The organism is Arcanobacterium sp. (ex Cirak et al. 2026) (assembly GCF_053585065.1).
Genome location: NZ_JBQJCE010000005.1, coordinates 1 through 57,671, shown reverse-complemented (window position 1 = coordinate 57,671; position 57,671 = coordinate 1). Strand labels below are relative to the sequence as shown.

General features: G+C 52.0%; 49 protein-coding genes and 2 tRNA genes (1 of these 51 running past the window's edge). 38 read left to right on the top strand and 13 right to left on the bottom strand.

Going from position 1 to position 57,671, the window contains the following annotated elements:
* A protein-coding gene (locus ACTOVJ_RS03970; RefSeq protein WP_449504267.1) for a hypothetical protein crosses the window boundary here: on the bottom strand, positions 1–298 show its 5' end (the start). It extends 3,155 nt beyond the left edge of the window; the window shows 298 of its 3,453 coding nt (coding positions 1–298); the start codon lies at positions 296–298; its stop codon lies off the left edge, out of view.
* 1,450 nt (positions 299–1,748) lie between these two features.
* Between ACTOVJ_RS03970 and ACTOVJ_RS03965 the strand changes: the two genes are divergently transcribed.
* The 11 genes from ACTOVJ_RS03965 to ACTOVJ_RS03915 all read left to right on the top strand — a co-directional run bounded on the left by ACTOVJ_RS03965 (position 1,749) and on the right by ACTOVJ_RS03915 (position 13,433).
* A complete protein-coding gene (locus ACTOVJ_RS03965; protein ID WP_449504266.1) occupies positions 1,749–2,480 on the top strand; it encodes a hypothetical protein in 732 nt (243 codons plus the stop codon).
* A 229-nt stretch (positions 2,481–2,709) separates the two neighbouring features.
* Complete coding sequence (gene mpaD / locus ACTOVJ_RS03960) at positions 2,710–4,011, top strand: daptide-type RiPP biosynthesis aminotransferase (protein ID WP_449504265.1); 1,302 nt, start codon at positions 2,710–2,712, stop codon at positions 4,009–4,011.
* Positions 3,998–5,167, top strand: coding sequence for an iron-containing alcohol dehydrogenase (locus ACTOVJ_RS03955; protein ID WP_449504264.1), 1,170 nt, complete (start codon positions 3,998–4,000; stop codon positions 5,165–5,167). Before mpaD ends, ACTOVJ_RS03955 begins: the two co-directional genes overlap by 14 nt.
* Positions 5,168–5,178: 11 nt before the next feature.
* Positions 5,179–5,346, top strand: coding sequence for a hypothetical protein (locus ACTOVJ_RS03950; RefSeq protein ID WP_449504263.1), 168 nt, complete (start codon positions 5,179–5,181; stop codon positions 5,344–5,346).
* Between the two features lie 32 nt (positions 5,347–5,378).
* Entirely contained in the window at positions 5,379–5,537 is a 159-nt protein-coding gene (locus ACTOVJ_RS03945) for a daptide-type RiPP (RefSeq protein WP_449504262.1), read from the top strand.
* Between the two features lie 277 nt (positions 5,538–5,814).
* Positions 5,815–6,540 (top strand): ABC transporter ATP-binding protein, encoded by a 726-nt coding sequence (locus tag ACTOVJ_RS03940; RefSeq protein WP_449504261.1) that lies wholly within the window; start codon positions 5,815–5,817, stop codon positions 6,538–6,540.
* Entirely contained in the window at positions 6,527–7,273 is a 747-nt protein-coding gene (locus tag ACTOVJ_RS03935; RefSeq protein ID WP_449504260.1) for a hypothetical protein, read from the top strand. The genes ACTOVJ_RS03940 and ACTOVJ_RS03935 overlap by 14 nt, the downstream gene beginning before the upstream one ends.
* Before the next feature lie 7 nt (positions 7,274–7,280).
* Positions 7,281–8,894: a daptide biosynthesis intramembrane metalloprotease gene (gene mpaP, locus ACTOVJ_RS03930; RefSeq protein WP_449504259.1), complete on the top strand. Its 1,614-nt coding sequence runs from the start codon at positions 7,281–7,283 to the stop codon at positions 8,892–8,894.
* Positions 8,895–8,924: 30 nt separating this feature from the next.
* Positions 8,925–11,474: a class III lanthionine synthetase LanKC gene (gene lanKC / locus ACTOVJ_RS03925; RefSeq protein WP_449504258.1), complete on the top strand. Its 2,550-nt coding sequence runs from the start codon at positions 8,925–8,927 to the stop codon at positions 11,472–11,474.
* Between the two features lie 4 nt (positions 11,475–11,478).
* Positions 11,479–12,282 (top strand): daptide-type RiPP biosynthesis methyltransferase, encoded by an 804-nt coding sequence (mpaM, locus tag ACTOVJ_RS03920; protein ID WP_449504257.1) that lies wholly within the window; start codon positions 11,479–11,481, stop codon positions 12,280–12,282.
* Between the two features lie 23 nt (positions 12,283–12,305).
* Positions 12,306–13,433: an alcohol dehydrogenase catalytic domain-containing protein gene (locus ACTOVJ_RS03915; RefSeq protein ID WP_449504256.1), complete on the top strand. Its 1,128-nt coding sequence runs from the start codon at positions 12,306–12,308 to the stop codon at positions 13,431–13,433.
* 399 nt (positions 13,434–13,832) lie between these two features.
* On the opposite strand, the gene ACTOVJ_RS03910 is transcribed toward ACTOVJ_RS03915, so the two are convergent.
* Genes ACTOVJ_RS03910 through ACTOVJ_RS03895 form a run of 4 tightly spaced genes read right to left on the bottom strand, consistent with a single transcriptional unit; the run spans position 13,833 to position 16,480 of the window.
* Entirely contained in the window at positions 13,833–14,036 is a 204-nt protein-coding gene (locus tag ACTOVJ_RS03910; protein ID WP_449504255.1) for a helix-turn-helix domain-containing protein, read from the bottom strand.
* Entirely contained in the window at positions 14,033–15,685 is a 1,653-nt protein-coding gene (locus ACTOVJ_RS03905; protein ID WP_449504254.1) for a DUF2326 domain-containing protein, read from the bottom strand. The genes ACTOVJ_RS03910 and ACTOVJ_RS03905 overlap by 4 nt, the downstream gene beginning before the upstream one ends.
* A complete protein-coding gene (locus ACTOVJ_RS03900) occupies positions 15,679–15,897 on the bottom strand; it encodes an ABC-three component system middle component 7 (RefSeq protein WP_449504633.1) in 219 nt (72 codons plus the stop codon). Before ACTOVJ_RS03900 ends, ACTOVJ_RS03905 begins: the two co-directional genes overlap by 7 nt.
* Positions 15,884–16,480, bottom strand: a complete 597-nt coding sequence (locus ACTOVJ_RS03895; RefSeq protein WP_449504252.1) for an ABC-three component system protein — start codon at positions 16,478–16,480, stop codon at positions 15,884–15,886. The genes ACTOVJ_RS03900 and ACTOVJ_RS03895 overlap by 14 nt, the downstream gene beginning before the upstream one ends.
* 54 nt (positions 16,481–16,534) lie before the next feature.
* Here ACTOVJ_RS03895 and ACTOVJ_RS03890 point away from each other — a divergent pair, with 54 nt between their 5' ends.
* The 3 genes from ACTOVJ_RS03890 (at position 16,535) to ACTOVJ_RS03880 (ending at position 17,224) form a co-directional block, all read left to right on the top strand.
* Entirely contained in the window at positions 16,535–16,924 is a 390-nt protein-coding gene (locus ACTOVJ_RS03890; protein WP_449504251.1) for a Cas5 family CRISPR-associated protein, read from the top strand.
* A 124-nt stretch (positions 16,925–17,048) separates the two neighbouring features.
* A tRNA-Gly gene (locus ACTOVJ_RS03885) sits at positions 17,049–17,119 on the top strand.
* Between the two features lie 31 nt (positions 17,120–17,150).
* Positions 17,151–17,224, top strand: a tRNA-Pro gene (locus ACTOVJ_RS03880).
* Between the two features lie 311 nt (positions 17,225–17,535).
* Here the strand turns inward: ACTOVJ_RS03880 and ACTOVJ_RS03875 are convergent.
* Complete coding sequence (locus ACTOVJ_RS03875) at positions 17,536–17,676, bottom strand: hypothetical protein (protein ID WP_449504250.1); 141 nt, start codon at positions 17,674–17,676, stop codon at positions 17,536–17,538.
* Between the two features lie 129 nt (positions 17,677–17,805).
* Between ACTOVJ_RS03875 and ACTOVJ_RS03870 the strand changes: the two genes are divergently transcribed.
* Positions 17,806–18,171 (top strand): hypothetical protein, encoded by a 366-nt coding sequence (locus ACTOVJ_RS03870; RefSeq protein WP_449504632.1) that lies wholly within the window; start codon positions 17,806–17,808, stop codon positions 18,169–18,171.
* 74 nt (positions 18,172–18,245) lie between these two features.
* Positions 18,246–18,557 (top strand): ImmA/IrrE family metallo-endopeptidase, encoded by a 312-nt coding sequence (locus ACTOVJ_RS03865; protein ID WP_449504274.1) that lies wholly within the window; start codon positions 18,246–18,248, stop codon positions 18,555–18,557.
* A gap of 70 nt (positions 18,558–18,627) precedes the next feature.
* Here ACTOVJ_RS03865 and ACTOVJ_RS03860 read toward each other — a convergent pair whose 3' ends face one another.
* Complete coding sequence (locus ACTOVJ_RS03860; RefSeq protein ID WP_449504248.1) at positions 18,628–19,176, bottom strand: hypothetical protein; 549 nt, start codon at positions 19,174–19,176, stop codon at positions 18,628–18,630.
* A 134-nt stretch (positions 19,177–19,310) separates the two neighbouring features.
* Positions 19,311–19,550 carry a hypothetical protein gene (locus ACTOVJ_RS03855; protein WP_449504247.1) on the bottom strand — a complete coding sequence of 80 codons (240 nt, stop codon included), beginning with the start codon at positions 19,548–19,550 and terminating at the stop codon, positions 19,311–19,313.
* A gap of 74 nt (positions 19,551–19,624) precedes the next feature.
* Here ACTOVJ_RS03855 and ACTOVJ_RS03850 point away from each other — a divergent pair, with 74 nt between their 5' ends.
* Together ACTOVJ_RS03850 and ACTOVJ_RS03845 are read left to right on the top strand one after the other, a co-directional pair.
* Positions 19,625–19,819: a hypothetical protein gene (locus tag ACTOVJ_RS03850; RefSeq protein ID WP_449504246.1), complete on the top strand. Its 195-nt coding sequence runs from the start codon at positions 19,625–19,627 to the stop codon at positions 19,817–19,819.
* Between the two features lie 315 nt (positions 19,820–20,134).
* On the top strand, positions 20,135–21,211 hold the full coding sequence (locus ACTOVJ_RS03845) for a DUF5692 family protein (protein WP_449503298.1): 1,077 nt from the start codon (positions 20,135–20,137) through the stop codon (positions 21,209–21,211).
* Positions 21,212–21,287: 76 nt separating this feature from the next.
* Here the strand turns inward: ACTOVJ_RS03845 and ACTOVJ_RS03840 are convergent, their stop codons facing one another.
* The gene (locus ACTOVJ_RS03840) at positions 21,288–22,313 is read right to left on the bottom strand and encodes a hypothetical protein (RefSeq protein ID WP_449502526.1); all 1,026 of its coding nucleotides are present in this window, start codon (positions 22,311–22,313) and stop codon (positions 21,288–21,290) included.
* A 167-nt stretch (positions 22,314–22,480) separates the two neighbouring features.
* Between ACTOVJ_RS03840 and ACTOVJ_RS03835 the strand changes: the two genes are divergently transcribed.
* From ACTOVJ_RS03835 to ACTOVJ_RS03820, 4 genes are all read left to right on the top strand, one after another.
* Positions 22,481–23,692 (top strand): DUF5692 family protein, encoded by a 1,212-nt coding sequence (locus ACTOVJ_RS03835; protein WP_449504245.1) that lies wholly within the window; start codon positions 22,481–22,483, stop codon positions 23,690–23,692.
* 246 nt (positions 23,693–23,938) lie between these two features.
* Entirely contained in the window at positions 23,939–25,486 is a 1,548-nt protein-coding gene (tig, locus tag ACTOVJ_RS03830) for a trigger factor (RefSeq protein WP_449504244.1), read from the top strand.
* A 115-nt stretch (positions 25,487–25,601) separates the two neighbouring features.
* Positions 25,602–26,243 (top strand): ATP-dependent Clp protease proteolytic subunit, encoded by a 642-nt coding sequence (locus tag ACTOVJ_RS03825; protein ID WP_449502523.1) that lies wholly within the window; start codon positions 25,602–25,604, stop codon positions 26,241–26,243.
* 11 nt (positions 26,244–26,254) lie between these two features.
* On the top strand, positions 26,255–26,938 hold the full coding sequence (locus ACTOVJ_RS03820) for an ATP-dependent Clp protease proteolytic subunit (protein ID WP_449502522.1): 684 nt from the start codon (positions 26,255–26,257) through the stop codon (positions 26,936–26,938).
* Between the two features lie 653 nt (positions 26,939–27,591).
* Here the strand turns inward: ACTOVJ_RS03820 and ACTOVJ_RS03815 are convergent.
* Positions 27,592–30,885 carry a vWA domain-containing protein gene (locus ACTOVJ_RS03815; RefSeq protein WP_449504243.1) on the bottom strand — a complete coding sequence of 1,098 codons (3,294 nt, stop codon included), beginning with the start codon at positions 30,883–30,885 and terminating at the stop codon, positions 27,592–27,594.
* Between the two features lie 1,195 nt (positions 30,886–32,080).
* Between ACTOVJ_RS03815 and clpX the strand changes: the two genes are divergently transcribed.
* Positions 32,081–33,355: an ATP-dependent Clp protease ATP-binding subunit ClpX gene (gene clpX, locus ACTOVJ_RS03810; protein ID WP_449503293.1), complete on the top strand. Its 1,275-nt coding sequence runs from the start codon at positions 32,081–32,083 to the stop codon at positions 33,353–33,355.
* 86 nt (positions 33,356–33,441) lie between these two features.
* On the opposite strand, the gene ACTOVJ_RS03805 is transcribed toward clpX, so the two are convergent.
* Entirely contained in the window at positions 33,442–35,271 is a 1,830-nt protein-coding gene (locus ACTOVJ_RS03805; RefSeq protein ID WP_449502519.1) for an AMP-dependent synthetase/ligase, read from the bottom strand.
* Positions 35,272–35,408: 137 nt separating this feature from the next.
* Between ACTOVJ_RS03805 and ACTOVJ_RS03800 the strand changes: the two genes are divergently transcribed.
* The 3 genes from ACTOVJ_RS03800 to ACTOVJ_RS03790 all read left to right on the top strand — a co-directional run bounded on the left by ACTOVJ_RS03800 (position 35,409) and on the right by ACTOVJ_RS03790 (position 36,550).
* Complete coding sequence (locus ACTOVJ_RS03800; RefSeq protein ID WP_449504241.1) at positions 35,409–35,741, top strand: thiol-disulfide oxidoreductase DCC family protein; 333 nt, start codon at positions 35,409–35,411, stop codon at positions 35,739–35,741.
* Positions 35,742–35,878: 137 nt separating this feature from the next.
* Positions 35,879–36,343, top strand: coding sequence for a hypothetical protein (locus ACTOVJ_RS03795; protein ID WP_449504240.1), 465 nt, complete (start codon positions 35,879–35,881; stop codon positions 36,341–36,343).
* A 6-nt stretch (positions 36,344–36,349) separates the two neighbouring features.
* The gene (locus ACTOVJ_RS03790; RefSeq protein WP_449502517.1) at positions 36,350–36,550 is read left to right on the top strand and encodes a hypothetical protein; all 201 of its coding nucleotides are present in this window, start codon (positions 36,350–36,352) and stop codon (positions 36,548–36,550) included.
* A gap of 91 nt (positions 36,551–36,641) precedes the next feature.
* Here the strand turns inward: ACTOVJ_RS03790 and valS are convergent, their stop codons facing one another.
* On the bottom strand, positions 36,642–39,293 hold the full coding sequence (gene valS, locus ACTOVJ_RS03785; RefSeq protein ID WP_449503529.1) for a valine--tRNA ligase: 2,652 nt from the start codon (positions 39,291–39,293) through the stop codon (positions 36,642–36,644).
* Here valS and ACTOVJ_RS03780 point away from each other — a divergent pair.
* On the top strand, positions 39,292–39,936 hold the full coding sequence (locus ACTOVJ_RS03780) for a coenzyme F420-0:L-glutamate ligase (RefSeq protein ID WP_449504239.1): 645 nt from the start codon (positions 39,292–39,294) through the stop codon (positions 39,934–39,936). The two genes, valS and ACTOVJ_RS03780, sit on opposite strands and share 2 nt — an antisense overlap.
* Before the next feature lie 776 nt (positions 39,937–40,712).
* On the opposite strand, the gene proC is transcribed toward ACTOVJ_RS03780, so the two are convergent.
* Positions 40,713–41,519, bottom strand: coding sequence for a pyrroline-5-carboxylate reductase (proC, locus tag ACTOVJ_RS03775; RefSeq protein ID WP_449504238.1), 807 nt, complete (start codon positions 41,517–41,519; stop codon positions 40,713–40,715).
* Between the two features lie 403 nt (positions 41,520–41,922).
* On the opposite strand from proC, the gene ACTOVJ_RS03770 reads away from it, so the two are divergent.
* The 11 genes from ACTOVJ_RS03770 to ffh all read left to right on the top strand — a co-directional run bounded on the left by ACTOVJ_RS03770 (position 41,923) and on the right by ffh (position 57,592).
* On the top strand, positions 41,923–42,870 hold the full coding sequence (locus ACTOVJ_RS03770; protein ID WP_449504237.1) for a metal ABC transporter substrate-binding protein: 948 nt from the start codon (positions 41,923–41,925) through the stop codon (positions 42,868–42,870).
* A gap of 32 nt (positions 42,871–42,902) precedes the next feature.
* The gene (locus ACTOVJ_RS03765) at positions 42,903–43,640 is read left to right on the top strand and encodes a metal ABC transporter ATP-binding protein (RefSeq protein WP_449504236.1); all 738 of its coding nucleotides are present in this window, start codon (positions 42,903–42,905) and stop codon (positions 43,638–43,640) included.
* On the top strand, positions 43,640–44,551 hold the full coding sequence (locus ACTOVJ_RS03760) for a metal ABC transporter permease (protein ID WP_449503524.1): 912 nt from the start codon (positions 43,640–43,642) through the stop codon (positions 44,549–44,551). Before ACTOVJ_RS03765 ends, ACTOVJ_RS03760 begins: the two co-directional genes overlap by 1 nt.
* Positions 44,548–45,414 (top strand): metal ABC transporter permease, encoded by an 867-nt coding sequence (locus ACTOVJ_RS03755; protein ID WP_449503523.1) that lies wholly within the window; start codon positions 44,548–44,550, stop codon positions 45,412–45,414. The genes ACTOVJ_RS03760 and ACTOVJ_RS03755 overlap by 4 nt, the downstream gene beginning before the upstream one ends.
* A gap of 183 nt (positions 45,415–45,597) precedes the next feature.
* Positions 45,598–48,789, top strand: a complete 3,192-nt coding sequence (ileS, locus tag ACTOVJ_RS03750; RefSeq protein ID WP_449504235.1) for an isoleucine--tRNA ligase — start codon at positions 45,598–45,600, stop codon at positions 48,787–48,789.
* Entirely contained in the window at positions 48,782–50,326 is a 1,545-nt protein-coding gene (locus ACTOVJ_RS03745) for a bifunctional folylpolyglutamate synthase/dihydrofolate synthase (RefSeq protein WP_449504234.1), read from the top strand. Before ileS ends, ACTOVJ_RS03745 begins: the two co-directional genes overlap by 8 nt.
* Position 50,327: 1 nt before the next feature.
* Positions 50,328–50,732, top strand: a complete 405-nt coding sequence (ndk, locus tag ACTOVJ_RS03740; RefSeq protein ID WP_449502506.1) for a nucleoside-diphosphate kinase — start codon at positions 50,328–50,330, stop codon at positions 50,730–50,732.
* Between the two features lie 9 nt (positions 50,733–50,741).
* Positions 50,742–54,278 (top strand): chromosome segregation protein SMC, encoded by a 3,537-nt coding sequence (gene smc, locus ACTOVJ_RS03735; RefSeq protein ID WP_449504233.1) that lies wholly within the window; start codon positions 50,742–50,744, stop codon positions 54,276–54,278.
* Positions 54,279–54,434: 156 nt separating this feature from the next.
* A complete protein-coding gene (locus ACTOVJ_RS03730; protein WP_449502504.1) occupies positions 54,435–54,806 on the top strand; it encodes a hypothetical protein in 372 nt (123 codons plus the stop codon).
* Between the two features lie 46 nt (positions 54,807–54,852).
* Positions 54,853–55,974: a signal recognition particle-docking protein FtsY gene (ftsY, locus tag ACTOVJ_RS03725; protein WP_449504232.1), complete on the top strand. Its 1,122-nt coding sequence runs from the start codon at positions 54,853–54,855 to the stop codon at positions 55,972–55,974.
* 67 nt (positions 55,975–56,041) lie between these two features.
* A complete protein-coding gene (gene ffh / locus ACTOVJ_RS03720; protein WP_449503636.1) occupies positions 56,042–57,592 on the top strand; it encodes a signal recognition particle protein in 1,551 nt (516 codons plus the stop codon).
* Positions 57,593–57,671: the final 79 nt, after the last annotated feature.

Sequence of the window (57,671 nt, the reverse complement as noted above, 5' to 3'; positions counted from 1 at the left end):
GAGTATTCGCGCCGGTCTTGTCTGAGCCGGCCTGCCCGGTAGCAGCCTCAGAATCAGCCTTCTTATCACCCTGAGCCTCATCACCCTGAGCATCCGGGGTGGCCTCAACGGACGGGGTGGCTGATGGTGCCTGTTGTGGCTGAGTCATTTTCGCTGAAGCATCAGCATGAGGAGACGCATCCTGGGCCGGGGTGGATGATTCTGGAGTAGAACACGCACCGAGCGTGCTCATCGCGGTTAAAACAACAGCAGCGGCAGCGCCGAGCTTAGTGAACTTGTGTGTATTGTTCTGTGTCATATTAGTTCCCCTTTGTTAGGTTGGTTGGCAGTGCCCGCACGAGCGGAAAGAACAGGCTTGATAGAGCCAGTGCAAGTATCTTCACGATGAGAAATTGAGAAGCGCTCATCGCTTGCTATACAGGTTTTGAGGTGAGGAGGGGGAATGCCGTGTGCTATCTGCGGCGTCGTCTTTGACGTAGTAACAGCACGGATGAAAGAGAACCTGAGTTTTAGGTAAGGCAGACAGTTGCAAGTAGTAGGAAAATTGCTCCTATCACGCTCAGGATTACCTTTACTTACAAACGCAGCACAGGATCTATTCCGAGGAGTTAGAAATGCGGGGGGGGGTCTTCTTTGTAGCTTCTGATAGAGGAGCTAAAGAGGAGATGTTGCTTTCTGTCTTTCCCAGCAGATCTGTGTAGCCAGTGTGCATCTTTCCAGTGACCGGAACGGTTGTATTTAGCTGAGCTATTAGAAGTGTTTCACCGGAGACAGCTAGAGCCCCTTTGTTTTTACATGCATGTGAGAAATCTGCGAGTCCCGTCGCCGTGTGGAACGCAGTTACATTTTTAAATTTGAAACGGTTAATATCCAGATTTCTCATACTATCTTAGAGGCTGATATGTGTGGTGTTGGTGCGTAGCAAGTGAACTGAGAAAGAACGACAGATCCGTTAGCTCAAGAGCATTGCTTTTCACCACTAACTATTTAATCAACAGTTTTATTAACTTTCCAGTTATTATTCTGATATTTCCCCGCACGCGCGGGGAATTGAGACTTAGACGTCGGATTTGATAAGGGCTCAACTTGCCTTAGATCTTTGGTGATAAGGGGTTTTGTTACTTCCGGGGGCGACCTCTAGAGCTCTGTCCTAAGCGTCCGGTGACCGCCATGGGACTGACTCATACTGAAGGGCTGCGCAGCGGACTGTCTAGGGGGTGCGGATCGCGGTTTGCGTTGGCGTGTATCTCGCGAGGGGGAGCAGCCTCGCTGGGTACCATCTTTAGTAAATAACTTTATGGATTGCATAGTGCATTAGCTTATGACTGCGGAGCTGCGCTGAGAAGGATCGATGTGGGTGGCAAAACGGAGAAGACAACAATTGGCTTCTACAATATGTAGACTTCCTGCATGGTCAGCCCTCGAAGGCCATCACGAAGCTATCCGAAGAAGATGAGGCTGCTTTCATGCTCAAGAACGGCAGACCGATGGCGGTGCTCATCTCGATCGACAGGTGCGAGCGACTAATGAAGGCCGGGATCGGCGTCACCGAGTACTATAAGGCTTCTACGAGGGATATTTGATGGCAGTGAAAAGACATACTGGATCTACTGGTGGAACACCACACGCCTTAACGAGTCCTTGGATTACGCCGTACCAGGCAGGGGCCTCGCCGCTTGACTATCATCTTGTTCATAGGTACGATAGCGATTAAATACAGTTCTCAACTGCGACGATGGAGTTGAATTTTGACATGTAGGAATACTGTTAAATGGGGCTTTGCTAGCTGGGCTAGCGGTTGTCCTCAGGCTCTTGGAGTTTCGCGAGTTGTTGTACTTGCCGACGTACATCATCTGCCCATACTGCTCGAAAATAACTACATCAACGATAAGACACTCGTTTTTGCTCCATCCAAGGCACCAAGGGTTGATGTGACGTTTGACGGAGATTTGGAAGCTCCGACCAGTGAGGTGCGCCTCGCGAATAGTTTTACCATCCAATCAACCTCACTCGCACTGGCTGACTTCATGCCAACCATTGGACCCCGGTTGTTGCGAATCGCAACAGAATCAGACCTTGACGTACTGTTCGTTGCTGCTGACGAAGCTTTCCATAACGGTTACTTCAAACCAATACTAGTAGACCCATCTACGATCATTGCGAACGAAACAGCCTTCGGGCTTTGGCGGGGTCAGGGAACACCCAATGAGCGTCTATGGATTGCTTCTGACGGGACTGTGCGGGTGAGTGCTGATGGCACTCCGCTCGGGAGTGTACGTCAACAATTTAGCCATATTAAGAAGTCATATGCCGAATTGCATAGCCCAATATCAGGTTGCCCAGCAGCTCTCGAAATCGTATCGGCTAACAAGGGTTGCCAAGAAGCTATCGAGAGTAGACCTTGGTTGAAAAACTTCCTGAATGTGGCAGGCATGTGGCGTTCACGACCTGGAATCCTCGATGCAGTGGGGACGCACTGACTACGGCATCTTGTGGAGTGCTGAAAACGCGTACATAGGTACAGGATCACTTGGCTCGATTATCAAAATCTCACGTGAGGCTGCCCGTGTATTAGAAACAGTGCGGATGCTAAACGGAGATTCCCTGAATGATCTGGATCCAACCATCCGCAGCCACGTAGAAAAATTGGAACGAAAGTTAGGTGTTCACATCCTACCAAGTAGCTCATTAGTGAGAGGGGAGTAGGAAATGACGGCAAATCCAAGTAGCGCGCTCTTGGCAAACCTTCTAGCTCCCGTAGATCGTAATCGCCCAGAACACATCGCCATGAGTGCTCAAGGTCATCACGTGACATATGAGGATGGAAGTGTCAAGCTTTGCGCAACAAGTGGGTTATGGAATGTACCACTGGGATACGGTAACCGCAACATCGCAGATGCGATACATCGGGCGGCTATTGATGCTTCATACCTCAGCACGTTTCGTGCCGAACATACGTATGCTCGACAAGCCGCTGACGCACTGGTTACGTTCAGTGGACTGGATAATGCGTATACGAGGGTGTACTTCTGCACAAGTGGTGCTTCTGCGAACGATCTCGCGATGAAGATCATTCGCATATATCAACTTGTAAATGGCAACACGAACAAGGCGAATATCGTTTCCCTTCACGATAGTTATCATGGATTGTCTTTCGGTGCTTTCGCATTGACAGGTCAAGATCTCGGTCAAGCCATGTATGGAGTAGATCAAAGGAATATTCGGCATGTTCGCGTAAACGACGTGAATCAGCTGCGACAGTTATTCGACATCGAAGGAGAACGTATCGGTGGCATCATTCTTGAGCCGGTCCTTGGAAACGGATGCCAGGTTATTGAACCAGATTTCTTGCGTGCAGTCTTCGCCTTACGTTCCCGCTACGGCTTCTTAATTGTTGCCGATGAGGTCGCCACTGGCTTTTGGCGCACAGGAGTAGATTTTGCGAGTAATCAGTGGGAGGAGAAGCCCGATGTGCTTTTACTTTCGAAGGCGCTGACAAACGGGACACTTGCAGCTTCTGCGATTTTGTTGAGCAAGAATACTTCGGAAGTGCTCGATACGGTGACAATCGCCCATGGGGAAACTCAGGCCGGTTCACCAATTGTAAGTGCAGCAATCCTAGCGACATTGCGGGAACTCTCTGCGTTTGAAACGGATACACGTGTTAAACAATTAGAAATTAAACTGACAAGTGCACTCGAAACTCTCCGGGAAAGCAATGAGCTGATCACTGAAATAGGTGGCGTAGGCGCAATGCGGTCAATTAGCTGTGTAACTCCGAATGGTCATCCGCTGAATGGCGAACAGGTTCAACGTCTAGTCAGGTTAATCAAGACCGAGGGAGTCATAGTATATCCAGGAGTTTCCGGTATTCAAGTATTTCCGGCTTATACCTACACGACAACAGATCTCGAGTTTATGACGGAACAAATCGACGCAGGGCTCGAAGCGTTTTCGCAGACCTTTCAAGATGAATCAAAGCTAAAGGGGGTGTCTAATGCTTCCCATTAACACTCAAACTGTGCTTGTCGCTGGGATGTCAGATCTCCGTAGGTGGATCCATGGCTATAACAGTGACTTTTTAGATATCGTCCTTGATTCATCCATCTTGGAAGGCTCAGTGACGGAAAGATTCATTAATTCTTTGGGACATTCTGTTGGTGACACTCGTGTGATCACGTATCGCAGTGGAAGACTCGACGGTCATCTCCGAACTGGTTCTTTTGTAATCGTTGTTGGAGGAGGCTCCTGCCTCGATGACGTGAAGCTCCGTGTCTATTTGAACTCCCTTGGACTTACGGAGTTGCCTAATCTAAATGCGCGGTGTGGGTTTCTCCTTCTTCCTGAGCTACAACACCGTGCCCACCTTCTAGCGGCAATCCCGACGACTCTCGGGACTGGAAGCGAAGTAAGCCAAGTTGCGGTGGCGAAGAAGCCGGGAGATCGAAAGCTTGTCTTGGGGGCAGGGCTTGCACCTACGGTCGCGTGGCATAATACGGATTTCTTGCAATCGCTCCCTTTGAATATCCTCCATGAAGGTGTTCTGGAAATCTTTGCTCGTCTCCTTGGAACATTTATCGCACCGCAAGACGATACGCATCAGCCTGAAGATGCAGTGGTTCGGGGATACGTGCACTGCATGGCTCCAGCACTAATGGACGGTGACCGACTCAAAGACTCTCGTTGGCAAGAGAACTTACTCAGAATTGGCGCACGTTCTCATCAATCAGGTGTGACGTACAAACGCCCACCTTTTGGAGTTAAGTGGTGGCCAATCGTCAACGAGATTTGCGCACTGACAGGGGAGCGTAAAATCCCTGTTCTGTCGTTGATCCTTCCCCAAATACTTCTTCGGATCCTAGAAGGTGATGATCGTTGGGGAAGTGCGGTACGCCTGAGATCCATTTGGAGCTCGTTTGCAGAGAACGCCGGGCGGGATGTACCTGAAGACCCAGTGGCAGGTGTTGCTTCCCTACTTGCTGACAACGTTCAGCACTCAGATCATCAATCTTTATGCATTCCCATGCTTGTGCAGAGAATAATGCGAGCATGGGGTGAAGGGCTACCGATGTTTCGTGGATTCGAGGGCAATGAGCTTGAGAACCTTCTTGAAGCTGCATTAGTACCGTCCCATGCTGTATCGGTAGCTAGTCAAGGTAATAATTGAAAGGAGGGGAAATGAAAAACCAGCTAGAACTTCTTGAACTTGATATGCAGGAGCTTGAGCCTATGGACGCTCCGTTCTGGGCAACTGCAGCAAGTGTTGTATCGGGAATCTCTGCAGTGTCTGGCACGGCATACACCGTGTTTAAGTCACTCGTTGCGGCGTCGATCATTGCGACCTAAATTCTTCCAAATTACCGAAAGGAGTACATACCATGGAACCTATTGAAATCCGAGCACTACCAGAATTGGAAATGCAGGAACTTGAGGCCATGGACGCACCCGGGTGGTGGACTGGTTTCCAAAAGGGCGTCGAAATTACCGTCGCGACACTGGTCTTCTCGGCTGCGACAGCTGCCTCCGCAGCAACCTAATCCCAAACGATCCATTACTGACTAGTAATGCTAATTGGCTATGTGAACCTGAGCATTCAGGTTCATATAGCCACCCAGAGGACGTGATACACGTGAATAAGAAGAACAATGGTAGTGCCAAGGTGACGTGGATACTCATTGCCCTGCTTGCCGCAATCTTTGTCATCGTTACACTTGTCGATGAGAGGTTTAAGTCGGGCTCCCTCTACGTCGCACTCATAGCCACTCTAGCTGCTTTGGCTTTTATTGGCTTTCAAAATCGCCGGGATCGATAGTTATGGCAGAGGCGGCAATCGAGTTTCGAGGATTTTCAAAGTCTTTTGGATCAGTAACAGCTGTTGAGGATGTATCGTTCTCTGTCGAACCAGGTCGGGTCGTAGGGCTCTTAGGAGAAAATGGGGCTGGTAAAACGACATGTATACGTGGACTCCTTGGCCTTCTTGAATCGGACGTAGGCGACGCACTTATTTTCGGTAAACCGTTCAGCACCCGTCGCGAGAGAAATATTGTAGGAACTTCAATCGACGGCATAGGGTTCACTCCTGGTGCGACTGTCAGACGTGAACTTATGATATGGGCTCATGCACATAATGTCAGTCGCGAGAGAGTCGATACTGTGTTGGAACAAGTGAGCCTTGCCGATGCCGAAAACCGTAGCGTCCAGAAGCTCTCCCAAGGTATGAAACAAAGGCTCGCCCTCGCGACGGCTCTGTTGCCCGATCCTGATATTTTGCTTCTTGATGAACCAACAAATGGTCTTGATCCAACTGGAATTCGTTGGCTGAGAACGCTTTTGCGCAATTTTGTTGCAGCGGGGAAAACAGTTCTGCTTTCTAGTCATTTGCTCAACGAAGTTGAGCAAACTGTTGATGATGTAGTCATCTTAAAACGAACTGTGAAGTTCACTGGTTCCCTGAGTAATTTTACAGATAACGGACATTTTAGATTAGAGGATAAGTTCTTTGAACTGATGGGAACCGAGGGTTTGAATGATGTTAGGTAACCGATTTCGCTCAGACCTCCTGAAAGCATTTACTGGGAAGCCGTTCTGGGTCCTTATAGCAATTGGTCTCGGTCTAACCGTACTTTTTGCCTTTGGATTCGCAGAATCGTTGGTGGATCCTGCCTTACCTCAAGTTTCATCGGAGGAAGGGAGTGCCACGATCCTTCGCTCATTCTTCGCGATGACTATCTGTGCTGCCTGGATGGGCGCTTTGATTATCACCCGCGAATATGGAACTGGGACTATTGCTCGGACGGCTATAATCTCTCCCACTAGAACAAGTGTTGTGGGAATGAAGACACTTACTGCAACAATTGTCGGCGCAATCTTGGGCGCCGTAGCGGTGATTGTCGCAATCCCAGTATCAATGCTCCTTGTCGAATCAAAAGGAGTTGAGTTTGTGTGGACGAGTGACGTCGTTACTATCGCGATCGGTGTTTTTGTGTCGACACTACTTTCTTCTTTGTGGGGGCTGTACATAGGTTTCATAACCCGTAATTCCGTTACCGCTATCTCCGTCATTGCACTCGTTACGTGGATGATCGAACCCGCAATTCAACGATTTGCACCAGAAATATCTGGGTATTTGTTCACTCTTGCCACAACGGGGGTAGTGCTGGACCCTCACGATGAATTACTCAGTGTCGGCGCATCATATCTTGTTCTCATTGTTTGGCTGGTAGCACTTGGGCTGGTCTCGACTGTGCTGTTCCGTCGGAAAGACATTGCGTAAGGACTGCATGCGTATGAAGAACACGGGATTTAACGACAGCTGGCCCACAAAAAATCCTCCTAGGATTTCAGACGCGGTTGTTCTCCACGAGCCCCATCAAGATGACGAATCGTGGATCCTTCAAGCTGGTAGTCGGCGTTATATCCGGATCCAACCTGAACTTGCGCGACTCATTCAGTCGCTCACTGGAGAGCGCAGCATTGAAGAGCTTTCTAGAACTCTAGGCGGGGTGTGGACTCCAGCCAATATCGAAGCTGCACTCGAGAAGCTTCACGGAATGAATCTGTTGTACACAGGGGAATCAAAAAGGAATAGCCGGCGCTTTCGATTCGAGGGACTCCACCGAATTCAGTTTACTCTTCTAGAAACTCCCCAGTTGTTTGAGAAGTTGAGGCCCTTTGCGAGATCGGTGGTATCCAAGCCAAGTCAAATTATCTGGGCAACCATTTGCGCGGTTGGTGTTCTCGCATTGCTCGGAAACTTCCAAACATTAATTGATGCAGTCGCGACTCCTGTTGCTTTTCGAACTTACCTTATTGTTGGACTCGCATCCTTGTCTATTATGTTCTTACATGAGTTTGCGCATGGACTAGTTCTTACTGGATTCGGAGGATACCCCAACAGCGTCGGACTCATGCTTTTCTACTTTACTCCAGCTTTTTATTGCGACATCAGTGATGGTTGGCGGCTTAGGAATAATAATCGACGCGTCGCTGTCGCATTGGCAGGGATTATCTTTCAGCTCGGTGTTGCTGGTATATCGTGCATCATAGCGCTCTTTCCCATTAGCTATGAAGTGTCTAAGGGTCTCCTCTTATTTGCAACGCTGAACTACGTTTCGTGCATAGTTAATGCGCTCCCGTTTATCAAGCTTGACGGCTATCTAGCTCTGATGACTTATCTAGACCGCCCATTCTTGCGAGAGAACTCTATGAAGCTCGCACGTACCTGGCTCTCTCGAGTATTCTTTGGTATTAGAAGACCTCAAACCGACTTCGAACCAAAGGTTATACTGTTCGGATTGCTCTCCATGATGACGCCGATAGTTATTGTAGCTACTCTCATAGTGTCTCTTTCGGAGGCCATTAAGGGTCTTGGTGTTATTGCAAAATGGGGCACCCTATTTGTCGTGGCAGGATTCGTCGTTTTCATCGGGCGAGCCATCTTTAGGCTTTATAAGAATTCTAGGAATGACGGTATTTCGTCGATTCGTACATTAGTCAGTTGTGTAGTTGCATTGGTGTCTTCAGTTGTGGCGGGGTTCCTCGTGCCTGTCCCGCAAAACATCGAAGCCGGCTATGTTGTGAGCGGAGACGAATTATACCTAGTTTCAATAACTCCGATTGAGGAGGTTCATCCCGGAAGTGCGGTTATCCTACACTCTCGCGGGCTTGTGACATCGTTTGATCAAGGGACCGCACAGATCACCAGCTGTGGAGAAAGGCTCTCTGCGCCGTTAAATGCCATTATGCCAATTAAAGTGGACAGTCTAGAACTGCCCCTCTTTGGATGCGCAATGAAACATTCCTCAGGATATTTGGAAAATGCAGGAGCTGCGACTGTGCTTAATCCACCTATATCTATTTGGCAATGGCTAGGTCATAAACTATCCACCAGATAGCTCACACGAACTTTTAGAGAAAGGTCGACCATGCGAGTTGAGTACCAGTTCTACTGTCCCCCAGGGACTCTCTTCTATGACAAGGTTGAGGTAGGAGAAGTAGAGCCTTTTTCTCTTGAATATCCCGAGTCGTGGGACACTATTGAACTTCCTGATTGGACAACCTATCTTCCGCCATCTCCAGAACTCCCAAATCAAGGGTGGAAAATTCATATTTCGGCTACTCTCGACAATGCCAAGGGTACCCTGAAGAAAGTGGCAGATTATTGCTTCGCCGAGAACGTGGCGTTCAAACATACTCCTAGTGCAAACGCATTGTTCATGAAGAACAGCAAGTACGGTGACCGTGGAGGCAGCGGAAAGTTCATTACGGTTTTCCCTAAGTCCGACGCAGATACGCACAAGATTCTCAAAGATCTTGAGGCATTGATCGGCGGACGGTCAGGACCGTATATCCTTTCTGACTTGCGATGGAAGCAGGGACCTATCTATGTTCGATATGGAGGATTCAAAATGGAATTGGGGCCTTATCCAGACGGGACTCTGGGTCCTTGTCTGCGCAATTCGTCAGGCGACCTTATTCCAGACATTCGTAAACCTGGCGCCTATGTTCCCGATTGGATTGACGTACCAGATTTTCTTGAGGAGGCAGTTCTTAGCAGAAAATCAGGGGTCATAAAGAACTTCCCGTACCGCGTTACAAAAGCTCTGCACTTTTCCAACGGTGGAGGAGTTTATAAAGGTGAACATCTTGAGACTGGTCGTGCTGTTCTTCTCAAGGAGGCCCGTCCGTTTGCTGGTCTTGATAACTCCGGAGTCGATGCTCATACGCGCCTAAAACAGGAACGTAATGCGTTAGAAGCACTCAATGGTCTCGCAGGAATTCCCCGCTTGCTCGAGTATCGAAAAGGTTTTGAGCACTATTTTCTCGTTCGCGAATTTGTTGATGGCGATTCTCTGACCTCACTGATTTACAAGAACAATCCTCTTGTCTTTGGGAATTCTCAAACTTTTGATTCCTATACCCAATGGGCTCTTGATATTTGCGTAAAGACGGAGGCGCTGATTCGTAGAATTCACTCACGCGGAATCGTGTTTGGGGATCTGCACCCGAACAATGTTCTTGTGGATAAAAAAGGAGAAGTGTCGTTAATCGATTTCGAAACTTCTTCAACTGACACAGAGAACTTCGTACAGAAGATGGCAGCTCCTGGTTTTGGAGCGCCCGATGGTATTTCTGGATTTGACGTTGATTGGTATGCCTTTGGTGAACTCTGCCTTAGCGTATTTGTTCCGCTCACACAGCTTGTCTCGTGGCATAAAGGTCCTGACAGATTACTGACATATGCGATTGACGTATTCAAGCTTCCTAAAGAGTTTACAGACAGAGTTCGCGGTTTTCTAGCTTCTCCTCATCGCGTCTTAGAAGCGGTAGAAGAGAAAGGTGTCGGTTCAACGACCACAGCACTCTCTGTTGAATCCCTCGAGGAACACGACAGGTGGGATCTCGACCGAATCATTGAAGCTATTGAATGGTCTTCCACACCCGACCGGAATGACCGACTGTTCCCGGGAGACATTATCCAGTTTGCAGAACCTGGAGGGGGAATGTCGTTCGTTTCGGGAGCTGCAGGAGTGCTGTGGGGACTCAAACGGCTCGGTAGAGTAAACCAGGAATACACAGAGTGGTTCGCACAGCGTTTAGAACGATCACTCGAGACTTCGGTCAATTTTGCGAAAGGGATTGCTGGACTATTCTACGCTTCGGAAGATCTGGGAGCTATAGATCTTCAACGATTTGATATTGAGAACATGATCGGTCGAACTATAGATTCAACTGAGATTTCACTTGCCTCGGGAGCAGCAGGTGTTGGCCTAACGCTCTTGCGGCACCATACCCGCGGGGGAAGTTATGTAACAACAAGTCAGATCCGTACAGTCGCTGATTTTCTGGAGTTACAGGTTGATAAAGTACCTGAGGAAAAGAGCAGAACTGGGTATTGGCAGGGGTGGACGGGCCCAGCCCTTTTCTTCCTGAGGATGTACCAATCGACAAATGACAAGAGATATCTGAATCTGGCTTATCGAGCGTTGAATCGAGATATCACTCGGTTGAAAGCGACACAGGAGCACGTACCTGCAAGTTCGTCTCACCAAGTTCCTATTGATACGTCGGTGGCGCGAGGAACTGCGGGAATGTGGCTTGTTGGAAAGCAATTAGGACAAGCTGCGACCGTTATGAGTGATCTGGAAGGTGATCTTCAGTGGCTTTCTGAGATGTCAGCAAATGCTCCAGTAGTTGCTGGTCCGAGTATTCTCTTCGGCTTGTCTGGCTCTTTACTCGCAAGTGAGCATTGCCATGAGGTTCGGAGAAATTGTCGTTCGGTCGCACTTGATCTGTTTCGCGTCAAGGTAGGCGATTACCAGTCTTATGTTGGTGAAGAGTTCTTGCGCCTCTCTATGGATTTCGGAACAGGCGCTACGGGAGTTGCCTTAGCGATCAAGGACAGACAGGAAGGAACATCAGAATCACTTCCTTTTCTAAGTAAAGACGAGTTTTTCGGAGAACACGATGGATAGCTGCATGACGGAATTAGAATTCCCTGAAAATGTCCTGGAACTGTGGAAGCACGCCGGTGGGGTCATGCAACTGCAAAGTCTTTACAGTAGCGAAGGGTCGAGAGCGTACGATTTAGCGACCAGCACAGATTACAGTGAGATTCGTGAAATGGTCACAACCGTATCAAGATCGTCAGGTGAAATCCTAGAACTTGCTGCTGGTGCTGGCCGACTTACATTACCCCTAGCTACGTTGGGTCGCCGGATCACTGCCCTGGACTTGTCGAGTGAAATGCTGACCATGTTACGTGACAAGACATCTCGACTTCCGGAGTCGTTGCGACGAAACATTGAATCAGTCGAAGCTGATATGACAGCTTTCAAACTTTCCCAGGAATTCGGAACTATTATCATCGCCGCTACTTCGATCACCCTCCTTGACGCTCCAGCACGACAGGAACTTTACAAACGTGTCAATGAACATCTATCTGATGATGGAGTTTTTGTTGTCACGGTCGCGAAGGGTCTAGACAACACACAACCCCATGTTGTTGAAACGCACGTGACCCCTACCAATAATGACGAAATGACGTTTATCGTCAGTTATAAACCTGCAGAAGGATATCGGGATGTCTTCATGGTACACCGGCGCGTCACTTCAGTAGAACCACTACGAGTTTTCCATTCCAGAGTGCAGCTCTTTACCCTCGCGGATCTCAGCAGTGAGCTGGAAGAATCAGGGTTTCACATTATCTCAAACGAGCCCGTTGACTCGGGAAATAACAATTATCAGTCAGTGGTGGTTTCAGCCCGTCGAATCCAGCACTAATTCTCATAGAACGGAGCTTAACAATGTATGCACTAGTAGCAATTGGGCCGAACTGTGATTCCAGCATTGCAGATAACCCAAAAAGGTTTGTGAAGCTGTGTGAAGTAAAGTTTGGAAATATTCCTGTGCGATTTGGAGTATCGAACATCGCTAAGCCTTCCTTTGATCCCCAGTCTGAAAGAGATCGGGATTTTGTTCTAGTGAGGGTGACTGCGTTTTCCTGCAATTATCGCGATAAGGGACTGCTCCTTTTTAACCTAGAAAGTAATCCCGACTCCATAATCCCATTTGGTTCTGAATTTTCAGGAACTATTGTGTCTGTCGGAGCCGGAGTTGAGGATTTCCACATCGGAGATCGTGTGATGCCCGAGAGTGCCTACCCTGAAGGCCCAGCAGAAGGCATCTCTCCAGGAGTTGCAACGAATTTTGCGTCTCAGGGATGGTTGCGGTTGCATCACGGGAAACTTACGAAAGTTCCTGATTCTATGGATGATCTTGTTGCCGCAAGTTTCACATTAGGGGCGCAAACTGCAATGGGAATGATTCGGCGCTCCGGAATCCTACACGAGGGTGGCAGGCCCGTGGTTTTTAGTAGCAGATCGGCAACATCCCTATTCGTAACCAAGTTTCTAGCAAATCACGGTTTTAAACCTGTTTGCCTAACAACTTCAGATTGGACACCAGAGGAAAGAAGGCTTATCGAGCCAGCTACTCTCATAAAGATCGATCGAGACAATCCGACTCGAGCATTGGAAGGATTGAGCTTCACTCACGTATTTGACCCATTTGTCGATATGAATCTTCCACTGGGGGCCGAGATTCTAGAGTTGGGTGGCACCTACACGACGTGCGGATTCTTGAACCAACATCCAGAATTGTATGGCGAGTCGACCAAGAAGCTAGGACTCGGTGTTCAGGTCGGGTTGCAGAACGTCATCATCAAGAATTTACGAATTCAGGGAAATTGCCTCGGCTTTCGCTCAGACCTTGAACGAGCTCTCAATATAGCGACAATTCATGGAGCTCCATTCCCTGTTGAACGCGAGTTTTCTTTTGCCGATATTGAAGGATTCATCAATGAGAGTTTCTTCGACAGATCGAAGCTTGGAAAAGTCGTCATGCGAATGCGTCAGCCTGAGCCAGCTGAGTAGTATCTTGAGGTACTGAGTGAGGTCTGTACAGATGATCACTCGTCGCAGGTAGTAGTCTCATCATGAGTGCGCTAGGAGCGGGTAGTTGGTACTGTGATTATGGAACTGTGGTATTGCTAGCTTCCGGGTATTCCGTACCGCAGCGGGGATCTTAACTATTGGTGACTGGCTGAGCTTGTGTGGGGTGTTGCCGTATATCGTAGTCACCGAGTTCGACGCATTGGCCAGTGCTGGATCTGCTAACGAGTGACGTCCTATCCATTAGCCGACCCATGTCATCTAGGTTAAAATGCGGTTGACCTTTAAGGGCGCTATAACTAGTCTGAAGGATACCAATCTGCGTCTCGATGTTTGATCTGGGGTTCCTGAATCTCCGCTCTTCACTTTTGAGCGGTGCAACTACTCGTTGACGCTCTCAAATAGTTCCTCTACTTTGCATTCCAAGACGGTTGCGATTTTCATCAGGACGTCCATGCGCACGGGTTCGTTTTTGCCGAGTTTGGCGAGTGAGTTACTGCTGATTCCTGCTGCTTCGCGGAGTTGGACTTTGTTCATGTTCTTGTCAATGAGGATCTTCCAGAGTTTGTTGTATCGGATTTTCATGGGCGTTCCTTTCGACTCCACTTTTCACCGAAGAGAGCTTGTTCATTATTGTCGAGCTTGAGTACCATCGTGGCCGTGAGAATAGCTTGAGCCTCGGGTGTGCATTCGCTGGTTTTGTCTACGGAGATGAAGATCTGTTTCTCGATTTGACCGTTGTAGACGCACACAAGGTTGGACAGGTCGGGTCTGGGCATTGAATCGAATACAATCGAGTCGTGAGCGACTGCGGGTAGCACTGTGTTTTGCATGACCGCGATGTCGTAGATGACCATGCTGCGATGGTTTGTTCCCGTGCCTCTATCCTTCGGTGTCTCAAAGGTATAGCTGTTGTAGGCGTTGAGTGTGATTTTGGGAGCGTTGTATTCACCGCCGGTAATTTCATCGTTGATTAGCTCCATCTGGGTATTGATGGCAATCTCAATATCGGTGAGGACGTTCTCGATTTGTTCGTGGTAGCGATTGCTGGCTTGCTTCTTCTCGTTCTGGAGGCGGTTGCGGGTGTCAAATGCCTCATTCTCGTCTTTGAGCTTATTGATCCTGCGATCCAGAGACGTGTAGGCATCGAGGAACTCGTCTGTGAAAGCTTTCGATGTCGGGATCGAGTCCATGTATGAAAAGAGGTCGCGTTCGGCTACTTCAAATTCCTCGATTTGTCGCTCGACCTCGATTTTGGCTTCCTCGAGCTCTTCGCTGAGGATGGTCTGGATCTTGGTGTGGAATTTTTCAATGTCGACGAGTTTTTCGAGGTAGGCGTTAGGGAAGAACTCGTGGAGTGCGGCTAGGTCGGCTTCTGTGGGGTATGCGCCATGGCGGAGGTTGAGATCCAATAGGTGGAGCTCGTCCTTCTTAGCCTTGATTGCGCGTCGTATGTCAGTCAGCTGGAGTTTGAGGGTATTGCGTTCATTAGCGTTTTCAACTTCGGCAGGATCAACTGAGGTTTCAGCGGATTGGGCGAGTTTGTTCCGTTCGTGTTCGAGCTTGGCAATCTCGACGATGTTTGCCTTGTATTTAGTGAGCCCGTCGACAGTAGAGGGGATGAACTCGTAGCGGCGAGCCGCACAGAAAGCACTTATCCGTTCATCGGCGTTTTGGAGTTGGTTCTTAAACTCTTCGATGGATTTATAGTACTCGAACAAAGCGATTAGGATGTTGATCGCGTCGCGTTGGGATTCTTCACCGCTCCGTGTTTGGAGGGGTTTGAGTTCGTTGTGGTTGGTCTTGCCGTAGATGCGGAAGAAGCGACTGAGTGTGTTACGGAAGGACACTCCTGGCAGATCCATCCCGTATTGCTGGGCGAGCCAGGTGGTGAACTGCCTAATCTCCCATGGCTGCGCGATGATGTTTCGGTTTTCGTTAACGACAAGCACTGTCTTTGCATCATCAGAACGCTGGGTGAAGCGATATTCGATGCCGCCGAATTGGAATGTGAAGTAGATGGTGTGGGCGTCGAGTTCTTTAACAGCGTCACTGTCAACGTAGGAGTTGCCGCCAAAGACAAAGTCGATGATGAGCATCATAGTGGATTTGCCGATGGATCCTGCTTCTCCTTTGATCGAGCCAAGGATTGTATTGAGCCCCATGTGAAACGTGATGGGTGGGCGTGGCTGGCCATCAACCTTAAACAGGTCACAACTGATTTCTTTCAGCATCGGTATAGAATCCCTTCATCGCTGAGTTCGATGCGTCCGAGAGCGTACAGGCAGTCCAGTGCATCGATCAGCTTGATCGGATCGGTCCGGGCTGGAACCAGGTGGAATGCTACTTGCTTGGGTGTCATCGGCTCATCGAGAAGCCTCAAGATCTCAGGCAGTAGCGGCAGTGCTGTGGCTTGGTAGGAGAACAATTTGTTAGGAAGCAGCATCGAACACCTCGCATGACTGGACAAAGCAGGACACCACGTAGGCGCAGTAACGCTGGTCTTGTTTCGTGATCTGGCTCAGCCGATCAGTGAGGTCGCTGTGGATGCGCATTTTGGGGTAACCCTTGTCGATGAGTTTGCGCGCCAAGGCTTTGATTTGTGCACGCAACAGCGTGTCGTCGAAGGTTTTCAAACGGACTTCTTCTTGCATCTGCTGTTCGATAAACCTGTAGAAGCGGGTAACATGCGTCACGACTTCGTCGTAGATGAAGAAGTCCGTGTGTTCGTCAATCTTGTCCTTGACCGCGACTGGTTCGAACTCCAGCGGCTCGAAGTCGGTGTACTTGGCATTGCCGAGCTTTTCTATGACTTTGGTGATGCCGCGTTCAATATCGGCGGTAGAGAGAAGTTGCCGGGCGTCTGCGCTGCGAGCTTGGACATCCTTGTTCATTTTGAGAGCGCGAGCCTCGGCCTTCTTATGGCCCAAAGCATAGGCTTGGAAGCATGCCGGACACAGCGCAATCAAATTTGCGTAGTCACGCGAGTTCCCGTCAATCCTGGTGATCTCATAGAACGGGACGCTCACGCTATTTGCCGAGTGGGTGTGCAGGTGCTGGCCACATCCGTTGCGAGAACAGGTATGTTTACATTCGTGAATCGTACGTATCTGGCCGACGGTGAATATCTTGTTCGTATCACGTCTGCAGAACATACGGATTTGCTTGAAGATGCTCTTGCTTCGCCAGCGTTCTCGACGTACCTCGGGAGAAAAGCGTTTAATGCTGAATTCCCGTTTTATCTTGGGCGGGGAAGCGCGGATGTATTCGAGCAAATTCCTGTTTTGCAAAGAGACGCATCTGGAAAATCCAGCCAAAACTCTACTGTGGTGTTAGCGATAAAACTTGGGAAGTTCTACCCTGCTTCTGGAATGCGGAGCAAAATTCAGCTACCTGTCATTGCGTCTGATGAGGTACGACTTCGCCGTATTTCAGAATTATTAGAGATTCGGCGGCGCCCGATTGAGCAGTAGTTTTGGTTGCGTAAACTAACGTCACTGCGATGTGTAAATCGGGACAGTGAGCGGCAACTCACTGTCCCGATTTGCGCTTACCCCAGTCAATGCTGTTAAGATTGTTGACGCTGGTTCTCAGCACGCGAGTGTAGCTTAATGGTAAAGCCTCTGCCTTCCAAGCAGATGACGCGAGTTCGATTCTCGTCACTCGCTCTGTTTTGTTCGCCTCAGGCGCGCAGAACACCGGGATATAGCGCAGGTTGGTAGCGCGTCCGCTTTGGGAGCGGAAGGTCGTGGGTTCAAATCCCGCTATCCCGACAATCTGAAAAGCCCGGTATTCCGCTGAAAAGGAGATGCTGGGCTTTTTGTATCGCCACCTGGGAAGAGTCCATCGCCTGGTTGGCCGATCTTACTGGGTGGAATCACCGCTACAAGAACTTCCTTGCTGAAAAACCCGCCGACCAAACGGGAAGATCATCGATACTCACCGCCAGCTCATTGAGGCTCGAAATTCACTGCATCAAGCCCAAACACAGATCAACCAATGGGGCACCGGCATCAACTGGACCGACCTACACCGCAGCGTCCAATAGAACGAAACCTACTAAACCCCAGCAACACATTTTGTCCTATAAGCCTTTTCTTTTCCGCCCCAGACTTGCGAAAAAATGTTTTGTGACGCCGATTGCGGCGGTGATTGCGCTGTGTGTCATGCCGGTTGATTCGACACGTTCTCGGAATTGTGGCGTGAGTTCTGTAATTGCTGACATGTTCACCTCCTTTTCATTTTGGCTATCTCTTCTTACTCACATCGACTAATTAGCTTTACCGTTTTGGTATGTCAAGTCAATTTTGGAAAAAGCTTTTCTCAAAACGAAAAATGTGGTGGTGTGTCCAACATGAATACAATGGATTGGCTGGAAAAAGTTACAGCAACACACAGGTCTAAACTGTCGATTAATTCGATAGCAACAGGTTCAAAAATTCCCCAGGCAACGCTAAACAGGCGAATAAAAGCCGGGACGCTAGATGCTGAAATGGTTATTGCCATCAGCCGCGCGTATAACTATGACGTTATCGAGGCATTTTTAGAGCTTGGTATTCTCACAGAGAGAGATCTCTGCTCCAAGGAGATAAAAGCAACGATTCGAGACGCTACCGATAAGGAACTGGCTGATGAGATTATGCGACGTATGAGACGCGGCGGCGGGGAAGTTTTCGATAGGTCGATCAACACCCCAGACGACGGCGAGGAAGGCGCATAAAAAAGAAAGAATCCCCTATGACACTAGACCAGCTTTTCAAGCCCGCCACGTCATAGGGGATACAAACATGATAGATAAAACCGGCAGGCACCGATGCCGCCTACTCACACGCACAACACACAATATTTCTTGATCCGTGTATCGAGTCAATACCACGACATTTGCGGGCAACTCTCGCGCATGAGCTTGGGCACGCTTTCTATGGGCATGACGGGTCGCAACATGAAGACGGTGAGCGTTTGGCAGATTCTTTCGCTGCGTGCGTCCTTGTCTCTCCGTCCGAGTATGTGATTGCGGAACAACTCCATGACGGAAACAGACACAACATTGCCGCTGATTTAGATGTGCCGGTGTGGATTATTGATGCATACCGCGCCACCCTTTAAAAAGACACGCGCATACGCGAACAAAAAAACGAGGGGCACCCAAAACAGGTGCCCCTGACAACAACAAAAACTAGCGGGAGAAAACCACATTCTCATGCTTGAAATCAATAGCCTGAACCTCAAGCGTGACATCCTTCGGATCAGCAAAAGCATACCCTTTAACCCACGTGATCGACTTCCCCGGCAACACCGACGTTGATGGCGGTAAATCAAGGCCGTTAGCAAGATCTAAAACTTGGCTAGCCTCCTGACCACCCGATGATGCCACAACGTTAAACGTCGCTGGTTTCACCGGCTTATCCGTACCATTCTTCAACGTGATCTGAATCTTGTGGGGCGTGCCTTTCTCGGCACCCGACGCGAACTTGCCAGGCTTAAACTTCCCCAAATCCTTCACCGTAATAGCCAAACCATCCGGATAAGTCACAGTCTCCCCCAGCTTCGGCGTCTTGTTTACTTCAGACGATGAAGACTCAGACGCCGACGCGGAAACAGACGCCGACTCGGAAACAGACGGCGACGAACCTTGCGAGGACACACTAGCCTGCTGCTTATCGCACGCAGAAACCGAAAAAGCTAAACCAACAATGCTCATAAGAGCTAAAAATTTCTTTCCCATGGCACAATGATCACCTCGGGGGGGAAAGTCAAATTGTTGACAGGAATAATCTAAGAAAAACACAAACCCCGACAAACACACCAGACCACACACAACACCAGCATCAACGTTGACTTACCAGAAGGGAATTTAGTTTAGTTTGCGCGAGAAACCCCAGGAACCGAGCACAACAACAAGCCACACCCGGCTCCCGTATCAATATTAATCCTGCGCGCTCCGCGTTTTACTGCCAGATCTGTTCGCGCACCACGATCAGGCCGATTAGCCTGCCACGCATCGACGGTCTGCACACTCCACCCATACTTCACACCATTCCCGCTACCCACAACCACATCAGGCTCAGGCAGGCGCCCGTCACAAAATACCCAACCCACTCGACACTATCGGCGAAGAAAACCAAGACACAGATGAATAATCAGAAAAATTTCAGGAGTTTCTGGGGGTAATTATGGTCGAGCGTAAGGGGAAGTTGTTCCGTGTGGGATATCACCGGCGTGGAGAGAGTGAATCTTCCAGGCATTGGCTTGCCTTGAATGATCCTGATGCCGGCAAGCCTATGTTGACGAACGAGAAACTCGCGAGTTTTGCTAGAGAACGCGCGAACGAGTACGTCGCTGGTCGTGACGGTGCTCAAGGCAAGTAAGACACGGTTTAGGACGTACCTATGGCAGGGGAGGATTATGGTGGAGGGGTGTTGATCATGAGTGCTGGTTTCGTGTGGAGTGTGGCCAAGATGAACAGTGCTAATGGTTTTGAGGTCCACGATAAGTCGGCCATGATTGGCAGGTGCCGGGTTTTAGATCTGATGGGCACAGTGTGGGTCATGTGGATCCAACACCGTTGTGGCAGGTGTAGCCTTTCTGGCTCCAAACGGAGGGGAACTCAAGTCCCAGATTGCCGTCGTCGATACGATTAAAATGGCTGTATCCTAAAACACACTTTTCAATGAAGCAGAGTGATGATCTTGATGACTCTTTCATCCGCACCAACAGTGGATTACCCCGTGCTCTTCGCGTTCGAAACTGGACAATGGTGGGACTATGCGATGCTGATCGTCGTTACCGCCGCACTTGCTGTCACCGCGTGGCTTGCGCAAAGAAATAAGTGGGTCGTATTGGCGGTTTTTGTGATTGCCCCTATCCTTCTCACAATTTTCTGGTGGCCCTACTCAACTCAAGGAACTGGTTCGGCCGGTTGGTTCCCGATTGTAAAACAGTATTCGGCTCTCGCTGGATCTCTGTGTTTGGTGGCGTTGCAGTACTCGCAAAAGCTTCGTCGAAACCAGTGGTACCTCCTCATCCCGCCCGCGATCCTGGCGATTAACATCCTCGAAGCTGTCGTCCGCGACTTTCAATGTGCATCGATCCATAACCTTCACCCCGAAACTGGCCTGGCCACGTGGGGAGGGCCGTGGAACTATATGAATGGGATCGCCGGCATTCTTAACCTTCTTGCGATCTCGGGTTGGGTTGGAATTTTCGTCGCGAACAACAAATCCAAAGCTATTATGTGGGGAGATCTCACCCTGGGCTGGATCATTGCTTACGACCTGTGGAACTTCGCCTATGTTTACAACTGCCTCTCTGATCGTGCATGGTATTCAGGGCTTGCGTTGCTCGCGTCATGCACTATCCCTGCGCTATTCCCGAAGTTGCGCGGTTCGTGGATCCAGTTCCGAGCTTACACGCTGACATTGTGGTCGGCGGTGGTTCTGACTTTCCCGCATTTCATGCACGATTCAATGTTTGCTCACAGATCATCGCATAACACCTCCGCGCTTTTCCTTTTCTCGTTCGTGGCACTGATCGCCAACATTGTGGTGTTCGGTTATCACGTTTATCGCCTTTCGGTGCTCAAACGGAACCCGTTCAAAGTTGAGATTTACTCAGACACTCCAGACTACATCCGTATGGTTCGCAAGAATGCTTCCGACGAGGATAAGAATCTTATCGCCGCGCGCCTAGGAACCACCCCGGAGCGGCTGGGTTATCGCAAACCGTCCAAGCGCCGACGGGGGATGCGCCCGAAGTACTAGTGCGGTTATCCCAATCCGATCATATGTAAGAGAGGCGACGCCGAATCACCGGCGTCGCCTCTCTTACGCTACTCGATTATTTCGTCTTTCCCCAGCCTTTGAGATAGGTTTTTTCCTTCTTCTGGCGGATCTGCTCATCCCAAGAGAACTTTGGTTCTTCCCAGTCGGTGAAGTAGTCCTCGTCCACAATATCTGCCCATGGAGTACCCGGCCCTGTGGGCGGCCAGTTTGGATTGTCCGTTACTGGTTCACGGATCTCTTTGACTGCAGGGTTTTGCCGTCCGAAACGCATCCACTGCGTGTAGGTTTCCTCGAAGAGTGGTGTGCCGTCCCATCGTCCTGCTGGTGTGCCAGTCTTAAACCAGCGCCCACCGAGCACTCCACGCATGAACTTACCGCTGTATTGCTGCTTCTTTTTAAATTCTACTGTTCGTTTGACGTACAAATTCTGCAAGTGGGTCATCACTCCACCGATGAGCTCAATATTGAGCCAGTTGACTGCGCCGATGAACTTGTTGTCTGGTTCAAAACCGATTCGCCAGTGGTTGATCAAGCGGCAACGTTCGCCCTTGAGCGGCACAAAGTAGAAGCACCAGGCTGCCGCGAAATGCTTCATGAAGGGGAAGCGGAATGCGTAGGCTCCCGGAGCTGCTGGCGGGTTCTTCGTATCGACCCACTGGACGAGGTACTTGCCGGGCACCACGTCGGCCCATTCCATTGACATGCCGTGATAGTCGAAAGCAGCTACGTCGCCGGGCATCATCGAATCGGGTTGCTGGAACTCTTCTTGAATTTCATAGGAATTGAAGAACGGTAGCCGTGCAAAAACTCGCTCTAAAAATTCTGAGCTGAACGAACCTGACTTGTCGCAACCAATCTGCTTGAAAATGCGGTAGACAGCGTAAGCCGGGGCATCGATGTCGATGGCGTATGTGGAGGAATAACCGTTGCGATAATTCGCGTCGATCAAATCATCCGCGGGGTAGACCCACTCTTGCTCTTCTTTCGTTGCTTTGCCGCTGAGCTGGCTGAAGGCAACCAATGTGGAGAGACCGGCTAGGGCGGCGGTACCTCCCAGGGTCATGAATGTCGATTTCTTCATATGTGAGACTCCTTCGTCGACGTCTGACAATGTTGTGACGTTAGTCTCCATTGTCTCAGTTTTTCGTCGCTAATATTTAAGGAGAAAGTCCCAAAAATTATTGCTTTTCACGTGTGTAACGGTGCATTTGTGGAAGCGTGCATGAAATCATGAAATAAGGAAACGCTATGTCTTCACTTTTCCTCTGGGAAATCGGAACACCAGCAGTTTATGTATTCTGGGTGGTCGTATTGATTGCTCAGATCGCAATCGCAGAAATCAACCGACGTTGGAACTGGACGATCTTTGCGCTCTGGACTGTCGGTGGTGTCGCGGTGATGCCGTACGTGATTACGCACGGCGTGCCCATGGTGGGGTGGTTCCCCTTCGGAAAGTTCGTCATTATGATTGCCACGGCAACAATGACAGGTTACCTACTCGTCCTGGGCAAGCGAAATCCAGTGAAAGCTCGCAAATACGCGCTGTGGATGGGAGTGGCGTTATGGCTGGGTTTAGCAATCAACATCATGGAAGCAAACATCCGTGACATCACGATTTTCTTCGAAGCTGACAAGTACTATGCGTGCGGTGCCGATCCGCAATGTCTACAGGCGATCAATGATGCGCGGTCAATCGATGTGCTCAATGGATTGCCCGAATCGCGCGGGATCACTGCGCCACTTCATTCGCCTGAATGGTACCAAGCGCTCGCATCGAACTTTGCAGCTAACCACGTCGGCGTCGACCCGGCAACAGGTTTCCGAACGATCGGAGGGCACTGGAATCTTCTCTCTGCAGCAGCTGGTCTACTCAATATCATCACAATCACTGGCCTAGGGAAGATCTTCGTCACTTCTGAATCGAAAGCTGTGACACCGGACGGGAAGACGCAGGTTCGCGGTCTGATCTGGGTCGACATGGTGTGGCCATGGGTCATCGCATACGATTTGTGGAACCATGCATTCCTTTACAACGCACTTGCCGATTACACGTGGTACTGTACTTTCGCTTTGTTACTCGCCTGCACGATTCCCGCTTTCACGTGGGCAAAGGGGCAGTGGATCTGGTTTAGATGCTTTACGCTGATGTTCTGGATTGCGGCCAACAACTTGCTCCCGGAAATGCTTGTCAAGCCGAGCGAGATGACGAACTTCGCGACAATGAATCCAGTAGCAAATATTGTCTGTTCCTGGGCAGCTCTGATCTTTAACATTGGTTTGTTCGTTTACTGGCTTTACAAGATCGTCAGCAAGAAGCGTCACCCGCTCACAGGCTGCCTCTACTACGAGCTGGGCGAATTCCGTACGATTGTGCGTCAACATGCCGACGCAGAAACAGCACAGTGGATCACGCAAGAGATTCCTGAAACGCCGCAAGAGCTTGGTTTTATTGACCGGTAGCGTCTCATCAGCTGTGCGTGATACTGACCGACGTCGTCGCGAACGTAACGAGAATCGGTGGGGGAAATGCAAAGTGAACGTGGTGAGTAACATTGCTAGCAGTATCCGCAAAGCTACGGTAATGGTTTATTATGGAACAGTATGCGTGTAATTACCGCGCCTTAGACCAACTCGGTCGCGGCAAGATCGCGTCGAGAAGAAAAGCAATGGACGAGAAGTCCCCAACATACTGAGTGGAGTTAATCCGTGAAGAATTCCGTTGAGTTCCTCAGCGCCACTCGCGCCAACGTGACCATCGAGGTCCCGGTGGACGAGTTTGTGCCCGCCTACGAGAAGAGCGTGAAGGAGGCCGGTAAACAGATCACGATCCCCGGTTTCCGCAAGGGGAAGGCCCCGCGTCGCGTCCTCGAGGCTAACCTCGATAAGCACTACCTGATTGACCAGACCATCAACGACAATCTGGACAAGTACTACCAGACCGCGATGAACGAGCTCGGTATTGCTCCGATGGGTCAGCCTGAAGTGGAACTCGATTCGCATCCAGAGATGACCGGCAAACCGGATGACACCCCACTGCGCGTTTTGATCAACGTTGTGGTGCGCCCGGAGATTATCATGCCAAACCCGGCAGATGTGACCCTTACCCTTGGCTCGACCGAAGTCTCCGATGAGGATCTCGAGAAGGAGCTCACCGATCTTCGCCAGCGTTTCGCATCGCTGAAGGACGTTGATCGTGCGGCTCAGGAAGGTGACTTCGTCAACATCGATATGGTGGCGACCATCAACGGCGAGGAAATTGACGACGTCTCGGGCGTTTCTTATCAGATCGGCGATGGATCGATGCTGAACGGCCAGGATGAAGCTCTCACTGGCGCCAAGGCTGGCGATGTCGTTGAGTTCACAGCGACGATGAAGGGCGGCGAGCACGAAGGCGAAGAAGGTGACGTGAAGATCACCGTCCACTCCGTCAAGGAGCAGGAGCTTCCGGCTGCTGACGACGATTTTGCTCAGATGGCTTCTGAGTTCGACACTATCGATGAGCTCAAGAAGGATCTTGCTGAGACTGCAAAGACCAACAAGGCTGAAGCTCAGATCGTTGAGATCCAGACCAAGCTGCTCGAAAAGCTCATTGAAGCGTCCGATTTTGAGCTTCCGGAAGGTGTTGTGGATTCCGAGATTGCAAACCACCTTCAGCAAGAAGGTAAGTCTGCGGACGATGCACACGCTGAGGAGATCCGCGAGGACGTTGAAAGCGCTCTGCGTACCCAGCTGCTCCTGGACGAGTACGCTGAAGCATTTGGCGTGACTGTTGAACAGGATGAGCTCTTGAACTTCCTCATTCAGCAGGCTCAGGCGTACGGTATGGATCCGAACCAGTTCATCCAGGCTGCAGTTCAAACTAACCAGATCAATATCTTCGCTGGGGAAGTTGCCCGTAACAAAGCTCTTCTCACTGCGCTTCGTTTCGCCAACATCGTCGACGACAAGGGCGAGAAGTTCGATGTTGCTGAGGTAATCGGTGAGCGTGACGAGAAGGAGAAGGATTTCGACTTCACCGCGCAGAAGCCTACTCGCAAGGTTTCACCTCAGGTTGGAAAGTCGGAAAAAGCTGAGAAGAAGGCCGACAAGCCTGCTAAGGCTGAAAAGGCTGCAGCTGGTGACTTCGATCCGGCCGACCACAAGGTGGACGAGGTGCTCGAATACCTTGAGTCCGCAGACGAGGCCGAGAAGGCTCGTGTCATCAAGGCTGAAGAAGCTGGCAAGGGTCGCAAGACCATTCTTGCCAAAGCCTGAGAGAATTGCGTGAAAGTCTAAGCGACATCACAATTCGCTAACAGTGGAGGGAAGGAGGAATCCTTCCCTCCACTCGTTATACTCGGGGAAGTAATCATTCTTAAAAGGAGGAAACGTGAGCGTTCCAACCAACGCCGGCGAAGGTCCTCAGGGCGCATTTGGCCTTGGAGATTCGATTTATAACCGGCTCCTCAAAGAGCGCATTATCTGGCTCGGATCAGAGGTGACTGATCAGTCAGCTAACGTGATCTGCGCACAACTTCTGTTGCTGTCTGCTGAGGATCCGGAAAAGGATATTTATCTCTACATCAACTCTCCCGGTGGATCGGTGACTGCTGGTATGGCGATTTACGACACCATGCAGTACGTCAAGCCTGATGTCGCCACAGTTGGCATGGGTATGGCTGCGTCGATGGGGCAATTCCTGCTCACAGCAGGCGCCAAAGGAAAGCGTTACATCACACCACACACGCGCGTTCTCATGCATCAGCCACTGGGCGGGGTGGGAGGCACAGCCACCGAAATCCGCATCAACGCTGATCTGATCTTGCAGATGAAGCAGGAGCTTTCCCAGCTCAATGCGAACCACACGGGCCACACGCTCGAAGAAATTCTCAACGATTCGGATCGTGACCACTGGTTTACCGCCAAGGAAGCCTTAGAATACGGATTTGTTGACCACATTATTGAATCGTCCACCTCAGTGATTGGTGGCGGCGGTGTGGCTGAGAGCCACGGCGATCAGGGCGAGAACTGAGAGGGGAGAGGATGAACTACACAATGGCGAATACTGGTGTATCACTTCCCGGTGGCATGGCTCCGGCAATGCCAACATCGCGCTATATTCTTCCGAACTTTGAAGAGCGTACTCCCTACGGTTACAAGCGTCAGGATCCATACGCAAAACTCTTTGAAGATCGCATTATCTTCCTCGGTGTGCAGGTGGACGACGCTTCTGCCGATGACATCATGGCGCAGCTTCTGGTGCTCGAATCTCTCGATCCAGAAGCCCCGATCACGATGTATATCAACTCGCCCGGGGGGTCGTTTACAGCACTGACCGCGATTTACGACACCATGCAGTATATTAAGCCGCAGATTCAGACGGTCTGCCTTGGTCAAGCTGCTTCGGCTGCTGCCGTGCTTTTGGCTGCTGGTTCACCGGGGCGTCGTCTTGCTCTTCCGAATGCTCGTATCCTCATTCATGAGCCAGCGATGCAGGGGGCTCAAGGCCAGGCATCGGATCTTGAGATCATCGCAGACGAAGTCGATCGCATGAATCGTTGGATCATCGATACGATTGCTGCGCATACTGGGCAGGATCCCCAGCAGGTCAAGAAGGACGTCTCGCGTGACAAGATCCTTACTGCTCAGCAGGCGAAGGAATATGGTCTCGTTGACCAAGTTCTTGTCTCTCGTAAGGCGACCCCGGAGCAACTTCCGAGGGTCTGATGAAAACACGGCAGTGAAGGCTGAAGGCGGGGCACGACCCCGCCTTCACCATATCGAGGCAGACTGGGGGATCTAGTGAACATTGCACTACCTGGTTTAATCAGCCGTGAAATTCGCCTTAACATTAATCCCAACAATGATCAGTATGAAACCGTACCGCGCTCATCAGGCTGCTTATCATCCGTGTGCTCGGTAAAACGGTAAAAGGCACTGAAGCTGGTTATCAACCGGGTACTGTTCAGGTCTACTCACGACCGATCTCAACACTATGGCGCTTGAGAACATTCCAAATCTTCCACACTCCATAGACCCAATAGTTCTCTTGATAGATTTTACGGACACGAAAAAGCCGAGGTGGCTTTGAGTAACTCATTCGTATCGTGAAGTCCGTGAACTTCTCACCGTAACTGAGCGTTTTGCGTGATCGTTCTTCCTCAGCTCGATGGAACATACCTGAACTTTGAGCTCATTGAATCCGCTGACGAACCCTAGCCACGACAAGGACACTCCCAACTTCGGAGCCATCGTCTCACAAACAGAACACATCGATATGTCCTCAGTCAGGATGCGACCCTCGACAAGATAACTCACACGATCCTGTGCAGACTGATCACAACAGCCTTGATTATTGCGTCGCTATATCAGCAGGATGTTCAAGCCATTGAACGACGCTGCGCAATCGAGATAGCCGCAGCGGCTGCCAGGATGCTTAGCATCATCACCGGAAGAATACCCGAATCACCGGTGACCGGTAGAGTACCTGTGGTTACATCTGCAATCCGGATCTTCACGGTACCGTCTCTATCCGGTGTCGTTCCAGAAGAACGAGTCACCTCACCAGTAGTAGGGTCAAGCAAATCGACCAGAGCAGTGCTTGCACCGTTGACGCGTTTGAGAGTGTGCTTCTGCTTATCCGGTTCGTTCAGAAAGACGTGCTTCCCATCTGCCTGGGTCACAACCTCGATGAAAACTGGCCCCGGAAGCAGGTTGAAGCCGGTGGGCGCCTTGGTCTCGACGATTGCATAGTAGCCATCGCGAATCTCGAAGCGTCCATTCTCAAACGTGACTGGAGCTGACCTATTGATCAGTCCCGCAGCGTCGCTCGGGAAGAGTGAGAATTCAGCACCATTGAGCTCAGAGGACTTGTTCGAAGCATCGACCTTAATCAGCTTGAGATATGTCTTCGCTGGCGGAGTGACTGGTACACAAGCATCATTATTTTCTGGTCCATCAGCGTCATTACGCATCGTCACCAGATTGAATAGACCACCTGCGCTCGGTTCGCCAGCGCCGTCGGTCTTACAGATTCCTGCCTTAGTCCAGTCGACTCTGTTGAGATCCACAGCCTTGACTACCACTTCGACCTTATAAGTCGCATAGTTGTCTTGACCAGCTGGAGAGCCCTTGAGAATTGGCTGGAGTTCCGTAGAACCCTCGGGAATCTCGAAGTGTTGACCATTAATTTGACGGCCATCAAGCGAAACCTTCTCGACAGTAAAACCGGCAGGCACTGTCAACGAATCTTCAATCTTCGGATGCTTTGCTGCAACCGTACCTGAATTGGTTACCTTGACCTCATAGGTCACAGTAGCCCTTCCGTCAGGGCCGATTTGAATAGCCTTACCAGTCTTGCCTGCAGGGAAGCCTTGCACAGCCTTTTCGACTTTAAAATGTGGCTTCGCAGTGACCTTCTTATTGAGGACTTTGCAGTGGATGCGCGAGGCATTTGACAAGTCCGACAGCTTAAACCCGTACTTATCAATATTTTCAACCAGCACTTCAGGCTTACTTGGATGTGTTGTATCGACGCAGATTGCATTGGCATTCTGCGTACCCCGTTTAACGATATCCCATCCACCGCTAGGTTCTGGCCCCTTCAAAATGTTTTCTGAGATCGTGATCGTTCCATTTTTAAGGGTTGGTCGGGCGAGCTGAAGACGATATTCGAGCGTGGAATCATCCCCTGTATTCTTAGCAAGGGAGGATGCGGTAGTCGCATCGGCAAAGGTAAAGCCCCGAGCGAGTCCCGAGGCATCAAAATGCCAACCGGCGCCACCAGGACGAACTTCCCCGTCATCAACCTGAGTTTCTTTTTCCACAGTGATGGCAGCATGACAACCCGCCAGTGCAATGTCGCTCAGCACGCGAGCCAGATTGTCCTCATTTGTGCCATCAAATACGATCCAATCTTTCTTAGCGATCTCAGAGGCGGATACCACCGGAGTAGTCGTACCGTTTGGGCCGCTGATCGCAGTAAGGTTGCGTTGCGACAATGTTGGATCTGAAGCGCGTCCAACAATACCGCCTTGGCTGAATGAGCCAACACCTACCCCAACAATACGAGTACCTTGACCGCTTGCTTTCAGGCGGTTTGCGCTAAGGATTGCGTTTTCCACCATCGCAAAATCACCAGCATTACCAGGACCAGCCTGTCCTCTCTTAGCGGAACGTGTAGGGTTACCATCCGTCACCATCAAGACGACGTCATAACGATTCGAAGCGTTACTGCTTTCGTTGTGGCTGGCTGCGGATCTCAATGCAGCATCCCAATTCGTCGCGCCTTCGAACGAAAGCTTCTTCAAATTATCCTTAACTTTTTGAACACCAGCATCGTTCATTTCAATGGGATCTTCAATCTGATACCAACTGTTGCGGGAAAATAGTCCGCCGCTTGCGAGGTCACTCGCGAATGTTTTTAAAGCAAGCTTCGAGCCCGTGCCACGAAGACCCTCCGCGAGTCTACTAATACCGGCAATTGCGCTTTCCCGAGTGGACTTCCCGCCTTGGAAAAGTGGGCTGCCCATCGACCCTGAGGTATCAAGAATCACAGCAACATTAAGGCCACACTGATCCGGGAGTGCAGGATTATCCTTCCTGAACACAATTTGTCCTGAGGAGGAACGAGGATCATATACTCCTTCACTGCTCCATTTTGTGTATTGATTTTCCCAGGTAAACGTCATGAATCCGTCACCGCTATTTCCGTCACCAGATTTGATCGTCTGGCCTGCAGATAAAGCTGGCGTATAGTATGCATATTTGAAGGCGTGAGAGCTGCCACGCGCACCCAAGAATGAGGCCATATTGCCCCCAGAGAACCCAGAACGAAGTTCGTCAATTACGTTATAGCCATCGGGTGCAGTGGCCGGCCCGACCCAATAGTGTGAGCCCTGCCCCGATGTTGGAGCTGGTACTTCGAAAGTACAATACCCGTTTTGCTCGACTGTGCAACGAGCCCAATCTGCGTCAATCTTTGTTCCTGGGTTGCCCCACTGCCCCAAAGATCCTTCATTACCCCAGTAAGGGTCATATTCGATGGATGAATTATCATCACGGAATAGCTGTAAAGTTGCGCCTGAAATTGGTTGCACACCAAATTCAGAGGGCATCGATGCTGTTTTAACGCGAATCGTTGCAGTCGTTCCCACAAGACCGTCTTGAGATCCATTACCATGGCTTGTCCCGTTGAGCCAAACTGTGGCTCCTGGCATGATTCCATTTTGCGCATACCACTGCCGATTAGAACAAATCCAGGCACCTGGCCATGAGATAAGGGAAGTGAAATCAATTTGGATTACCTTATTACCTGACAGATGAGAGACTGGAATCGGTTCGCCGAATGAGAAAGTAAGATTTTGATAGGTACCATCGTTTGCACTTGTTGCCTTCACAACATGGTACATTTTGTCGCCGGAAGGTGAGATCGTCGATGCGGTTGCAGAGGTGATTTCGGGCATTCGGGTCGTATTAGACAGAGGCAGTCTCACGATTACCTTGTCAACATATTGTGTTCCCTCAGGTAAATTATCCGTAAGTCGGATCGGAAACGACCACTTATCATTGCACACGTAGGTCCAATTCATATCACCAGCGAGAAGCTGGTCAGGCGAGGCCGCAGCGCGATATGTCCGCGGTGCGGGGGATGAACCCTGATCGCTATTGGACACTTTAGTTAAATTCAGCGGAAGGACTGGATTATTCGAAAGACTGGTGAGACCAATCGGGGCAGTGCTTGCGTCAAGATTTTCGTCCGATCGGTTTACTGAGACGTCGCCGGGGGGGGGGTGAGGCTGTGCTAGAAACAGTTCCGCCAAGAAGCAAAGCAACAGAAAGAGCGAGAGCAAGAGTACTAGCTATCACGTGGCCGGTACGTCGCATCTTTGAGAGGTAAGAATTCCTCTCGAACGATTGCATTTTCATCGTTCCTTCCCGACGGTGGTCAGCATCAATGCGGCAAAAGATGTCGCCAGTATTCTCAGTGAATTTTTCATAGTATTTCACCGCTCTCAAGATTGGTGGGAATGTTCTTTGGTTGAGCCAAGCGAATCTGCTTGCATGACCATTAGGCCATTCTGACAACGAGGAGCACTACAGCAGACATCAGCGCAAACATCCACACTGCCAGTTCAGGGTACTTTGTTCGTTAAAGACTGCGGCTTTTTCGTCTTTCTCTCTTGTTAAGTGTACGTATCAAAAGTAACCAGAGATTTTGTGCGCACGAATTCAGGCGAACTCGTAATTATTTAGAATGAGTGTTGTGCAATCGATTTATACGCGTGGAATCGGTGGTACTTCGCAAGTATAGATACCTAACTCTAAACTATTCAATTCAGAAACAGCTATAAGCCTTTTTAAGAGACGGAAAATGCAAACCGAACCGGTCACACTGCGGGCTAACAACTCATCCACTGTCCTAAAGTTTGTCCATTCTTCTCATAGTCCTACGTGAGAAATGCTGTGAAACCCCTGCTCGTAGCTTCGTTACGCCCCGTGGAACGCGTCCGCTTGTTATGACACACTTTCCCCATACGTTTCGACATGCCACCAGCTTTCGCGGCCTGAGTGAAATCCATTCCCTCATTCAATAGCTGTACGTAATACTCACGCTTCGCAATACATATCGCTGAATGCGTTGGATACTGCACGCCCTGATACTCCCGCAACACTTGAAGACCTCTTTCCCGTCAGATGTTGCGAGCACCCCCCCCTAGAATCCGCCGGCTGAGTGCCGACGCCGGTGAGTGATTGCACTATCGACGTCGGCAAGAGTGTGCAGATGCGATCGAAAGTTACGCGTCGGGCGTGGCTGATAGAAATAATCCCTAACATGGTGTGAAATAGTGGGGACGAAGGGGAGGTTTCATGACACGTACGGCCGATGCCGCCGACACCCTCAAATGCTCGTTTTGTGCGAAGAGTCAGCGTCAGGTTCGCAAGCTGATCACGGGATCAGGGGTGTACATATGCAATGAGTGTATTGACCTCTGTAATGAGATCATCGCAGAGGAACTGGCGAATGATGCCCCCAAGCAGGGTGAGAAGCCACTCCCGAAGCCTCAAGAGATTTTCGAATTCCTCAACCAGTACGTCGTCGGGCAATTCGGCGCGAAACGTGCTCTGTCGGTGGCAGTCTACAACCATTACAAGCGTTTGCGTGCCCAAGATAAATTGCAGATGGCCGGCAAGAGTCTCGAACGCGACGACGTCGAAATCGGTAAGTCTAATATTTTGATGATTGGCCCTACTGGAACGGGCAAGACATACCTTGCGCAGTCTTTGGCGAAGATGCTTGACGTGCCGTTTGCCATCGCTGACGCCACTGCACTCACCGAGGCAGGGTATGTGGGCGAGGACGTCGAAAATATCCTCCTCAAAATCATTCAGGCGGCCGATAACGATGTTGCGCGTGCCGAGCGTGGCATTATCTACATCGATGAGATCGATAAGATTTCGCGAAAGAGTGAGAACCCATCGATCACGCGTGATGTTTCAGGTGAAGGTGTTCAACAGGCACTGCTGAAGATTATTGAAGGTACTGTGGCTTCGGTGCCCCCTCAGGGTGGGCGAAAGCATCCGCAGCAAGAATTTATCGACCTCGACACGTCCAATATTTTGTTTATTGTGGCAGGTGCGTTTGCTGGAATGGAAGATATTATCTCCTCGCGCACTGGGCGTCGCGGAATCGGTTTTGGTGCTGAACTTCACGACGCCGACCGCGGAGCGGAGGTCTTCCACGAGGTCACGCCAGAAGACCTGCACAAATTCGGTCTGATCCCTGAACTTGTGGGGCGTTTACCTGTGACAGCTGTCGTTGATCCTCTCGAAGAAGATGACCTCGTCCAGATTCTGACCACACCGAAGAATGCGCTTCTGAAGCAGTATCAGAAGATGTTTGAGATCGATGGTGTGAAACTCGAAATGACACCGGACGCTCTCAAAGCAATTGCACAAGAAGCAATGGAACGCGGAACTGGAGCACGAGGCTTGCGTTCGATTATGGAACAGGTGCTCGGCGAGCTCATGTTCGAGATTCCTTCGCGTGATGACGTTGAAAAAGTGGTCATCAATGCTGAAGTCCTTGCAGGTAAAGCTGAGCCCACTCTCGTGTTAGGCAATAGGGCGTCTGCGTCGGCATAGACCGGCGTGAGGTGAACACATATAACTGAAGGGAGGGGCGCTGTGGAAAATGTTCCACAGCGCCCCTCACCTGAATGAGTCAATAACTATTTGCCCTCGTAGATCTTGTCGATCTCGGCGGCAAATCCCTTGAGGACAGCTGTGCGTTTTACCTTCATTGACGGCGTGAGATAGCCGTTTGTTACGCTAAAGTCCGTGGGAAGAATCGTGAACTTGCGAATCGATTCTGCACGCGAGACCTGCTGGTTCGTACGCTTGACTGCACGATCAATCGCCGCAATGACCTGAGGATCGGTCACGGCGTCAGCAAGCGACATCTGAGGCAGGTTGTGGTTGCGCAGCCAACCTGGAAGCATGTCCGGATCGAGCGTGATGAGAGCCGAGACGAATGGCTTTTGATCACCGACAGCAACTACCTGCGAAATCAGAGGGTGCCCGCGCAGGCGGTCTTCAAGCTCAGCGGGGGAGACGTTCTTGCCCCCGGCGGTGACAATCAGTTCTTTCTTTCGCCCAGTGATCCAGATGAAACCTTCTTCGTCGACGTGACCGAGGTCGCCGCTCTTGAGCCAACCGTCCTCAGTAAACGCCTGCGCGGTTGCCTCAGGATTGTTCCGGTACGAACGGAAGACGTGTTCACCCTTAATGAGGATTTCGCCGTCCTCGGATGCTTTGACGTAGGTGCCTGCGTAAGCCGGGCCAACTGAGCCGATCCGCATCCGATTGCAGCGGTTCACCGACGTCGGCGCCGACGATTCTGTTAAACCATAGCCTTCGAGAATCGGCATACCGATCCCGCGGAAGAAGTGTGCCAGACGCGGCCCGAGCGGGGCGCCACCCGACACTGCCCATTCGAACTGGCCGCCGGTGATCTGGCGAATCTTGGAATACACGAGTTTGTCGCCAACTTCGCGCTGAGCTTTCAACCATGGTGAGGGGCCGGCCGGTGTATCGAGTGCGCGAGAGTATCCGATAGCAACTTTGGCGAAATAGCGGAACATCTTCAGCTTCGCTCCGCGTCCTGCTTTCACATCGGCTGCGTTGTAGATTTTCTCGAAAACACGAGGCACAGCAAGGACGAAGGTGGGGCGGAAGGACTGCATATCGGCTACCAGGTTCTTCGCATCGGGGGAGTAGCCGATCGGCATCCCCGCATACATCACCGCAAGGTTGATGAAACGCGCAAAGGAATGAGCGAGCGGCAAGAAGAGTAACACTCGACCGCCTTCGCGCAATGCGGGCTTGAGTTGGTCATCAAGGGGGCCATTGATCGCGGTGTGAAGGTAATTGCGATGCGTGAGCTCCACCCCCTTCGGGCGTCCGGTTGTGCCCGAGGTATAGATCACGGTGAAGATGTCGTCGGCTCGAAGGGCTTCGACGCGGCGATCAAGCTCTGCGTCGAGATCAACGTGTCCTTCAGCCGTCAGTGTGGAGATTGCGTCGTTCGCGATCACGAACACTTCTTCGAGGTTCTCGAAGCGTTCAATCATCGGCTTCATGACGCCAGCCATTGATTCGTCTTCGGCGAACGCGAACCGAACGTTGGAATCCTCGAAGATCCATTCGATCTGGGGGGCAGTGTCGGTTTCGTAGATTGGAATGACTACACCACCAACCATCTGGACTGCAAAATCAATCATCGACCAGCTATCGGAGGTGTGCCCCATGATGGCGACGTTGTCGCCCGGGTTTACTCCATGTGCGATCAAGCCGCGTGCCAGTGCGCGAATTTCGCCGATATACTGGCGATAAGTGACGGGTACCCACGCGTTGCCGAGTCCAACCTTACGCTCGATCACTGTGGCAAGTGGACGATCCGATGCTAGCTGGAGAAGCCATTTGGGAATCGACAGTGTGTCTTCCACATGGAACTTTCCAGGGGTGTATGCCACGCCTTCTTCGTCAATAATCTTTTTCATATTCTTCCTTCGGTACTGTTCCTTGGAACTACGATACCGTAACTTACGGTTTGGAAGGTAGAACCTCGGGCTGACGCGCAATGCCGTCCATATCGCTAGGATATCCAACGAAGCACAGTGTATGTGAAAGGTTTGACATGGAATTTGTTTACGATCACGACTGCGGTTTTTGTACTCGCGTCGTGCAATATTTTTCTCCCCGTGTGCACGACGTCGAGTTTGTGCCTTCCTATCGTTACGAACGAGCGACGACGACGGATCTGGAACGTACAGCGATGGCCGTGGTTAATGGACACGAATATACCGAGCATATGGCGATCGCAATGCTCTTGCGCCGCAGCACTTTCCTCTGGCGTATGACAGGCAATATTATTGCTTTCAAACCGATTGCGCCTTTTGCGCGGCGCATCTATCGGTGGGTATCTGCGAACCGTAAATCCACGCTGTGCAAAATACCTACGCAAAATTGATTTTGTCGGATTCTCTGCAGTTGCTCGAAAGAGTAAGCCGCTAATTGATTTGAAAAACCTTTGAAATTGAATTTTCTCTGTGTGCTATAAGAGACGTCACAATGGTGTGATTTTCCTTTAAGGAATAGGAGTAAGTTATGTACCGAAGGATTTTTACTGCGGTCGCTGCTTTTGTTTTCGCAGGGGCTATCTCGGCTCCGACAACTCAAGCTATGGCAGAACCTTTAATCGTTCAATCGCAGGTTGCTACAAGGCTATCTGCTGATCAAGTCGAGGAATTAGAAACATTTTTCGACTACTATGATGTCTCTCTTTACGATCAAAAAAGATTGATTGAAAAATTGGAGCGTGGTCAGCTCTGGGATTCTATGTCTGGTGTGGCTCCACAAGTAGTTGAAGAAAATGTCATTAGCGGGGAAAAAGTTCGCATTGAAAGATATCACGACGGCTCGGTGGTTGCGTCTTCTGTGGAAATTCCAATTGTTGATGATGTGAGTCTTTCCTTCAAGGGTTTTCCTGTAGGAACTACGTTCTGGGTAGAAGCGCATGTTGGGATGGGTGACACTGTTTGGACAGTTCACAAGTATTCAAAGAAAGGATGATATCACATGTTTTTTGATGCGCCAATTTTGATCTTGCCGATTCTTATTGGAATTTTTGAAATCGTTGCACTTGTTTTAGCTGTTATTTTTCTGTTTTATGCGATTAAGCTCCTCAAGGTATTTATTCGCCAGAAGGAAAGTGACATGGCAAAGGAAAGCAGTGCGGCAAGTGTTGTGCAATCGCAGTACACTCAGCCAATGGCATAGACTCAGCGTTTGTGTGGGAGGGAAAGATCGCTTTGATCTTTCCCTCCCACACATTTGGCGCTAGAAATCAGCCGTGTTAGAGATCAGTTATTTACTCAGCTGGCCGATCTAATTCATACGCTGTGACCTCAAGCTCCTCACCTGCGGTAATCGTGAAAGAACCCGTAGCGTGAGTTGCGGACTTCAGATCCTCAATCACTGCCTCAACATCAGATACGTCTTCGCTCGGCACGGTCACAGACAACGAGGTGAATGCCATGCGCTGCGAGACCTTCTCATTCGACTTCACTTTGCGCAGTGCCTGAAGAACAGCGCCAGCAGACTTCAAGATATCTGCGTCAGTACCAGCTGCCGCGTCAACCAGAGCCTGCGACGTCGGCCACTGTGCCTGGTGAACACTACCTGCGCGGTACCAGCTCCACACCTCTTCAGTTGCGAAGGGGAGAGTCGGTGCCAGCAAACGAACGAAAGTATCAACCGCGGTGTTGAGCGTGACGCGAGCCGATTCCACTGCAGCCATCTGGCCTGCAGCCGAGTACACGCCGTCACGATCGTAGGCGCGATCCTTCACCAACTCGAGGTAGTCATCACAGAACGCCCAGAAAGCAGACTCGGTGATTTCCAGTGCACGGGTATGGTCGAACTTCTCAAAAGCGGTGGTTGCGCCGTCCACAACCTGAGCGAGGCGAGCGAGCAATGCGCGATCGAGAACTTCGCTGACCTTGGAAAGATCGAGATCTACCGCTCCTTCGCCACCCATCGACAAAGCGAACTTCGACGCGTTGAGCACCTTCATTGCCAGACGGCGCCCAATCTTCATCTGCTGCTCATCGAAAGCAGCATCCGTACCCAGGCGAGCCGACGCGGCCCAGTAACGAACTGCGTCCGATCCATGCTTCTCCAAAAGCTGAAGCGGGGTGACGACGTTGCCCTTCGACTTCGACATCTTCTTGTGGTCAGGATCGAGGATCCAACCCGAGATCGTGGCATTCTTCCACGGAAGTGCGCCGAACTCAAGGTGAGCGCGCACAACAGTGGAAAACAACCACGTGCGGATAATGTCCTGACCCTGCGGACGTACATCCATCGGGTAAACCTTGGCGAACAGATCCTCGTCTGTCAGCCACCCTCCGGCGATTTGCGGAGTGAGCGAGGAAGTTGCCCAGGTGTCCATGATGTCGACTTCACCGACGAAGCCACCGGCAACGCCGCGCTGATCTTCGGTGTAACCGGCGGGAACGTCCGTCGTCGGATCAATGGGGAGCTGATCAATCGAGGGGGAAATCACGGCGTCATAATCAACTTCGCCAGCGTCGTTGACCTTGTACCACAGCGGCAACGGCACACCGAAGTAACGCTGACGTGACACGAGCCAATCAGAATTCAGACCCTCAACCCAGTTGTTGTAACGCACGCGCATGAAATCAGGATGGAAAGCGAGCTCCGAGCCACGTGCGAGGAGGTTCTGACGCAGATCCTTGCCATTGGCTTCTTCATAAGCGCGTCCGCCGTTGCGGATGTACCACTGACGCGAGGTGACGATTTCGAGAGGCTTATCACCCTTCTCGAAGAAGTTGGTCATACGCGAGGTCGGCTTCTCATCGCCGATCATTTCGCCAGTTTCCTTGAGCTTCTCAACGAGAGCCTTGCGGGCGGAGAAGGTGGTCTTACCGGCCATCTCGGCGTACATGTTCTGGCCAGCTTCGGTGGTGATCCACTCTGGCATGGTGCGGTTCATGCGTCCGTCCTTGCCCAGGACCGTGCGCATCGGCAGGTCAAGTTCACGCCACCACACGACGTCAGTGAGGTCACCGAACGTACAACACATCGCAATACCAGCGCCCTTATCGATCTCAGCCATCGGGTGAGCCACAACAGGAACCTCAACACCGAAGACCGGCGAGGTCACCGTCGTGCCGAACAGATGCTGGTAGCGCTCATCATCCGGGTGAGCAATCAACGCCACACACGCCGGAAGAAGTTCTGGACGTGTGGTTTCAATGATGACGTCTTCGTCCTTCGCGTGGAATGCCAGTGCATGATACGCGCCGGGGTACTCGCGAGCTTCGAGCTCTGCCTGAGCCACCGCCGTCTGGAACGTCACATCCCACAGGCCAGGCGCCTGAGCCTGGTAGGCCTCACCACGTTCGAGATTCTTCAAGAAAGCAGCCTGCGCAACTTTCTGAGCCTTCGAACCGATAGTCTGATAATTCTGCTCCCAGTCCACTGAGAGGCCGAGACGGCGCCACAGCGCCTCGAACTGCTTCTCGTCCTCAGCGGTGAGCTTCCAGCACAGCTCAATGAAGTTTTTACGCGAAATAGGCTTCTGGTCAGCGAACTTGATCGACTTGCCGTCGCCGCCGTCGTGCGGGGGAACAAAATTCTCTTCGTAAGGCAGCGACGGATCTACGCGCACGCCGTAATAGTTCTGCACACGGCGCTCGGTGGGCAGACCGTTATCGTCCCAACCCATCGGGTAGAAGACGTTCTTGCCAATCATGCGCTGGTATCGAGCCACCACATCAGTGTGGGTGTACGAGAAAACGTGGCCGACATGAAGCGAACCAGAAACCGTGGGCGGGGGAGTGTCCACAGAATAGACGGCTTCGCGCGTGGTCTCGCGATTGAAGCTGTAGGTGCGGTTATCAGTCCAGGACTTCTCCCAGCGATCCTCGAGACCTTCGAGGGACGCCCTATCCGGAACCTCCGTGTGATCGAGCAATGCGGATTTATTTTGAGTCATGGGGTTATTCTCTCACGCGCAGGCGCGTTTTACGGCATCGAGGAACGTCCCTGTCCGTGACATCGCCGACGCCGGTGTGCTATCTCTGAGCCAGCGCGACTCAACCTGTGTGCAGCAGGTGTCGATCGGTAAGCTGTGGTACATGATCGAAATATTCCCGGTGCACACAGTTGCGCAGATCGCTGGCGGCGACGACATCGCTGCTGTGATTGGTTCTGCGCTGAACTCCCTTGAGAATGGTGAACATTTGCGCGGGGCAGACATTGTGGCGATTGCAGGAAAAATTGTTGCCAAGGCGCAAGGCCGCTGGCACAAAGAAGGCGCCGAGCCCGACGGCTTCCGCACGCGCGCGGGAATACCACAGAAGCTTGGGCTGAAAGCCCCCGTCGATCCCGATGACGCAGCGAGCCAGATTCGGCGCGGATTAGCTGCTCGTTTCGGTGGGCGCGCCGGTGTCCTGATTACTGCCTCATCACGCTCTGGCGCCGATATCGCTATTGGGCGGGCCGGCGTCGATCATTCCACCGACGCCGGTGCTCCTGTGGCCGATGCGTTAGCCGCGCTCGCGGGAACAGTGATGGAGCTAGAAAACACTCCCGTCGTCGTTATCCGTGGCCTCGAAGTCCTCACCTGGGAGGACTAAATCATCCCAGATGAGTGGTGGCGACCGTTGCTCCGTGTGAAGACCGAAAATCTATTTGCTAGGCAATTTAACGATTCCGAATCTCGGACGATGGTCAGAGCCTCGTGAAAGATCTGGTACGCGAAACCACAGGGGAGTGAAGTTTTGACCTATCAATATGTGATCAATTGGCGAACCTCACCATGAGGGCAGGAATGTTGGCTAGGTTCCAGCTTGGTTTTGTCCTAATGCGCAGGCAATATCGGTGCAACGGTTGATCTGAGTGCAACGAGCCAATTCGATGAGCGCATCCTCAGAGACGGCCCCTGCAGTGTTCCACGCGAGTATACGCGGTGTTCCGGGTGCTTGCCCATTCCTTGAGTAGGAGTGGGTGATGCCTCTTTTGTGGTAGTTGCCGCTTGAAACTTCGAGCATATTGCCCACCCTGCGGCGGTTACGGTGCACACCAAAAGCAATGCAAAGAAAGCTACCGATGTGAATGCGAAAATCGCGAAAGAGATCGGAGCAATTTTCCAGACTATGAGAGCACTCACCACCCCTTGTGATGGTTACGCAAAAGGTGGCCTCCACAGGGGGCGCTTAGCTTATGGTCTGTTAGTTTGTTATTCGCTAGAATCTGACATTCACCTTGGTGTTTAAGTGCGTCTTCACTGCTCCTTCTGCGGCAAACGCAGTGTTGCTCGGTGATAGAAGAAATGCGCTAGCTAGTGCAAGGGGTGGTTGTCCTTTTCTTATCTTTCATCAGGACTTCACCTCTATGTGCGTACCAGACATCGCTAGCCGAGCTGTGCGTCCCTTGCGATTGCTGCCTCGACTCCGCGAATCACTGAGCTGGAAAATCCTGCCTTTTCCATCGCAATCAGTCCTGCCACGGTTGTACCGCCTGGTGAGGTAACGCGATCAAGGAGCTGGGCTGGACGCTCTTGATCCATCATTTCGAGGGCATATTTCGCGGTTCCGAGCACCGCCTGTGACGCTACCTTCAAGGCAACATCCTTTGGCATCCCTGCCGCGAGCGCACCGCGTGAGAGAGCGTCAATGTAGGTGAGTGTCCACGCGGGCGAGCAGCCAGCGATTGCTGAGAAAGTAGCGAAATGAGGCTCTGCGATAGAGACTGTTTCGCCAACTGCGCCAAAGAGTATTTGGGCAGCATGGAGTTCATCTTGGGAAGTGTGTGCATTTGCCGCGAGCGCCGTGATTCCCGCGCCGACCTGGGCGGGCACATTCGGCATTACTCGAATAACGGACGTCTGCTCGGGGAGAGCCGACTCGAGGCGTTCGATCGCGATCCCTGCGGCAACGGAGACGATGACTTTTCCTCGTGCATCGTCACCTAGTTCTCTCAACACATCCATCATGAGGTGAGGTTTGACGCCGCAGATAATCACATCGCCGTCGCCTAGTGCCTGGGCTAACGCCTGGTTGGAGGGAGAAAAGTTGATGCCGAGTTCTTTCGCAACCGCATGTCCTGCTTCAGCGTTTGAGCGAGTGAAAGAAATATTCGCCGGCTCAACGATGTGCGCTGCGAGTACCCCGCGCAAAATTGCGCTGTTCATGTTTCCTAATCCAATAAAGCCGAGCATCGCTCCTCCTCGTGTTGTGACGTTCCCTATTTTGTCATAGCCGACGTTGTGCTCATAGTTACTCGTGTGGTGAGGGGGTATTGTGGTTCCCTTTGTTCCGCATCTATTGCTCCAGGGACGGTTCGCACTCAGAAATTTTCGTGGTGAGGATGTGCGCAGACCAAGCGAAGGCTGACGCAGTAGGGAGGGTGTGGTGCATGTGACGAGAGGTGGCATTCGACTAATTAATCGAGACACTTTTATGAGAAATAGTCGCAAAAGCGGTGAAATTCATGTATGTAGTCAAGTGATGTAGTAGACTTTTGCGACACATATGCGTCAATTGGGGTAGCCTAACTTTAACGACAAAGTTAGGCTACCCTAATTTGTTGGCTCAGATGGTCATATATTTCAAGGAAAAACAATGAAACTGAATCGCATTGCAGCACTTGCCTCTGCAGCGCTCCTGGCTGTAGGAATGACTGGTTGTTCGGAAACCCCGAAGGCTCCCTCGACGTCGGGGAGCGCAGCAGCGAAAGAACTCAACATTGTCGCCACGACCGGCTACCTCGCCGATGCAATCGCAAATATTGCGCCGAAGGCTAAGGTGACCACTCTCGTTGCGCCCGGAGGGGATCCACATACCCAAGAGCTCACAACTGCTGATATTGAAAAGGTTGATGCCGCGGATCTGGTTGTCTGGACCAGCCACGACATGGAACACAAGATGATGAAACAGCTCGACAATCTTGGTGACCGCTCTCTACCGGCGGCCGAAGCGATCCCAGAAAAAGAGCTTTTGCCATGGGAAGAGGACGGCAAAGTTGCTGGTCATGATCCGCACGTGTGGAATTCGCCTGTGATCTGGAAGTATGCAGTCAACGCCATCGCATCGAAGCTCTCCTCGATTGATTCGGCAAACAAAGACACCTATGAAAAGAACGCCAAGGATTACACCGCAAAGATTGATTTGGCATTCGACAATGCTAAGAAGGTCTTTGATTCGATCCCGGCAGAAAAGCGCGTGCTTGTGACCGGGCATGACGCCTTCAACTACCTCGGTAAGGCCTTTGGTTTGGAAATCCACGCTACCGATTTTGTTTCTTCTGAGTCAGAGATGAGTGCATCTCAGCTCGATGAGCTCGCTAGCATGATTGCGAAGAAGAATGTTCACGTTGTTTTCCAGGACAACCTCAAGAACCCAGAGATTATCAAGCATCTCCAGGAATCTGTGGCAGCCAAGGGAGGCAAGGTAGAGGTTTCTGACCAGGTTCTTTACGCTGATACTCTCGGTGAAGAGGCGCCGGTGAATACCTACCTTGGCGCTTTCGAGCACAATGCCAAGGCAATTGCCGCTGCACTGACCAAGTGATCCCACTGGGGAACCAGTAAAGGAAGGGCCGAATGACCTCGCCACTCGAAATGCGTAAACTCAGTGCATCTTATGGACAGGTGCGCGCACTCAATAGTGTAGATATCACTGTCACCCAGGGGAGTGTCCACGCGATTGTCGGGCCAAACGGCTCAGGAAAATCGACGTCACTCAAAGCTGCGCTGGGGTTGATCGCATCGAGTGGCGAGGCTCATTTCTTCGGGCAACCGTTGAACAAAGTGCGTCCGCGTGTGGGATATATGCCCCAGGTCGCCGGAGTTGACTGGGACTTCCCTATCACAGTCGCCGACGTCGTGGCGATGGGAACCTACCCAACGTTGGGGTGGTTTAAACGTCCTGGTCGTGAGCAAAAGCGCCTCGCTGCCGAAGCGATTGAACGGGCAGGGCTCGAAGATGTGGCTGGGCGACACATTGGCGCCCTCTCGGGCGGACAAAAACAACGCGTCTTCGTGGCACGTCTTCTCGCGCAAAAAGCTGACCTGCTCTTAATGGATGAGCCTTTCGCTGGCGTTGACATGGCATCCGAAGCCACCATTCTTGATATCTTGCGCGAACAGATTAATCACGGAGCAACGATCGTCCTGGTGCATCACAACTTGGCGACCGTGAATGAATTCGCCTCGCACGCGAGTCTCCTCTCAGACGGCAATGTTGTGGCTTCCGGGTCTGTTGGACGCGTGCTGGCTCCCGACATCGTCGCTAAAGCCTACGGCATCCCCTCAGAAACGACAACGGAGGATGCGCACTGATGATTCCTCTCGGACATTTCTTTGCGACTTACGGGTTTCGTACGACTTTCTTTGCTGTCTTACTCGTTGGCTTCTTCGCGGGGGGAGCAGGGTCATTTCTCTACATGCGCGCACAGTCACTGATGAGTGATGTGATGGGACACTCGGCAATCCTTGGCGTGGTTGGCGCATTCAGTATCGCGGCCTTTCTCGGAGCAAATGGTCAATCGACGCTTGTTGTCTCCTTGGGCGCGGCGGCTTCCGCATTTGTGGCTGTTGCCCTTGCAAACTGGGTGGTGTCCAACACTCCGACTAAGCCGGACGCGGCGATGGCTGTCGCACTTTCCCTTTTCTACGGAGGTGGTCTATGTGCAATTCATATTCTCAACCACTCCAAAATTCCGGGGAAAGCCGGAATTATGAGTTATCTTTTCGGTAATGCGGCAACGGTTCGTGCGGTTGACCTCTACACAGTGGCAACTTTAGGTGCCGTGGCTAGCCTCGTTGTCATTGCGTTGTGGAAAGAGATTGCGCTACTCGTCTTTGACCCCGTCCTCTCACGCGTTGGGGGTTTCAGACCACGGTTGGTTGATGGGGCTTTGACATGCGTGGTGACGATTGCAATCGTGCTGGGAGTGAAATCGGTAGGCATTATTCTTGTGGTGGCATTCGCTTTAATGCCTGCAGCCGTAGTTCGCCCTTTTGTTTCCTCGATGCTGGCAATGGTTCTCGCCTCAAGCACGATGGGGGCACTCGCTGGAGCGGCTGGTGCCTATATTTCGATTTCTTTGGGGAATATCCCTACTGGGCCGATTGTTGTGCTGGTACTTTTCGCTGCCTTTCTTGTATCGTTGCTTGTCCGCGCTGTGGTGTCGTGGAGGCATAAGCGTTTGCGCGTTCTTGATGTGCCTCGTGTGGAGGTGTGCGCATGAGTTTTATTGCTGCTGCCTTTCTTCTCGCTTCCGTGACAGCGTTGACATGTGCCCTTCCCGGCGTGTTTATCGTTTTACGGGGCCAGTCGATGCTCATCGACGCAATCTCTCATGCTGTCCTGCCCGGGATTGTGATCGGCGTTGCCATCACAGGGACGCTTCATTCACCCGTGATGACTGTGGCTGCCACATTGATGGGCTTGCTCATTGTCTGGGTATCGAATTGGTTACGCTCGCGTCGGTTAGTCACGGGCGACGCCGATCAGGGAGTTGTCTTTCCCGCCCTCTTCGCGCTCGGTGTGCTCATGATGTCGACCACGTTCCGTGGAGTTCACGTGTCAGAAAATACAGTGCTCGCCGGTGATTTGAACCTCATGGCGTTGAGGAGCGAGCACATCATTATCAAGGGCATCAACTACGGTCCTGCTGCAATGTGGCCACTACTCGCTGTCTTTGCTCTCACTGGTCTGTACATCGGTGTCTTTTACCGTGTCCTTAAGGTGTCAATCTTTGATCGCGAATTTGCCCTCACTGCGGGGATGCCTGTTGTGGCAGTTGAGAACGGAATTATGGTTCTTGTTGCGTTGACGGTGGTGAGCGCGTTCGCCGTTGCGGGTTCGATTCTCGTTGTAGCGCTCATGATCTGCCCTGCAGCTGTCGCAATGCTCTTCGCCCGTAGGCTTTCAGGGGCAATCGCGCTTACCGGCGTCGTCGCGCTCGCGAGTGCGCTTGCAGGTTTCGCGATCGCATGGAAACTTGAATTGCCGACGTCGGCTGCTATGGCAACGCTTGATGGTGTGATGTTCGTCGTTGCCGCGGTGGTGCGGAAAATTGGGCTGGAAGCGCGCGGGCGCACTCGGTAAAGTAGGAAAGGTGTAGATCCGGCTATCACCGGGGAGCACCCGGAAGAACGGCCTGAGCGCTCATTAGAACCGGGCGGGTTGGATCCGTCAAAATCCCAAATGAAGTGGTCGCGTAAGCGGCAAGCGAGGTGGTACCGCGCATATGCGTCCTCGTAAGGTATTACGTTAACCCGAGGAGCCACATTGAGCGCCAAATATCCGCTTCACCGCGATACTGAGCTGGTCGCGTCGCCAAATTTCCCCACATTGGAAAACGATATTATCGAATACTGGAAGAACGATAACACTTTCCAGGCATCGATTGATCAGCGTAGCGAGGGTGACGAATTCGTTTTTTACGATGGTCCGCCATTTGCCAACGGCCTTCCGCATTACGGCCACCTCCTCACCGGCTATGTCAAGGATCTCGTGGCACGTTACCAAACACAGCGTGGACATCGCGTTGAGCGTGTCTTTGGTTGGGATACGCACGGACTTCCTGCTGAACTCGAAGCTGAGAAGATGTTGGGGATCACCGATAAGTCACAGATTGACGAGATCGGAATCGAAACCTTCAATGATGCTTGCCGTCAAGGCGTCTTCAAGTACGTCAACGAATGGGAAGAGTACGTCAATCGTCAGGCACGCTGGGTAGATTTCACAGGTGGTTACACCACTCTTGATCCGTCCTTCATGGAATCGGTGATCTGGTCCTTTAAGACGCTCTACGATAAGGGGCTCGTGTACGAGGGATACCGAGTACTGCCTTATTGCTGGCATGACCAAACCCCTCTGTCGAATCATGAACTGAAGATGGATGCCGACGTCTACCAGGATCGGCAAGACACCACCGTCACCGTCGGCTTGCGGCTGGAAAGTGGCGAACTTGCCCTGATCTGGACCACCACGCCGTGGACGCTGCCATCGAATCTCGCTATCGCCGTCGGCCCGCAGATCGACTATGTCACTGTGGAGCCGGCAGAAGGGCCGCTGGCAGGTGAAAAGGTCATCATTGCGCAGTCGCGCCTCGCAGCGTATGCCAAAGAACTTGGTGAAGACCCCACGATCACGTCCACAATGAAGGGAACGGAACTCGCTGGAAAGAAATACCATCCGATCTTCGATTACTTCTCACGCGAGGACGAAACTCCTGGCGAAAATGCTTGGCAAATAACGACCGCCGACTATGTCTCCACGGAAGATGGAACTGGACTGGTTCACATTGCTCCGTACGGCGAAGAGGACATGCTTATCCTGTCGGGACTGAAGATTAAGGTTGTTGAAACCGTCGATGCTGCCGGCAAAGTGGCGGCGAATGTCCCAGACTACGAAGGGCTGAACATCTTCGATGCCAACCGTCCGATCATTAATGATCTGCGCGATTCGACTGGGCCGATGGCACGGCGCTCGGATGAGGTTCGGGCTGTGCTGGTTCGCGAACAATCTCACGTGCATTCCTACCCGCATTGCTGGCGCTGCCGCAGGCCACTGATGTACAAGCCTGTCACGTCGTGGTTTGTGGCAGTGACTGAATTCCGCGATCGCATGGTTGAACTCAATCAAGACATCACCTGGCAGCCTGACTATATCAAGGACGGCATTTTCGGTAACTGGCTCGCTGGCGCTCGTGACTGGTCCATCTCTCGTAACCGTTATTGGGGTACGCCGATTCCGGTGTGGCAGAGCGATGATCCGAACTACCCGCGCACCGACGTGTACGGATCCTTCGAAGAACTCGCCCGCGACTTCGGTGATGTACCGCGTGACCGTGACGGGAACCCGAACCTTCACCGTCCATTCATCGATGAGCTCACCCGTCCGAACCCTGACGATCCAACAGGAAAGTCCACGATGCGTCGCGTGAGCGATATTTTGGACGTGTGGTTCGACTCCGGCTCAATGCCCTACGCTCAGGTGCACTACCCGTTCGAGAACCAGGAATGGTTCGAGACGCACTTCCCAGGCGATTTTATTGTGGAATACATCGGACAGACACGCGGCTGGTTCTACGTGATGCACGCCTTGTCTACTGCTTTGTTTGATCGACCTGCTTTCAAGAGCGCGATTTCACACGGTATCGTCCTCGGCAACGATGGGCGGAAAGCATCGAAGTCGCTACGTAATTACCCTGATCCGATGGAAATGTTCGATACCTACGGATCGGATGCTGTGCGCTGGATGCTCATGAGCTCGCCCGTCCTTCGCGGTGGCAACCTTGTGGTTGCTGAGGAAGGCATTCGTGAGTCGATGCGTCACATCATCTTGCCTCTATGGAACGCCTACTATTTCTACGCGCTGTATGCCGGAACGGTGAATAACGGTGAAGGCTATCTCGGCAAGCAGGTTGACTTCGATTCGTTGGACGAACTCGACGTCATGGATCGCTACCTTTTGTCCCGCGTGAAGCTTCTTGCTGATTCAGTGCGTGAGCACTTGGACGCGTTGGAAATTGCTGAAGGCGCTAATGAGATCCGCGAATTTGTTGAGCTACTGACCAACTGGTATGTTCGCACCTCGCGTGATCGTTTCTGGAATGAGGATCTCTCTGCCTTTGATACGCTTTACACCGCGCTTGAGGCGCTGATGCGCATCGCTGCTCCGCTCCTACCACTTGTAGGTGAAGAAATCTGGCGCGGCATTACCGGCGGACGTTCCGTTCATTTGACCGACTGGCCGCAGTGGCCAGATTCGGTTGTTGACAAGGAACTGGTCGCTGTGATGGACGAGGTGCGCGACGTCGTCTCGGCGGCTCACGCTCTGCGTAAGGCTAATAAGTTGCGGGTGCGCCAACCTCTCGCCTCAATGACGGTTGTTACTCCACTCGATCTGTCTCCCTTCAGGGAACTGATTGCAGGTGAAGTGAATGTCAAGGAAGTCAAGATCCAGGGTGCGTCGGAGTCGGGACTTGAAGTTCGTACTGAGCTTTCTGTACTTCCGCGTGAACTGGACCCGTCTGTGCGCAAGCTCACCTCTGCGTTGTTTAAGGCGGCGCGTGAGGGTAACTGGGAAAAGGTCGACGGCGGTGTGCTGATGCATGTTGAGCCTCCGGTCACGCTGGTTGAGGGGCAGTATGAGGTGTCGACAGTGATTGAAGCTGAGGAAGGATCTGTTGCATCTGTTCTTGACTCGGGATCGTTCGTGGTACTTGACACTGTCCTGACCCCTGAACTTGAAGCTGAAGGATATGCTCGAGATGTCGTCCGTGCAATTCAGGACAAGCGCAAGGCAAATGATTTGCATGTGGCTGATCGCATTGCACTGGCACTGACCGTTCCGGTTGACCGTGTGAGCGCAGTCGAAGCGAATCTTGAGTTCATCAAGTCTGAAACACTTTCGCTTGAAGCGACAGTTTCAAGCGGAGAATCATTGGAAGTGAAGGTAGAAAAGATTGGCTGACAATCTGGGGAATGATCCGTTCATTGACGAAGAGGAAAATGGCGACATTAGCGCTCGCGATGAACGTGAGGCGGAGCTTGCGCGCCTTCTCTCATCGCCGCTATTCGCAGGGCCAGATGCGGGAATTGTGGAAGAAATCAAGGATTCTGACGATCCTGATTGTGACCCGGCATATCTCCTCGCCAAAGATGCCGAATTGGAGTCTGAGGTTAAGCGGATCTATACCCAGATTATTCAGCGTGCCCCCGAACACAAGGTGCATCCATCTCTTGAACGGGTGCGACAGGTGCTTGACATGATGGGCAACCCCCAGAACTCATTCCGAGCAATTCACATCACGGGCACGAACGGCAAAACGTCCACTGCCCGGATGATTGAGGCTCTATTGCGTGAACGGGGGTTGCGTACGGGGCGATTTACCTCGCCGCATTTGAATAACGTCCGAGAGCGTATCTCGATCGACGGTGAGGCTATTTCGCGTGCGTCGTTTATCCAAGCGTGGGAAGATGTTGCTCCTTTTGTCGAGATGGTCGACGTGCAGGGCGGGCCACGGATGAGTTTCTTTGAAGTGTTCACCGTGATGGCATACGCTGCCTTTGCCGACGCGCCCATCGATGTTGCTGTCGTCGAAGTCGGTATGGGAGGCGAATGGGACGCGACAAACGTCATTGATGCTGAAGTAGCGGTCATCACGCCAATCTCTCGTGATCATGAAAAGTGGCTGGGATACGAGATCTCTCAGATCGCTCACGAAAAGTCCGGAATCATCAAAGAAGGAGCAACCGTCGTTACCTCTGCACAGGTGGAGGACGCTGCACGCGAAATTCTTTCTCGTGCAGCGCAGATGGGCGCCACCGTGATCCATGAGGGGGCGGATCTTCATGTTGTGAGCCGCGAGGGCGCACTCGGTGGACAGATGGTGACGATGAAGACTCCGTCGGCTGTCTATGAAGACGTTCCATTGGCGATGCTGGGAGCTTTCCAATCGGAAAATGCTGCAGTGGCTTTAGCAGCTGTTGAGGCATTTTTCGGTGGTGGAGCTCTCCCCGGTGAGGTGGTCGAGCACGCGCTCATGTCCACCGTTTCACCTGGGCGAATGGAAGTTGTCAAGCGCTCGCCAACGGTGCTGGTGGATGCGGCGCATAACCCTGCGGGTGCGAAAGTGACCCGCGAGGCTCTAGAAGAAACATTCCTCGGTCCACGCGTTGCTGTGTATTCGGCGATGGCCGACAAAGATATTGAAGGTGTGCTCAGTGAACTTGAGCCAGCTTTCAATTCTATTGTCATCACCCAAATTGAGGGAACAGATCGAGCTGCCGACCCTGAAGAACTTGCACAAATCGCACGTGAGATTTTCGGTGAAGAACGAGTTGAAGTTGAATACAATTTGATGGATGCAATGACGCGGGCATCGGACCTGGCAGAAACTGCAGATCCTGATTCCGTGGTGCCGGGAGTCACCGTGGTTCTCGGTTCAATTATGTTGGCGGGGCAGGCTCGCCACATGATGGGCGCCCAGGCGCCAGATAAGGCATGATATGCGCACTCTGATTCTGCTCAAACCCGATGCTGTTCGTCGTCACCTTGCCGGTGAAATCTTGGCGCGTATCGAGCGCAAGGGTTACACAATTGATTCCCTCAAAATGCTCACTGCTTCAGATGAACAGCTCGCTGCTCACTACGCCGAGCATGTTGGAAAATCCTTTTATCCGTCGATGGCCGCCTACATGAGTTCCGGCCCAATGATTGCTGCAGTGATCTGCGGCGAGCGCGTTGTTGAAGGCGTCCGTTCAATCTGTGGTGCAACCGATCCGACGTCGGCGGCCGCGGGCACTATCCGTGGCGACTTTGGGCGTGACTGGGGTACAGACGCAATCGAGAACCTGATACACTCCTCCGATTCGGTCGAATCAGCTGAACGCGAGATCTCTGTGTGGTTCTAAGGCATATCAGTGCATCTCAAAACACTCACGCTCAAGGGCTTTAAGTCTTTTGCTGCGTCCACCACGATGCGGTTCGAGCCAGGGATCAACTGTGTCGTTGGTCCGAACGGCTCAGGAAAATCCAATGTGGTCGATGCACTGGCGTGGGTGATGGGTGAGCAAGGGGCGAAGAACCTTCGCGGCGGCAATATGGCCGATGTGATCTTCGCTGGTACAACAAAACGCCCAGCACTTGGTCGTGCAGAAGTGTCCTTGACAATCGATAATACCGACGGAGCCCTTCCAATCGATTACTCCGAGGTCACCATTACGCGTACCCTCTTCCGTGCGGGCGGATCAGAGTATGCGATCAACGGCACTCCTGCCCGATTGCTTGACATCCAGGAGTTGCTGTCAGATACCGGTATGGGGCGTGAGATGCATGTCATCATCGGCCAAGGGAAACTCGACGAGGTTCTCACAGCGACAGCACAAGACCGCCGAGGGTTTATCGAGGAAGCCGCAGGAGTCCTCAAACACCGGCGTCGGAAAGAGAAGGCGCTACGTAAGCTCGAGTCAATGGCAGGAAATCTTGCCCGAGTCGAAGACCTCGCTGGTGAGTTGCGTCGGCAATTGGGGCCGTTGGCGCGGCAAGCTGCCACAGCTCGTCGGGCACAAACGATTCAGGCGGACGTTTTCGATGCGCGTGCCCGACTCCTCGCCGATGATCTAGCGCAATCACAAGCGCGTCTGGAAGCCCAGAGCCTCGATGAGTCTGCGATGAATGAGCGTGCTTCGCAGATGCGCCTTCAGGTTTCTCGTGCGCGCGAGGAAGTCAACCAACTCGATGACCTTGCCCAGGTTGCCATGGCGCAGTTCGCTGATCTCACCGAACAATGGCAACGCTTAACGTCATTACACGAACGTTTTCGATCGCTCGCTGCCCTCGCTACTGAACGTTTTCGATCGCTGAGCAGTGCTGGTTCATCCACCCATCGTGGGGAATCACCACAGCATCTTTATGAGCGTGCTCAACGTGCACGTAAAGAAGAGGAGGAATTGGCTCACAAGGCTCAAGAAGCACGCGACGTGCTCAACGCAGTGATCGATCGCCGTCAGGAAGCGCAAAGCAATGAACGTGCGGTGGAGAAAGAACTGGCTCTTGCTCAACGAGCGATCGCAGATCAACGCGAAAACAGTGCGCGCGTCAACGGAAAAATTGCTGGGCTCACCTCACGAATAGAATCTTTGATCGAAGAACGAGACCGTGTATGTGCGTCCATGGAAGCAGCGAAGGAAAGACTGCATGAGTCTGAAATGCAGGTCGCAACCCTCGAACGTGATATCGCCGCCCAGTCAGGTGGGGATGATGAGCTCTCCGCATCATACGAGGATTCTACGCGTGAACTCACCCAGGCAAAGTTGCGTCTCGACGAGGCGCGCACAGCTCTCAACGTTTCCCAGACGGCCGCCGTCGAGTGGAGAACAAAAGCCGAGACCCTCAAGCTGTCACTTGCTCCAGAAGACGCAACAGCCTGGGCACTTAAAGAACACGATGTACACCTGGCACGTGATGTGATCCAGGTTCGACATGGTTGGGAAAGAGCTGCAGAGGCCGCATTTGCAGGGGCAGCAGCAGGAGTCGACACCAACGACGTCGACGGTGCGCTCGATCTTCTGCGAGCAGCGCGCCTGGCGAATGCCGGACATATCGAAGTCATTTTTCCCCTCGAGCACCCTATCCAAGATGACGAGGCGGCACGAGAAGTACTCAATGTCACGCAACTTGCGCATGATGATGCTTGCCTCGCGACCGACGTCGTGAGCGGAAAATTTGCTTCGCTTCTTGCTGGAACGATTCTTACTGTTGACTTGGCTACTGCCCGTAAGCTTCTTGCTGCTGGAGCTTGGCGTGTAGCGACGATGGATGGTGATGTGATTGAGCAAGGCCATGCGTGGGGTGGGGAAGCGACAGCAACTGCTCTCCTTGCACATCAGTCAGCTTTTGACGACGCGCTTGCTCAAGCTGAGAAAGCACGCATAGAACAGACACGATGTGAGCAGGCAGTGAACGTTGCTCAAGAGGAGCTGTTGGAACTCGAGGAAGAGAACGCGAAGATCGCAGCTCAGCTCAATGCTCGCGATTCGCATCTGGCTAGTTTATCGGCACAACTGGGCGTGCTTCGTCAGACAGTCGACGCAGCCAATGCGCAAGTACAGCAAGGTCAAGATCGCCTTGACGCGCTTGCCGCTGCCGTTGCCACACACACTGAGGAAAAGCGACAGCTTGAGGACTTTGCCGCGAACCAGAACGGCGACCCTGTCGCTCTTGAGAGTCGAGCACATGAGCTTCAAACCCAGCGCGAAGATGCTCATCGGGCAACAATCGCGGCTATGGCTGAAGAAACCGAAGCACGTCTTCAGTTGCGCACGCGTGAGGAACGTATGCGCGCTATCGTTGGTCAAGCTGATGCTTTGGAAAATACTGCAAAGACAGTCCAAGCACGAATTGACGCTGAACAGCGCGCTGCTGAACGTCGGGCGGCTGGTGCCACGATCGCCCAACGTGTCAGTGAGGACGCTCAACGCGCATTCACATTCACCACAACACTGCTGTCACAGGTGACAACTGAACGTGAGGAAATGCAGTTGCGGATTTCGCAAGTGGATGTTGAATTGGCCTCTGCGCGTCGCCACCTTGATCGACTTTTCGCTGAACAACGTGATCTTGACGATCTTGCTCACCGACGCGAGGTAGCTCTCACTGAACTGCGAATGGCTCACAGCCAACTTGAGGCGCGCGCAATTGAGCAAGTCGGCGTAGACGCCGGCGCACTTATTGCCGAATATGGGCCGCATGTGATGGTTCCTACCGTCGACGGCGAGGTTCCTTTTGTACGCGAAGCACAGGAGCGGAGGCTCGCGAAAGCTGAGCGCGATTTGGCTAAGCTCGGAAAAATCAACCCGCTTGCTCTCGAAGAACATGCAGCTCTTGAAGAACGTCAGCGGTTTATCACTGACCAACTCCAGGATCTAAAAAAGTCAAGAAATGATCTCCTCGGGATCGTTCGCGATATCGATACCCGCGTGGAACAGGTACTCACAAGCGCGTGTGCAGATGTCGCTCGTGAGTTTGAGGGAGTGTTTTCCCGACTTTTCCCTGGGGGAGAAGGGCATTTGGTGCTCACTGAGCCTGACTCGATCCTTACGACGGGTATCGAGATTGAAGCTCGTCCGCCAGGTAAGCGGGTCAAGCGGCTGTCGTTGCTTTCTGGCGGCGAACGTTCCCTTACTGCTGTAGCGTTTCTTGTGGCGATCTTCAAGGCTCGTCCCTCCCCGTTCTATGTGATGGACGAGGTGGAGGCAGCCTTGGATGATGTGAACCTCTCGCGCCTGATCGAGATCTTCAAGGAGCTTCAGGATTCTTCGCAGCTTTTGGTGATTACGCATCAAAAGCGCACGATGGAAATTGCTGACACGCTTTATGGCGTGGCAATGGCAGAAGACGGCGTGACCTCGGTGATTTCTCAACGCTTAAAGGAACTGACGAAAGCAGAAAGTCTCTAGCTGCTGCCGCGATATCGTCTGTCGGTGAGGTACGCGCGTGCAGAAAGTAAGCGCGATGTTGGCGTGACCAAAATGCGCACGAAAGTTTCCTAATTGTTACCGAAAATGTGCGTTTCGCTATACCAAATCTCTGTCGGAACTTCGTAGATTGGTCACGTGGTTTGGACGATTATTTTCACCTTCGCTTTGCTCTCACTTGCAATCTTCATTATCGCCGCCGTGGTGATGCGCGCTGACGGCGTGGATTTGACCAATTCCGAACAAGTCAATAATTGGGTGAAGACTCGTGTGAATGATGCCCGGGCACCCCAAGATGTTCAGGTGAAGGTGAACGTGAGCCGTGCAGGGGTTGGCGATATCTTTTCCACCTTTGGCGAAGGATCAAACCGCGATGTTGAGCAGGAACTTGACCTGCTTCCCGGTGGTGAGAAGCTCCAAGAGTATTCCGGAGTTTTGTATGAGGCGGCTGTGAAGGGCGCAAACTCAATGGCTGCACGGGCGAAAGGTCTTCGCAAGAACGAAGAATGAGCGTGAGCAAGTGGCGAAAAACCGCCAAATGCGACACACTTAAAGGGTGAACCCTACCTATTTAATTTTTGCAATCGTTGGTGTGCTGGCAGTGGCTGGCCTCGCTATGGTCCTGATAAAGAAGAACCGTGATGTGAACTCCGGGCAGTTGCCGTGGGAGCAATCTGACTCGATCACGAGCGACGTCCTCGAGGATCATCAGGTCACTGAAACGGATGAGCTGAATGCTGAGCCTGTACAGATGCCACAGGTGGAGGTGCCCGAATCGGTTCCGTCGCGTTTGCAACGTCTTCGTGCTCGCTTGGCTCGCTCTGGTGGAATGGGCTCCGCTCTGCTCTCCGTACTTTCGCGTGCTGATTTGTCCGCTGCTGATTGGGAAGAGCTTGAAGAAACTCTCCTCATTGCCGACGTCGGTATGGATGCGACGACGGAACTTCTAGAGCGTTTGAAGACACAAATGAAGGTTCAGGGAGCAGGCGCAGACGCGAAGGCAATTTTACGTGCTGAACTCCTCGAACTTGTCGGTCCGGATATGGATCGCTCGCTTCACCTTGATGGCGAACCTGCTTCCGTGCTCATGGTCGGAGTGAATGGCACGGGTAAGACCACAACCACAGGCAAACTTGCACGTGTTCTGGTGGCCGAAGGAAAAACAGTGCTCCTTGGCGCCGCTGATACGTTCCGTGCGGCTGCAGCTGAGCAGCTCACCACGTGGGGCGAGCGCGTAGGAGTGGAAGTTATCTCCTCCGATCGCGAGGGCGCCGACCCTGCGTCGGTGGCATATGAAGCGGTGGCGAAGGGTAAGGAAACTGGGACGGACGTCGTTCTCGTCGATACAGCAGGGCGTTTGCAGAACAAGGCTGGTCTCATGGACGAGCTCGGGAAGATCAAGCGTGTCATGGAGAAAACGGCACCAGTAAGCGAAGTTCTCCTGGTTCTTGACGCCACCACCGGACAGAACGGTATGCGTCAGGCTGAGGTATTCGCCGAGGTCACAGGAATTACAGGTATTGTCTTGACCAAGCTTGATGGCACGGCTAAGGGCGGTATTGTGATTTCGGTACAAAAGGCTTTGGGTGTGCCGGTGAAGTTTGTGGGTCTGGGGGAAGGCGCCGATGATCTGGCTCCATTCAGCCCCGAGGATTTTGTGGATTCCATCCTGGCATAACTCGCGTTGAGATTTTCGCACCGCACTTCGCGATAGAATCGCCCGAGGTACTTTTTGAAAGGCAAATATGTTCAACTCGCTCTCTGATCGCATTACTGGTTCACTGCGCAACTTGCGCAAACACGGACGGCTGTCGGAATCCGACGTCGAGGCGGTCATTTCTGACATCCGTCGTGCTCTGCTCGATGCTGACGTTGCCCTGCCGGTTGTCCGCCAGTTCACCGCGTCGGTACGCGAGGAAGCAACAGGTGCTCTTCGCAACCAGGCGCTCAACCCTGCACAACAGGTCGTCAAGATCGTCAATGAACAGCTTATTGAAGCGCTCGGCGGTGAGTCACGCGAATTAAATTGGGCACAATCTGGTCCCACTGTGATGATGCTTGCTGGCCTCCAGGGTGCTGGAAAAACAACTCTTGCTGGAAAGCTCGGAAAGTGGTTCAAGGATCAGGGCAAGAAACCGCTTCTAGTGGCTTCTGATCTTCAGCGTCCCAACGCCGTAAATCAGCTCCAAGTGGTTGGCGAGCGTGCGGGAGTGGATGTCTGGGCTCCGCAACCTGGCAATGGCATCGGTGATCCGGTGGATGTGGCACGTAGCGGTGTGCAACGTGGCTGGGATGAGTTCTATGACGTGGTCGTTGTCGACACGGCTGGTCGTCTCGGTATTGACGAAGAGATGATGGAGCAGGCACGCAATATTCGCGATGCTGTCAATCCGAACGAAATTATCTTCGTGCTCGATGCGATGGTTGGTCAGGATGCAGTCAATACGTCGATTGCTTTCCGTGACGGTGTGGGATTCACCGGCGTGGTGTTGTCCAAGCTCGACGGCGATGCTCGCGGTGGTGCAGCACTCTCGGTTCGCGGAGTGACAGGACAGCCGATTCTGTTTGCCTCGACTGGCGAAAAGCTGGGCGATTTCGAGCGTTTCCACGCTGACCGTATGGCCTCGAGAATCCTCGATATGGGCGATATTCTTACCCTGATCGAGCAGGCGGAGAAGACCTGGTCAGAAGATCAGGCTTTGGACATGGCGTCGAAGATGACGTCGGGAACGTTTACTCTCGATGATTTCTTGGTTCAGCTCGCTCAATTGCGCAAGATGGGTTCAATGAAGAAAATCATGGGGATGCTTCCCGGTATGGGACAGTTCCGTGATCAACTCGAACAATTTGATGAGCGCACTATTGATCGTCAAGTCGCTATTGTTCAGTCGATGACGAAGGCTGAGCGCAATGATCCGAAGATCTTGAACGGTTCGCGTCGTGCACGCATCGCCAAGGGGTCAGGTACCACGGTGACTGAAGTCAACGCACTTGTGGATCGGTTTGAGCAGGCAAAGAAGATGATGAGCCGTGCGTCGCGCGGGGGAGGCATGCCGGGTATGCCAAATATTCCCGGTCTGCCAGGTATGGGTGGTGGCTTCACGAAGAAGCAAAACAAGAAAACGAAGAAGAAATCCGGCTCGAAGAAAGGCCGCAGTGGTAATCCGGCAAAGCGTCGTCAGCAGGAATTGGCTGCTCAAAACGAGACCAAGGGTTCATCGTCGGGGAGTGCGTTCGCTGGGAACACACCTCAGGGTGACATCGATATTGAGGCTTTGAAGAAATTTTTGAGGTAGTACATGATCAGTGGAGTGGGGGCGGGGGGGAAGGCGGGCCCCCCCCCCAGAGAGGGATCACAGGGGGCCCCGATTTTTT

Coding starts and splice junctions, on each gene's coding strand:
- mpaD (WP_449504265.1), top strand. CDS start 2,710: ATGACGGCAAATCCAAGTAGCGCGCTCTTGGCAAACCTTCTAGCTCCC.
- ACTOVJ_RS03955 (WP_449504264.1), top strand. CDS start 3,998: ATGCTTCCCATTAACACTCAAACTGTGCTTGTCGCTGGGATGTCAGAT.
- ACTOVJ_RS03950 (WP_449504263.1), top strand. CDS start 5,179: ATGAAAAACCAGCTAGAACTTCTTGAACTTGATATGCAGGAGCTTGAG.
- ACTOVJ_RS03945 (WP_449504262.1), top strand. CDS start 5,379: ATGGAACCTATTGAAATCCGAGCACTACCAGAATTGGAAATGCAGGAA.
- ACTOVJ_RS03940 (WP_449504261.1), top strand. CDS start 5,815: ATGGCAGAGGCGGCAATCGAGTTTCGAGGATTTTCAAAGTCTTTTGGA.
- ACTOVJ_RS03935 (WP_449504260.1), top strand. CDS start 6,527: ATGATGTTAGGTAACCGATTTCGCTCAGACCTCCTGAAAGCATTTACT.
- mpaP (WP_449504259.1), top strand. CDS start 7,281: ATGCGTATGAAGAACACGGGATTTAACGACAGCTGGCCCACAAAAAAT.
- lanKC (WP_449504258.1), top strand. CDS start 8,925: ATGCGAGTTGAGTACCAGTTCTACTGTCCCCCAGGGACTCTCTTCTAT.
- mpaM (WP_449504257.1), top strand. CDS start 11,479: ATGACGGAATTAGAATTCCCTGAAAATGTCCTGGAACTGTGGAAGCAC.
- ACTOVJ_RS03915 (WP_449504256.1), top strand. CDS start 12,306: ATGTATGCACTAGTAGCAATTGGGCCGAACTGTGATTCCAGCATTGCA.
- ACTOVJ_RS03910 (WP_449504255.1), bottom strand. CDS start 14,036: ATGAAAATCCGATACAACAAACTCTGGAAGATCCTCATTGACAAGAAC.
- ACTOVJ_RS03905 (WP_449504254.1), bottom strand. CDS start 15,685: ATGCTGAAAGAAATCAGTTGTGACCTGTTTAAGGTTGATGGCCAGCCA.
- ACTOVJ_RS03900 (WP_449504633.1), bottom strand. CDS start 15,897: ATGCTGCTTCCTAACAAATTGTTCTCCTACCAAGCCACAGCACTGCCG.
- ACTOVJ_RS03890 (WP_449504251.1), top strand. CDS start 16,535: ATGTTTACATTCGTGAATCGTACGTATCTGGCCGACGGTGAATATCTT.
- ACTOVJ_RS03875 (WP_449504250.1), bottom strand. CDS start 17,676: ATGTCAGCAATTACAGAACTCACGCCACAATTCCGAGAACGTGTCGAA.
- ACTOVJ_RS03870 (WP_449504632.1), top strand. CDS start 17,806: ATGAATACAATGGATTGGCTGGAAAAAGTTACAGCAACACACAGGTCT.
- ACTOVJ_RS03860 (WP_449504248.1), bottom strand. CDS start 19,176: ATGGGAAAGAAATTTTTAGCTCTTATGAGCATTGTTGGTTTAGCTTTT.
- ACTOVJ_RS03850 (WP_449504246.1), top strand. CDS start 19,625: ATGGTCGAGCGTAAGGGGAAGTTGTTCCGTGTGGGATATCACCGGCGT.
- ACTOVJ_RS03845 (WP_449503298.1), top strand. CDS start 20,135: ATGATCTTGATGACTCTTTCATCCGCACCAACAGTGGATTACCCCGTG.
- ACTOVJ_RS03840 (WP_449502526.1), bottom strand. CDS start 22,313: ATGAAGAAATCGACATTCATGACCCTGGGAGGTACCGCCGCCCTAGCC.
- ACTOVJ_RS03835 (WP_449504245.1), top strand. CDS start 22,481: ATGTCTTCACTTTTCCTCTGGGAAATCGGAACACCAGCAGTTTATGTA.
- ACTOVJ_RS03820 (WP_449502522.1), top strand. CDS start 26,255: ATGAACTACACAATGGCGAATACTGGTGTATCACTTCCCGGTGGCATG.
- clpX (WP_449503293.1), top strand. CDS start 32,081: ATGACACGTACGGCCGATGCCGCCGACACCCTCAAATGCTCGTTTTGT.
- ACTOVJ_RS03805 (WP_449502519.1), bottom strand. CDS start 35,271: ATGAAAAAGATTATTGACGAAGAAGGCGTGGCATACACCCCTGGAAAG.
- ACTOVJ_RS03800 (WP_449504241.1), top strand. CDS start 35,409: ATGGAATTTGTTTACGATCACGACTGCGGTTTTTGTACTCGCGTCGTG.
- ACTOVJ_RS03795 (WP_449504240.1), top strand. CDS start 35,879: ATGTACCGAAGGATTTTTACTGCGGTCGCTGCTTTTGTTTTCGCAGGG.
- ACTOVJ_RS03790 (WP_449502517.1), top strand. CDS start 36,350: ATGTTTTTTGATGCGCCAATTTTGATCTTGCCGATTCTTATTGGAATT.
- ACTOVJ_RS03780 (WP_449504239.1), top strand. CDS start 39,292: ATGGGGTTATTCTCTCACGCGCAGGCGCGTTTTACGGCATCGAGGAAC.
- valS (WP_449503529.1), bottom strand. CDS start 39,293: ATGACTCAAAATAAATCCGCATTGCTCGATCACACGGAGGTTCCGGAT.
- proC (WP_449504238.1), bottom strand. CDS start 41,519: ATGCTCGGCTTTATTGGATTAGGAAACATGAACAGCGCAATTTTGCGC.
- ACTOVJ_RS03770 (WP_449504237.1), top strand. CDS start 41,923: ATGAAACTGAATCGCATTGCAGCACTTGCCTCTGCAGCGCTCCTGGCT.
- ACTOVJ_RS03765 (WP_449504236.1), top strand. CDS start 42,903: ATGACCTCGCCACTCGAAATGCGTAAACTCAGTGCATCTTATGGACAG.
- ACTOVJ_RS03760 (WP_449503524.1), top strand. CDS start 43,640: ATGATTCCTCTCGGACATTTCTTTGCGACTTACGGGTTTCGTACGACT.
- ACTOVJ_RS03755 (WP_449503523.1), top strand. CDS start 44,548: ATGAGTTTTATTGCTGCTGCCTTTCTTCTCGCTTCCGTGACAGCGTTG.
- ndk (WP_449502506.1), top strand. CDS start 50,328: ATGCGCACTCTGATTCTGCTCAAACCCGATGCTGTTCGTCGTCACCTT.
- ffh (WP_449503636.1), top strand. CDS start 56,042: ATGTTCAACTCGCTCTCTGATCGCATTACTGGTTCACTGCGCAACTTG.